Below are 57,671 nucleotides of genomic sequence, written 5' to 3' on the forward strand. Positions count from 1 at the left end.
AACTGACCAGGAATTGGAAAGCATTACATTTTATGGCATTCTCGGTGCTCTTTCTAAGGAAAATAGCCAAAGCAGAAAAAGTTTAAACAAGTTCAATGTGTAATTGTTATTTAGGGTAATATCACGGGCAAATCTAAGGGATTTTAACAAAATAAAAATATTCGTTTTTCTAGGGGGTAGGGCGGCATTGTGAATTGCTTTCAGGATTTTGATAGGGAGGAGTCGGTAGTAACGGTTCCTTCGACTCCGCTCCCTTCGACTCCGCTCAGGGGGCGGTTGATCCGTTTAATACAACCCAAAACATACGCTAAGTCGGTTTGACGAAAAAAGGATGCATCCTAGATTTACCTTTGAGGTAACCGCTACCAACAAGCCTTTTTTCAATTAATTGACCGAAGCTATGGTGGGGCATCCACTAGGGGATAGTCTTTTCTGGGTGGGCTTAGGTATCATTGCTAACTAGGATCAACCATTAATTTCTGATGACGCTAAGTATATTGGTATTTCTCTTACTACTTGCTGGGGGCTTCCCTTCTGAGGCCATTGCCCAGACTGTTTTGCCTGAGTCCAGGCATACGCCGCTGGTTATTGCCCACCGTGGCAACCACCGCAAACAACCCGAAAATACGGTGGCGTCTACCAAAGCGGCTATTCAGGCAGGGGCCGATTATGTAGAAATTGACCTGCGGACGACCATGGATGGCCATTTGGTGGCCATGCACGACGGCAGCGTTGACCGTACTACCAATGGCAAAGGCCTCGTAAAGCAGTTGAGCTGGAGTGAAGTACAGTCCTTGCGGGTTTTTAACGATAACAAAAGGCCCCATCGGGTTCCTGACTTCGAGGAATTGTTAACGGTATGCAAAGACAAAATCAATATTTATCTGGACTTTAAAGAAGCCGACGTCGCCGAGACTTGGAGGCAGATACGAGCCGCCGGGATGGAAAAACAGGTGGTGGTATACCTCAATAGTATCGAACAATACGATGAATGGCGCCTTATCACGCCTGATGTTCCGCTGATGACCAGCCTTCCCGATAGCATAGTGAATGAGGATCAGTTTAGAGACTTTTTAGCACATAGGTCTATCGTCGTTTTTGATAATATCCGAGATCCGAAACTTTTGGCCTTTGCCCACCAAAACGGCGTACAGGTATGGCTCGATGTCCAACAAGCGGAGGAGAGTCCGGATACCTGGCGCCCCATTCTGTCGCTGGGGGTAGACGGGATGCAAACGGACCACCCCGCCATGCTGGTTCGTTATTTAGAGGGGCGATAGGAGGGATAGAGCACCTGTCAATTAGAGGAAATACATTGATTAAGGGCAGCTGGAGTTAGTGATAATATAACTTCAGAGCTAAACTCCTCTTTGGCCCTGCCTGGTAAGTTCAAAGCCTGCATTTGCATTAAGTTCTGGAGACCCGCCAATAACATAGGCTAAGGAACCCGCATGATTTGCTGATAGACCGGGCAGTCGGGCTGGTGGGCTCCTGGTAGGTAGGCGGTACTCATCAGGAATTCATTGACGATCTCTCCACCGGTAAACTTAAAGGTCTTTTTAAAGAGCTTCATCCATTCGGGTTTGGTAAGGGGGTGGTGGGCGTCGAGCCAGCCTTTAAAGGAGCCGAACTCTTGCTTGAGCAACACAATTTTTTGTGCGTTGACTATGGCCGCGTTAATTTTTAGTCGGTTCCGTACGATGCCGGCATCTTGCATAAGCCTTAGCCGATCGTCTTCATCGTAAAGTGCAATTCGGTCTATATCAAAACCATCGTAGGCTTTCCTGAAATTATCCTGTTTGCGGAGCATAAGCGTCCAGCTCAGGCCTGCCTGGTTGATCTCCAACAGAAATCTCCCAAACAATTCGTTGTCGTCGGCGATAGGGAAACCATAATGGTGGTCGTGGTACTGCTTGTTAAGCAGGAAGTCGGGATGGTCGGTTGTATTTTGGGCAATGTATTCGCAGTAGCTCATGATCATGTCGGGTTAGGGGAGTACTCCCACCTGTACTTCGGTAAGGTGATGCGCGGGCTGTTCGAAGTTCATACGGAGGTATAGCTCCCTGTTCTCGCCGCTCATTTGCAGGCCTTGTTGCTGTAGGTAACCTATTAATTCGCCGTAGGTCTGGCCTAGCAGCTCCCAGGGGCCCTGGTGCCGTTGAGATACATAGCGGAATGCCGGAAGGACCTTTAGGGTGAAAGTCTCCGACTGCCAAGGGGAAGAGGTAGGGGCTATGGGCAAGGCTATGGTGAGCTGGAAGGGGGTGTCGGGTAGCCCGTCGGCCCCTTGGTAGATCCAGTAAATAGGTCCCAAGACTTCTAGCCCCGTATCTGCTGCTACTTTATAGAGCTCCCTGGCCTTGTGGCGCACAAAGGGGCCTAGGGTGCTGAGGCTGGTTTGGGTTTCAAAACATATCACGGAGAGTTCTGGGGATTGTTCGATTTTCATGGTTCATGAGGTTGAATAATGGACGATGCTACAAAAGAATAGCCCTAGGCTGACAGCCCTATGTCAGCAGGCGTGACCTTGCCTGGTTATTTCTTTCTGATTTGGCGTACTTTTTTTTGCAACCAGGGATAGCTGATATAGACCACCTTGGTAGCGGCAATTCCGATGCCAGCCCCTACCAACACGTCCGACAGCCAATGATGGTGGTTCATAATGCGCATAGCGCCTACTGCGGTAGCCGTGCCATAGCCTCCAAGGCTATAGAGCACGCTTTGCTGCCCGTACTCCTGATGGAGTATGGTGGCGTTGGCAAAGGCGGTGGTGGTATGCCCTGAGGGAAAAGACTGGTAGTCGGCACCGTTGGGGCGCTGCTCGGTTACCAACCGTTTGAGGCTTTGGGTCGCACCCTGAGCGATTACATTAGAAAGAATGGCCAATATCAGCTGGTCGCCCAACTTATGCCGACCTTTTACTCCTGAAGCGGCCAGGCCTAGGCTTACCATCCCAGGCGCCCAAGTGAGGTACTCGTCGGCTGTGGTATGGAAGTGCGGATACTGGCGGTATACCCCGTCATTGAGCCGACTGCTCACTTTTCCTTTGGTAAGGAGCCCTGCCAGCGTCAGAGTAGCTGGAGGAATTACGTCCATCGGTTTTACTACCCATAGCGTAGAATCGCCAGGCGCTTGGGCGAAGCTCAGTTGCGTAGCGAGCAGGCAGAGCACCAGCATCCGCCACAAGGCACAAGTCTGTTGGTATATGAGGGGCATAGCCATGAGCATTTATAAGATGGCTTCTCGAACCCGTACAAGCCTTTCTAGGAGGGCTTCCAGTTGGTCAAGCGGAAGCATGTTCGCTCCATCCGACTTGGCTTCGGCGGGGTTGGGATGTGTTTCTATAAAAAGTCCATCAGTGCCAACGGCAATGGCCGCCTTAGCGATGGTTTCGATGAGCTTGGGCTTGCCCCCCGTAACGCCCGATGCCTGGTTAGGCTGCTGCAACGAATGGGTACAGTCCATGATAACGGGGACATCGAAACTGCGCATTTCGGGGATGTTACGGAAATCGACGATCAGGTCGCCATAGCCGAAACTGTTGCCCCGGTCGGTGAGTAGCACTGGAGCGGCGGGATTGGTTTCTTGAATTTTTTCGACGGCGAAGCGCATGGATGCGCCAGATAAAAACTGCCCTTTCTTAACATTGACAGCCTTGCCCGTAGCGGCGGCGGCGGCCAGCAGCTCGGTTTGTCGGCACAAGAATGCGGGGATCTGAAGTACATCCACATATTCGGCGGCCATGGCGGCTTCATCAGACTCATGGATGTCGGTGACGGTGGGTATACCAAAAGTTTGACTTACCTCTTGAAGGATTTTTAAGGCCTTTTCGTCGCCTATCCCCGTGAAGGAATCGATTTTCGTACGGTTGGCTTTTCGGTAGGAGCCCTTAAAGATATAAGGGATTTGTAACCGGTCTGTTATAGTAACGATTTGCTCGGCGATGCGCAAAGCCATGTCGCGTCCTTCTATGGCGCAAGGACCGGCCATCAAGAGGAATTGCGGCGAATCCTGGTTTTTTAATTTGGGGATATTTAACATCAGCTTGTTTATTTCTTTTTAGGTAAAAGTTTTGCGAAGTTACGCTAATCCCGCATGTTACGAGCACTTTTAGTGGGTTTATTGGTACATTATGGTCCTTCGGGATGGTTTGGCTTTTTTATAATTTTCTTGATCTTGGGACAATAAAATTGCTTGAGCCAAAAAATTTTTGACAAAGTGAACTGAAATATCTTTCTTTGTTGCGATTTTAACCAAAATGTGTTTACAAAATGTCAGCAATTGCAGAAAGAGTTAAGCAAATTATCGTCGAGAAACTTGGCGTAGAAGAGTCGGAAGTAACTCAAGAAGCGAACTTCCAAAATGACTTGGGAGCAGACTCTCTAGATACCGTTGAATTGATCATGGAATTTGAGAAAGAATTTAATTTATCTATCCCTGACGATCAAGCCGAAAACATCGGTACAGTTGGTCAGGCCGTAGCATATTTGGAAGAAAACGTGAAGTAATTCCGTTTTAGCCAATATCATGTTTCTCTTCAGTCCCTTTTTATGAGTTTTAAGCGAGTTGTAATTACCGGAATGGGTGCTCTAACACCCATTGGCAATGATGTATCTACCTACTGGAAAAATTTAGTAGCGGGCGTTAGCGGTGCCGCACCTATTACTAGGTTCGATGCCGAAAAGTTTCGTACTAAGTTTGCCTGTGAAGTCAAGGGTTTAGACATTAACGATTACATTCCGCGTCAGGAAGCCCGTAAAATGGATCCTTTCACGCAGTATGCAGTAATTGCCTCTGATGAGGCCATGAAAGACGCCGGCTTTGGCGAGGGAACTATCGATCTCGACAAAGCCGGTGTAATCTGGGGTTCCGGAATCGGTGGGTTAAAAACCTTCGAAGATGAGGTGCTCAATTTTGCTGCCAACAACATGAGTCCTCGTTTCAACCCCTTCTTTATTCCGAAGATGATTGCCGACAGCGCCTCTGGTGTGGTGTCGATTCGTCATGGATTTAGAGGGCCTACTTTCATTACGGTTTCTGCCTGTGCTTCGGCTACCAATGCACTCATCGATGCCTACAACTACATTAGGTTGGGGATGATGAACGTGTGTATTTCGGGAGGCTCCGAGGCGGCTGTTACCTGTGCTGGAGTAGGAGGGTTTAACGCCCTGAAGGCGCTTTCGGAGCGCAACGACTCCCCCGAAACGGCCTCTCGCCCTTACGATAAGGATCGGGATGGATTCGTGCTCGGAGAAGGAGGAGCGGCGATTATCCTAGAGGAATATGAGCATGCCAAGGCCAGAGGTGCCAAAATATATGCCGAAATGGTAGGTGCGGGGATGTCCTCCGATGCTTATCATATCACAGCCCCTCATCCAGAAGGTCTTGGAGCCTACAACGTGATCAAAAATGTAGTGGAAAGTGCGGGAATTAACCCCGAGCAAATCGACTATATCAATACCCATGGTACTTCTACTCCCTTGGGCGACCCGCAGGAGCTCAAGGCTATCGAGCAATATTTTGGGGCTCATGCTCCCAAAATTAATATCAGCTCTACCAAGTCTATGACGGGGCATTTGTTGGGAGGAGCCGGTGCCATTGAAGCCGCCGCTTGTATCATGGCGATTCAAGATCAGATCGTCCCCCCGACCATCAATCATTTTACCGCCGATCCTAGCATTAATCCAGAGTTGAACTTAACGTTTAACAAGGCACAAAAACGCCAGGTTAACTATGCGTTGAGCAATACTTTTGGTTTTGGTGGACATAATGCTTCTGTTATTTTCAAAAAATTAGAAAGCTGATTTTTTTACTATCTTGGCCAAACGAATTCTTCAACCGATACTCTCACTTTTTAGCCCTGGAGGGGCGGAGGACAAGAAATTTAAAGAATCTATTGCCCATGTTATAGGTACCAGGCCCTCCAATCTCGGAGTGTATCAGCTGGCCTTTTTGCATACCTCTGCCTCTAGAGAAACTGCTATTCAGGGGTTTCGAGAGTCTAACGAACGTCTCGAATACCTTGGTGACGCCGTGTTAGGCATGGTGGTTGCCGAATTCCTCTTTACCAAATATCCTTATAAAGACGAGGGTTTCCTGACCGAAATCCGTAGCCGCATCGTCAACAGAGAGTCCCTTAACCAGATTTCTAGGAAGCTAGGCCTCGATAAGCTCATCGAATACGACGGCAACCATCGGGGAATGTCGCCCCGGTCGTCTATGTATGGCGACGCCCTGGAAGCCTTCCTCGGCGCTATCTACCTCGATAAGGGGTTTCGTTTTACCCGCACCTTCATCATCGGTAAGCTGCTGACCCATTATGACCTTGAAAATATTATCCAGAATAATATCAATTTCAAAAGCGTCATCATCGAATGGGCCCAGCGCGAAGGCAAGGATATCCGCTTCGAAATACTCGAAGAGCGTGGTACCCGCCATCACCGCGAATTTATTTCCCAAATCCTCGTCAATGAAGAGCCCTTCGCCCAAGGCAATGGCTTTACCAAGAAAAAGGCAGAACAATCGGCCTCCGAAAAAGCCTGCGCCCTATTGGAGTTGAAATAGGTTGTGGCTTGTTAGGTTTTAGGGGTTAAAGGGAAATGTTAATTGCGGTCCGCCCCGCGGTTAAAAGTGCGCTAGCTAACTGCCTCCAATGCTTGCTTATTGCCTAACGCCTAGAGCCTAAAACCTATCCCCTAAAGCCTACAGCCTAACGCCTTTGAGCTCAATTAAAAAGGGCCCTTCGACAGGGCCCTGTCAAGCTCTGCATGATCAGGGTGACATTTGTTATTATCTGTTAGTCAATGGTTTACGGAGCAAGTCGATGGTTGCCTAGTACCTTCGGCTGTTAAAAGTTAAATGCCTTCGCCCCCCGGTTAAAGGTTGAGTTGCTATGTAAATCTAGCGCTTGCCTATTGCCTAACTCCTATTGCCTAACGCCTACAACCTATTGATTATAGCGCATATGAGTAACCTCCAAAACCCCGGAGGGGTGGAATATTAATAGAAAATAGAATTCCTCAAGAAGGCAAAGCCCCAGCGGGGCGACATGATGTCTATGAGTTATCGGCTTTCGGCGGGAGGGTTTGTATGATCATTTGTGTCGGGATAAGGCAACCTGTTAAATTTTAAATGCGGTCCGCCCCGCGGTCAAAAAATGCGCTAGCTAACTGCCTCCAATGGTTGCCTATTGCCTAGCTCCTACCACCTAACGCCTACAGCCTAGAGCCTACGGCCTAACGCCTTTGAGCTCAATTAAAAAGGCCCTTCGACAAGGCCCTGTCAAGCTCTGCATGATCAGGGTTACATTTGTTATAATCTGTTAGTCAATGGTTTACGGAGCAACTCGATGGTTGCCTAGGGCCTACGGCTGTTAAAAGTTAAATGCGGTCCGCCGCACGGTTAAAGGTTGAGTTGCTATGTAAATCTAGCGCTTGCCTATTGCCTAACGCCTAGAGCCTACGGCCTAAAGCCTTTGGGCTCAATTAAAAAGGCCCTTCGACAAGGCCCTGTCAAGCTCTGCATGATCTGGGTTGCATTCGTTATTGTCTGTTAGTCAATGGTTTACGGAGCAAGTCGATGGTTGCCTAGAGCCTACGGCTGTTAAAAGTTAAATGCGGTCCGCCGCACGGTTAAAGGTTGAGTTGCTATGTAAATCTAGCGCTTGCCTATTGCCTAACGCCTACAGCCTAACGCCTACGGCCTAACGCCTACGGCCTAACGCCTACGGCCTAACGCCTACGGCCTAACGCCTACGGCCTAAAGCCTTTGAGCTCAATTAAAAAGGCCCTTCGACAAGGCCCTGTCAAGCTCTGAATGATCAGGGTGATATTCGTTATTATCTGTTAGTCAGTGGTTTATGGGGCAAGTAGATGGTTGCCTGGAGCCTTCGGCTGTTAAAAGTTAAATGCACTTTGTGCAGTTAAAGGTATGGTTCCTGAGTATATCTAGCGCTTGCTTATTGCCTAACGCCTAGAGCCTAAAACCTAAAACCTATCCCCTAAAGCCTACAGCCTAACGCCTAGAGCCTACAGCCAAACACCTATCCCCTAACGCCTGCATACTGCCAAAATGACAGCATTTCACTCAACTTCCTGACACAAAATGACAAAATGGCATTGTTTTTCTTGTTTTTAATTTGTGGTACAAAAGTTGAGATAAGGCAATTATCAGACTGAAAAAATCAAAATTTTAAATAAACTAAAACGACATAGAACGATGAGCACATTAGTAAAATCACATTTCGCAACACCTGGATATTTGAACAGTGTATTAGGAAAAGACTTTTTTAACGATTTCGGCAGTGCCACTTTAGGGAGTCATATTCCGGCCCTCAATGTTTTTGAAAGCAAGGAAGGTTTTCAGATTCAGGTAGTAGCACCTGGCTTAGAGAAAGCCGATTTCAAACTGAATTTGGAAAAGAATCGTTTGACGATTTCCGTTCAAAAAGAGAAAGAGGAACAAGAAGTAGAAGGGAAATATACCCGTAGAGAGTTCAAAGTGGGCTCTTTCCAAAGGTCCTTCAATTTGCCCGACAGCGTGGACGAAGATAAAGTGGCCGCTAGCTATGAGGCTGGTATATTGACGGTTAGTCTGCCCAAGAAAGAAGAGGCCAAAGAGAAGCCTGCTAGGGAAATTGAGATTCAGTAAATAGGATATTTGGGTAAAATATTTTTAAAATAGGGTGTTATTATTTAAAATAGCACCCTATTTTTGAGTGTAAGAACGTTAGTAGTATAGTGAGGGATTGGAATGCTTTTTTTAAGTTAAAATATGTTAAACAAATATATTTAGGGAATAAAAGAGGCGAACTTTGACGTTATTGATTTGTAATAATTAAACCCCAAGGATAAAGATATGAAAACAAATTGGAAGGCTCTGGTACTGGTTGGGTTTCTGTCGAGTGCCACTACATTAGCCGGATTTAAACTTTTAAATGATAACGAAACAGACGTAATATTTAAAGAGGCACAGGGAGAGTCCTTAACACATTTTACGTCCGCTGGGGCTCCGGCCGGGGCACCTGGTGATTTTGTATATGCTGCCGAGGCTACCACCCCAACGGTGGTACACATCAAGTCGACGATGACCCGACAGACCTCGAGGAGTCAGCAACAGATTCCAGATTTTTTCAGGGATTTCTTCGGCGACGACTTCGGTGGAGGCCGTCAGCAACCACAGCAGTCGGTAGGGACCGGTTCGGGGGTGATCATCAGTTCCGACGGATACATCGTTACCAACAACCACGTGATAGAAGGTGCGCAGGAAGTGGAAGTTACGCTTCATAATAAGGCCAAGTTCCATGCGAAGGTGATTGGCACGGACCCATCTACCGATATAGCGGTGATCAAGGTCGATAGCAAAGATCTGCCGGCCATCACGCTAGGGAATTCGGATGCTATTAAAGTAGGAGAGTGGGTGGTAGCCGTAGGTAACCCCTTCAATTTGGAGTCGACGGTGACTGCCGGGATCGTGAGTGCTAAGGGTCGGGGTTTAGGGATCATTGGCTCTGGACGCAGGTATCAGAACGCCACTCCTGCCTCGTTGAAAGATGATGATTCTCCTTTGGAGTCTTTTATCCAGACCGACGCCGTAGTAAATCCAGGTAACAGTGGGGGAGCACTCGTGAACCTGAAAGGGGAACTAGTGGGAATCAATACCGCTATTGCTAGTCCTACAGGTAGTTTTGCAGGTTACGCCTTCGCAGTTCCTTCTAGCATAGTAAAGAAGGTGTCGAGCGATATCATCAAATACGGTGCCGTACAGAGAGGGTATTTAGGAATTGCATTGGGCGATTTGGATAGCCAAAAAGCCGAAGAATATGGTGTTAAGGTTTCTGACGGGGTCTATGTACGGGAGTTTACCGAAAATAGTGCCGCCAAAGCGGGGGGTATCAATAAGGGCGACGTGATAGTGAAAGTCGATGGTCGTGAAATCCACTCCATTCCTCAGCTTCAACAATCTATAGGTCTGCATAAGCCTGGCGATAAAGTAACCCTCACCGTCAACAGAGATGGTAAAGAGAAGGATATTAACGTAACCCTTCGAAACAGAACCGGAGGCTCCGATATCATCAAGAGGGAGGAAGCAGCCGAGGTGATGACTACCTTGGGGGCCGACTTCTCAGATTTGAGCAAGCCCGAGAAGGATCGGTTGGCCCGTTACAAACATAAAGGAGGCGTCAAGATTGCCGCTGTTAACGGAGGCAAGCTGGCCCGTACGGGAGTGGCAGAAGGCTTTATTATTACGAAGGTGAACGGTAAGCCCGTCACTACCGTAAAAGAGCTAAAAAGCGAGCTTGCTGGCAAAGAAGATTCGATGGTGCAGTTCGAAGGTTTGTATTTGGATAGTCCTTACGACGTATTCTCCTTCGGATTTAGATTATAATATTTTTTGATTGAAGTTCGGGCCCGGAATCTACTGATTCCGGGCTTTTTTGTTGCCCAAAATCCGCGCTACTGGCACCATGTTCTCGAAAACAGATGCAGAAGATGGTTCGTTTTTAGTGGAAGATACTGGGCTCAAACAATAAAATAATAAGGAGGGGCATAGGAGTAAAGGACTGATTTATCGTCTTGTAGAATAGTAAAGTTCACTTTTTGATATTTTATTGTTTTGAAAATTTCCGTTTTAAAAGAGACCAAGCCCTTCGAGAGAAGGGTGGCTCTGACCCCATCCTTGGTGAAATCCTTGGTCAAATCGGGCTATTCCTGTACGGTGGAGGCCGGTGCCGGCGAACTATCGTATTTTTCTGATGCATCGTATCAGGAGGCAGGAGCTCAAATAGCTGGCAATGTCGCAGAGACGTTGGCTGCAGCGGATGTCGTTCTTAAGGTAAATGCTCCTACCCTGGAAGAAGTAGCGGCGATGCGGGAGGGGATCGTGCTGATCTCCTATCTGTATGCCTACACCATTCCGGAGGTGCTCGAGCAGCTGAACGAAAAGCGGATATCGGCCTTCTCTATGGATGCCGTTCCGCGTATTTCCAGAGCCCAAAAAATGGATGCCTTAAGTTCTCAGGCCAACTTAGCGGGGTATAAAGCCGTACTGTTGGGTGCCAATGCTTTGGGTAAGATTTTCCCTTTGATGATGACTGCCGCAGGTACTATCACCCCTTCTCGGGTGCTAGTTTTTGGTGCTGGGGTAGCTGGCCTACAGGCCATCGCTACGGCCAAGCGCTTAGGAGCGGTAGTGGAGGCTACAGACGTACGTGCCGAAACCAAAGAGCAAGTGGAGTCCTTGGGCGGGCGATTCCTGACCGTCGAAGGGGCCGAGGGCGTCAAGGTAGAAGGTGGCTATGCCAAAGAGGTATCGGCCGACTATCTACAAAAACAGCAGGAGCTGGTCAAACAGCGTATCAAAGAGGCCGATATAGCCATTACTACTGCCTTAGTAATAGGGAAAAAAGCCCCCGTACTGATCACCGAAGAAATGGTCCGGATGATGAAGCCAGGGTCGGTGATCGTGGACATGGCCGTAGAGTCGGGAGGAAATTGTGCCTTAAGTGTGTTTGGTGAAACGGTGGTAGCCCATGGCGTCACCATCATTGGCGAACCCAATCTGCCTTCTTTGTTGCCGATCAACGCCAGTGAGCTATATGCCAAAAATATCTCTACCTTATTATTACATCTCGCAACTGCGGAGGGTTTTAAATGGGAGTTAGAAGAAGAGGTAACCAAGGGAAGTCTGATCACCCATCAGGGAGCGTTGGTGCATGGTTTTACAAAGGAAATATTGGCAAAAGTGAAAGCTTGATAGGCTTATAACTGCTATGCTATTTACAAATATCTAATCTAATCAGCATTTAATATGTCCATTGAAAATTTTATTTTCTTATTGTATATACTGGTCTTAGCCAGTTACTGTGGCTTTGAGTTGATATCGAAAGTGCCCCCTACCTTACATACCCCCTTGATGTCGGGCTCCAATGCCATTTCTGGTATTACCATCGTAGGGGCTATTCTGTGTATCCAGGAAGGAGAATATAGTAAATACATGGGGATGGTCGCCCTGGTCTTCGCTACGATCAACGTCGTAGGTGGGTATGCCGTTACCGATCGTATGTTACAGATGTTCAAAAAGAAAAAGTGATTCGTTTTTCTCCTTCAAAATATTATTACCATTCATGAATATTTTTATACAACTGACCTATCTCGTTGCGACGATTCTGTTTATCGTCGGCATCAAAAAATTGAACCGTACCCAGGAGGCTCGGCAAGGGAATATGCTTTCGGCTTTTGCGATGCTGCTGGCCGTAGTAGCCACCCTCGTGAAGTCGGGGTTGGTGACCCCCATCGAAATTTTTGTCTGTATGCTCATCGGGGGGGCCATCGGGCTCATCTGGGCTAAAAAGGTAGAGATGACTCAAATGCCCGAAATGGTGGCCATTTTCAATGGTTTTGGGGGTATCGCTTCCTTATTTGTAGCCTTTTCGGACTATTGGACCCGGGCGGTAGAACAGCCCTCCTTAAGTACCGATGCCATTACCATCGTCAGCATATTATTGTCAGTACTCATTGGTGGGATCACCTTTAGTGGTTCTATGACGGCCTATGGCAAGCTTAGTGGGAAAATAAGCGGTAATGCCATTGTTTTCAAAGGCCAGCATCTTCTCAATCTCGTTTTGTTTGTAGTGGCTATCGTCTGTGGTATGCTGGTCGCCATCGAGACGGGCTCCGTAATGGCCATGGTCGTGATGGGCGTCGTGTCGCTGGTGTTGGGTATATTGGTGGTTATCCCGATTGGTGGGGCCGATATGCCGGTAGTGATCTCCCTGCTGAATTCTTATTCCGGTATGGCGGCTTGTACGACGGGCTTCGTACTGAATAACAGCGTGCTGATTGTAACGGGAGCCTTGGTAGGGGCGTCGGGGATTATCCTTACCCAGATCATGTGTAAGGCCATGAACCGCTCCCTGGTGAGTGTGCTATTGGGAGGCTTTGGAGCTAAGTCGGGATCGGGTGAAGGTGGACCTTCTGGCAGTGAGATGGTGATCAAAGAGGTAGGGGTAGAAGAAGCCGCTATGATATTTGACTCTTCTTCATCTGTGATCATCGTGCCTGGATATGGCATGGCTGTAGCTCAGGCGCAGCATGTGGTTCGCGAAATGATGGATCTGTTGCAGGCCAAGGGAGTGAATGTGCGTTTCGCTATTCACCCGGTGGCGGGTAGGATGCCCGGGCATATGAACGTACTGTTGGCGGAGTCCAATGTCCCTTATGATAAGCTGATAGAGATGGATCAGATCAACGACGACTTTGCCAATACCGACGTGGTACTGGTCGTAGGAGCCAACGATGTAGTGAATCCGGCAGCGAGGACTAACCCCGCCAGCCCCATTTACGAAATGCCTATTTTGAATGTCGATAAGGCCCGCACCGTCATCGTCAGCAAGCGATCGATGGCCGCAGGGTATGCAGGAATAGAAAATGAGCTATTTGGGTATCCCAACTGTTTGATGCTCTTTGGGGATGCGAAGTCTACCTTAACCAAAATGGTAGGAGAGCTCAAGGAGTTATAAATTCTGGACATTAAGTTTCGCGCCCGGCAGACTCACCCTGTAGTTTGCCGGGCTTTTTTATGTCAACGATCCACTTCCCCCATTACCACATCGATAGAGCCAATAATGGCTACCAGGTCGGCGATGAGTGCACCCTTGGAGATCTGCCCGATTACCGATAGGTTGTTGAACGAACAGGCCCTGGCTTTGCAGCGAACGGGTACATCGGAGCGGCCATCGGTCCTAAAAAAGAATCCCAGTTCTCCTTTGGGGTTTTCGGCCCTTACATAAAAATCCATGGCCTTAGGGCGGATCTTTTTGGGAACAAACGCCTGAGGGTCGAAGTCGCGGGTGCGCTTGTAGTCGGTGGTGAGCCTGGCTAGGCTCTGCTCGATCATTTTTACCGATTCCCAACATTCTACGACACGCACCCAGGTACGATCCCAACAGTCGCCAGTGGTGCCCATTTTACCTTCCCCTATCGGAACTTCGAAGTCCAGCTCTGGGTAGGCACCGTAGGCTTCTACTTTGCGGAGGTCGTAGCGAAGGCCCGATCCCCTAAGCATGGGGCCGGTGCAGCCGTAGTTGATAGCTACAGGAAGCGGCAGCACGCCGACGTGGGCGGTTCTGTTGATAAATATTTTGTTATCCACAACCAGTTGTTGCAGCTCTATTAATTTGGGCTTTAAATACTTGATAAATTCTAAGCACCTTTCTTCAAATCCGACGGGGAGGTCATAAAACAGCCCGCCGACCCATACATAATTATACAGCATGCGGGCGCCAGAGAGCCATTCGAGCAGGCGTAATATTTGTTCCCGGTCCCGCATCATCCACAAAAATGGCGTATAGGCGCCAATATCCATGGCGTAGGTACCTAAGGCTACAAAATGTGAGGCGAGCCGGTTGAGCTCCGCTACCACTACTCTGATATACTGGATGCGCGGTGGGATGTCGTTTTCAATTCCCAACATCCGCTCTACGCCCATCACATAGGCGTGTTCGGAGTTCATCGCCGCCACATAGTCCATGCGGTCTACATACGGAATGATCTGGTTGAAGGGTAGGGACTCGGCATGTTTTTCGAAACAACGGTGCAAATACCCCAGGTGAGGGATAACATCCACGATCACCTCCCCGTCCGTAACCACCTCGAGCCGTAGCACCCCATGGGTAGAGGGATGCTGAGGGCCTATATTCAACACCATTTCCTCCGTTTTGAGGTCTTCGGGTTTGTATTTGGTAGGTACCGACTGCTGTAAATATTCGGGCTTATATTCGTATTGTATGGTCGACTGCATAGGGTAGTAAGGGTCGGGCAATAGAAATTGGATATGGGATCAACGTTATTTTCTTCAATTGGGTTCTAAGGCCATAGCCCTTAGAATTTCAGCAATCGGTGCTCCTGGACTTCTACACGCAAGGGGCCTATGGGCCTTCCCTCGTTATGAAGCCTGTCGACGGCGGTAATATAATAAATATATTTTTCTCCTGCTTTTACCCGGTCATCCATAAAATGCTCTCCTTCGTAGCAGATCCCTATGATATTGCGAGGGTCGTGCGCCGTAGGCGTCTGGTCGGGATGGAAGCGGTAGATGACGTAATACCTGGCTCTGTCCCCGTCAGAGGCCGTGTCGGGTTGTTCCCAGGTCAGCTCCAGCCCCGTGGCCATCAGGGTGGCTTTAAGCCGTTTGGGGCTCAGGGGTGGGGTATGGTCCTTCCAGGGCATGGTGGGTACCAAGGCAGGGTATCTAAAATAATGTTGCTGCAGGGAGTCTACAAATCCAAGTTGGTTATTTTTTAGGGAGCGGGAGCTAAAGAATATGGCCCCTTCGCTTTGTTGTTGGCGGAGGTAATCTATCTGATTGGGTAGTTCGAGGGGGTTGGCCCAGTTGGTATCCTTGTCGGTGGGGCCAATGCGGTAGGCGCCCAGACCTACATAAAAATGCCTGCCAAATGAATTTTCCGCCCACCAGTCGACCATGTTCCGGAAGGGGACTTTTTTGAAGCCGGAGGAGAAGTAGATCTGTGGCGCTATATAATCCACCCAGCCTTCCTTCACCCATTTGCGGCTATCGGCAAAGAGGTCGTCGTAAGACGAGAGCCCCCCTTGGGTATTGGAGCCCTTAGGGTCGACGCTCCTGTTGCGCCAAACGCCAAAAGGGCTTATGCCAAACTTCAGGCGAGGGTTTAGCTCGTAAAGGGCATCGTGGATCTGCTTCACCAATAAGTCGATATTATGTCTTCTCCAGTCTGCTTTGGAGTCGAAGTCGGCTCCATATTTACGAAAGGTTTCGTCGTCCTTGATGACCTGTCCCGCAGCGGCATAGGGATAAAAGTAGTCGTCGAAGTGGATGCCATCCACATCGTAGTTTCGGGCCACGTTGACGGTCATGTCCGTAATAAACTGGCGGACTTCAGGAAGTCCAAAATTAAAGAGTTTATAGCCATCGTAAGAAAGGATCCACTCTGGGTGTTTATTGCTGATATTGTCGGACGACACACTGGTCGACGACTTATGCACGAGGCGATTCAGGTTGAGCCAGGCATGAAATTCCAGTCCCCGTTTATGGGTTTCCTGAAGCATAAATTCCATGGGATCCCATAAAGGAAAGGGTTGGCGGCCTTGCCGTCCCGTGAGCCATTCGGACCAAGGCTCGGGGCTTTTGGCATAGAAGGCGTCTCCGGCGGCACGTACCTGTACGAATACCGCATTCATCCCTACTTTTTTATGAAAATCGAGTAAGTTGGTATATTCCTCCCGCTGCAGTTGTGGGGATAAATTTTTGCTACTAGGCCAGTCGATATTATCGACGGTGGCGATCCAGACGGCTCTAAACTCCCTTTTCGGAGGATATTCTGGTGGAATTTCGGTGCTTTGAGCCCTACAGGCAACCAATAAAATAAAGCTAAGAATGGTATTAAAAGAAATATTTTTAATTTTTTTCACAAGAAAAAGGATGCCAATGTTAGTATGACCAAAGTAACGTAATTTGCCCCAAAGTTAGCCGAGAATGACCGGAATTTGTGGCTCGATACCTAAGGAAGTACGAATCAATTGTAATTCTAGTTTATTTTTCTGGATAATTATTGTGTAATTACAAGGAATTATTGTGTCTTAGCACAAATTTTTATTACTTCACTTTACCAGAACAACGTTTTAACCTGTACCCGATATTGGAACCATTTGTAAAGACCACTAAAAAAAATGTACTCTTTGAAATTGCATGGGAGATATGCAATCAGGTAGGTGGAATATATACCGTAATCCGCACGAAGGTTCCGGCCATGGTGGAAAAGTGGGAAGAGAACTACTTTTTGCTGGGGCCCTATTTTGAAAAGAAGGCTGCCTCTGAGTTTGAAGTTATTCATGACCTAGACGATTCCCCTGCGGGAAAGACCGTCAAGCGTATGCGTGAGATGGGCTATGTAGTTCACTACGGCTTCTGGCTCGTAACTGGCAAGCCCCGGGTAATTCTCTTCGACTTAGAGAGTGTAGCTCCTCAGCTCGATACCATTAAGTTTAACCTATGGGAGGAGCATCGTATCTCAACGATCAATGTAGATGAGCTCGTGAATCAGACCTTATGTTTTGGGGAAATGGTACGGGTATTTCTTAAGGAATATGCCGAGGATCATGCCAAGCGTGAGGAGATCGGTGCCCAGTTTCATGAGTGGATGGCCAGCAGTGGATTACCATCTTTGAAAAAAGACGGAGTTAAGATCGCTACTACCTTCACCACCCATGCTACGATGTTGGGAAGGTATTTGGCACAGAATGTCGATGGGTTTTATAGTAAGCTACCTTTCTTCGATTGGGAGCAGGAGGCTAGGAATTATGGTATCGTGGCTCAGGCTTCGGTGGAGCGGCAAGCCGCTCAAAGTGCCCACGTGCTCACCACGGTCAGCGATGTTACCGCCAAGGAATGCGAAGTGTTTTTGGGCAGGGCTCCAGACCTGGTGACCCCCAATGGCTTAAACGTGATGCGCTTTCAGGCGGTTCATGAGTTTCAGAACTTGCACCTGAAATATAAGGATAGGATCCATGAGTTTGTGATGGGGCATTTCTTCCCTAGCTATTCTTTTGACCTGGACAAGACCTTGTATTTCTTTACCTCGGGCCGTTACGAATTTAGCAATAAAGGGTACGATCTGACCCTGGAAGCCCTCGCTAGGCTCAACTGGAAGATGGTGCAGGCCAATATGGATACCACCGTGGTGATGTTTATCGTTACCAAGCAGCCCTATACTTCTATCAACTCCGACGTGCTCCAGTCTAGGGCGGTTCTCAACGAACTACAGGAGACCTGTACGGCCATAGAGAAGGAGGTCGGTGAAAAGCTGTTCTTAGCTACCGCTTCGGGGACCGACCATAAAATGCCCGATCTTAACAACTTCGTTGATGAATATTGGCGCCTCCGGCTCCGCCGGACCATCCAGTCGTGGAAGACCGAAAAACTACCGGCCTTCGTCACCCATGACCTTAAGAATGGGGATGGTATCACCGAATTTTGTCATAAAGCCAACCTGGTCAATAATGAAAGAGACCGGGTGAAGATCGTATATCACCCCGATTTTATAGCCTCCACCAATCCGCTTTTTGGATTAGATTATGGTCAATTTGTGAGAGGGTGCCATTTGGGGGTGTTCCCGAGCTATTACGAGCCTTGGGGGTATACGCCTCTCGAATGCGTGGTAAGGGGTGTACCTACCGTCACGAGCGACTTGTCGGGTTTTGGCGACTATATCATGCAGATTATGCGGGATTATGAAAACCGGGGTATCTATGTGATCAACAGAAAGTCACAAACCTATTCGCAGGCAGCCGATCAGATGGCTGACCTTCTCTTTAAGTTTGTGAAAATGCAACGCCGCGACAGGATTATGCAGCGTAACCGCGTAGAGAATATCTCTGAGGTGTTCGACTGGACCAATTTACGTTCCTATTACGATACGGCGCACGATTTGGCCAGTAAACGTAGGAAGCCATAAAGAGAATAATTTTATAGCCTTTTGGCCCATAAATGGAAACGTTTATGGGCCTTTTCGCTTTATAGACTGGTCGGTAAGTCGATTCTGCACCGTTTTGAAAGGAATGCTTTTTTGCTTTCCTGAAAAAAATCGACACCTTCACAACAAAATACGTTTTACTACTTTATACATGAATTACATAGAGGTTGATCTGCAGGTAGAGTTGGACTTTGCCGAAATTTTAATGGCTGAGTTGGGAGACATCAGTTACGAGTCTTTTGTTGAGACGGATCAGGGCCTATTGGCTTATGTTCAGGAAGAGCTGTTTTCGGAGGATCTGCTGGGAGAAATCGTAAATAGGTATTCCGAAATGACAGATATCACCATTTCCTGGAAAGTGATAGAACGTAAGAACTGGAACGCAGAGTGGGAAAATAGCTATACCCCTATTGAGGTGGGCGATCAAATAAGAATCCGGGCCACTTTTCATGAGCCAGACCCTACCTTTACCTATGACTTGCTGATTCAACCCAAAATGTCGTTTGGTACCGGACACCACGAAACCACCTGGCTGGTGATGAACGAGCAGCTGTCTCTCCCTCATCAGAATATTGCGGTGATGGACGTAGGCTGTGGAACGGGTATTCTGGCCGTGTTGGCACATAAGCTAGGCGCCATCGACTTGCTCGCTTTCGATATCGACGAATGGGCCGTAGAAAATACGATTGAAAATTTTGCCATGAACGCGCTGCCCGATGCATCCAAGGTGATTAAGGGGACTATCGCCGACGTGGACGCTGCATTGAAGTTTGGCGGAATATTGGCCAATATCAACCGCAACATTCTTTTAGACGAGATTCCTCGCTATGTAGCACATCTGTTGCCCGGCGGCTGGCTGGTTACCAGTGGGTTCTACGAATACGACCGGGAAGACATAGAAAACTGTGGCAAAGAAAATGGTTTGAAGGTGGTGCGGACTAATATACGCAACCAGTGGGCGACAGTTGTCTTCGAAAAAATATAATTTACCCCCTACGAATTTCGTTTTTGGGCTGTTAGTCGAGGAATCTCTCGGCTTCAATGATGCATGAAGGCTATGAAGAAATTACTATTTTGTCTATCTCTATTGATCGGTACTTATACGGCTACCAAGGCCCAGGTTGGGGAGGATCCCGGCCAATTTATGGCCAAGGTAAAAAAAATGATGGATGGTAGCCGAAATCCGCAATATATAGCCTCAGCCGCCGCCTTGGACAGCGTTTGGAATACCGGGATGAGTGCGCAGCAACAAGGCAAACTCATGCAGATCGTGCAGACCCAGGTAAGCCGAGGCCAGAAGGCCGGGATGGTTATGTATTTGTTGATGGGCAATGTAGTGAGCCTGGTTCAACGGAATCCTTCGGCCCTAGACGGGTTCTTGGATATGACGGCCAAAGTGGGGACGGTAATTGATGGAAAAGGATTGCAAAATATATTTCAGACCAGCCTTACTTTGACCAATGAAGGAAAGCTTTATTCCTCTAATAGGAATCAGCTTTATCTGCTCTCCGGAAGTTATAGGTTTAAGGTGGATAGCACCCAGAAGGAAGTAGCCAACAACCTGGCGGCTCAGCAAGCCGCCGACGATAGCTGGGATACCCCCATCGATACCAATTATGTGATTGCGCCACAGTCCACTCCTTTGCCGGTGGCCACGGGGCCATTGCTGGAGCTAGAAGATGCAATCTTCGCGATGGTCACCTCTGGCGATTCGGTGGTGTTTGGGCCTAGTACCGGTAAGCTAGCCTTAAAAGAAGGGATCTTTGTTGGCGAAAAGGGGGCTTTTTCCTGGGCTACTGCCGGCGATTCTTCTATTTCTGTAGCCCTCGATCGGTTTTCTTTTAATATTGCCAACCCCAAACTGGTGGCCGACAATGTCACGATGCGCAATGAGGCAAAGCTGCTGGCGCCTATTAAGGGGAAGCTGGAATACCGAGGCATCAGAAAGGTACGCAACCAACCTGCACAATACCCCCGTTTTATTTCTAATGGCACCGACGCCCGGCTAAAGTTTGGCAGCCCAGGCTTACAGTACAAGGGTGGATTTGCCCTGATTGGGCAGGATATGTATGGTACCGCTTTGAGTGGCGAACCGTCGGTATTACGGGTAAGTTTCAAAGAAAAGCCGGCTTTTCAGGCAATCAGCTCCAAGTTTCAATTGATGGATTCCGTTTTTAGGGCTCCTTTGGCGGCGGTGGCCATGTACATGGGCCCCGACTCGCTGTTTCACCCTGGGGTTACTTTTAAGTATAACGATGTGGAAGGGCAACTGAGGCTTGGCCGTGCCGACAAGACCGACTTTGGCTCCTTGCCTTATAAGGATAGCTATCATAAAATGGATATTTGGTCCCAAGCGTTACGCTGGGATTTGCCCAAGGAGACCATAGAGTTTTACAGGATCAACGGTAAAGATGTGGTACCAGTAACCTTAGAATCCTGGGATTTCTTTAAAAAAGAGCGCTTTGCAGCGATAGGTAAGGAGTTTGGCTTTCAACCCTTACTCATGGCTGCCAACTACACCCAGACGATGAAGACCTCGGCATTTTTGGCGGAGGAGCTGGCGGCAAAGTTCAAGCAGAATCCCAAAATTATGCGTCGTACCCTAGAGCGGCTCTATTTGGATGGCTATTTTTTATATAATAAGAATACCGACCAATATGCCCTTAGCAAAAAGGGGGTGCTCTTTATTTTGGCCAATATGGAGAAGACCGACTATGATAATTTTCAGATTAGCTCCCAATTTGTGTCCACCAATGAGTTGGCCAATGCCAGCATTTACCTGCCCGATACCCTGCTTACCGTGCGGGGGGTGAGCCGTTTTGTGATCAGTGATAGTCTCAACATTTATGCCGTTCCGGCCGACAAGAAAGTCGTGATTGGTCGCAACCGGAATTTTTCTATCAATGGTCAATTGGTGTCGGCCAACTATCAGTTTAGAGGTCAAGGGCTTAAGTTCGACTATAACCAGTTTTTTGTAGATGTTACCCCCAAAGACTCCATCACTTTTACCCCTCGCGAAAAATATGTGAAAGGGCAAAAATCGGAGGTGGGTGCCCATGTGAAATACGAAAATGGAGGAACTTTTTATCTGAGCGACCCCAAAAACAAGTCTGGGAAGCAAAAGGGTAAGGGAACGCCGCGGATAGTGGTGCCTGATGGGATGATCGTGTACTTCGACCAGCCCGAGCGGGGGGAGCTGCTGTATCCTAAAGAAGTATTCTTTAAAATACCCAAGATCGATATGGATGGGCTGGACCAGCGGGACGTGATTTTCGACGGGACATTTAATTCGGACGGGATCCTGCCTCCCATCAAAACCATACTCAAAAGTATGCCAGACAACTCCTTAGGTTTTGAATATAAGATGCCGGCACAGGAGGTGAAAATATATGGGGGGAAGGCCCTTGCCAGGTTTACCGATACCCTAAAGCTCGATAACGGGGGGCTTCAGTCCAAAGCTGTTCTCAAGTACCTTGCCGCACAAATGCCGGCCGACCGGGTGGTGCTGGGAGCCGACTCCGTATTTGCCTCTGGCTCCAATGCGAGTATAAAGGAAGGGGTGATCGGGAAGGCCTATTTCCCAGAGGTAGCCATAAAAGACTATGCGATGCACTGGTTTCCTAAGTCCGACAGCATGTATATCAGTACCCGAGGGCAGTCATTTTCCTTGTTTAAGGGCTCTACCAGTCTAGAAGGCAGCCTGTTGTTACGGACTTCGGGCTTGTATGGAACAGGGGTTTTAAAACGGAGTGATTCGGAAATAACCTCCGAGGATATTAAGTTCAATAAAGAAGGGTTCTTGGCCAACAGATCGATCTTCTCCATCAACAGTGTTGGCGATAAGGCAGGCAAAAAATTGCTCACGGGCAATAACGTAAATATCGATTTTAATTCAAAAAACGGTATTGCCCAATTTGTGACGGACAAATCGGGCTTCGACAGTGATAGTTCGGGGATGGGTATTCCTACAGCTTCGTACCAAACGTTGATAGGCTCAGCGACTTGGGATATGAATAAGAAAAATATCCTCATTAAGGGCTTTGGGGAAACTTCTACTTATACCTCCACCTTGCCCGATCAAGAAGGGTTGGCTTTTGAGGGCTCAGAAGCCCTTTACGACATCGATAAGGTTTCGTTGAATATCAAAGGAGTACCCTATATCAAGACGGCCGATGTTAAAATAATTCCCGACCAAGGGTTGGTGAGTATCGATGAAAAAGGGCGGATTAGTCCCTTAAAGAATGCCCGTATCGAGATCGATACCCTCAACACGGCCCATCGATTGCGGGATGCCAATATTCGCATCGATTCGCGAAACCACTTCGAAGGTTCGGCTACTTACCAGTACATAACGGCGCGTAAGGATACTTTTAATATAAAGATGCAGGATTTTGAATTAAGGGAGCTGGAGCTTGGAGACGACAAAAAGGGCCGGCAGAACCTAAAGACTTCGGGCCCTGCCCGGTATTATACCACGGCTCGGGCCGATATTAAGGAAAGCGAAAACCTGTTGCTGTCCCCACGCATTCAGTATAAAGGCAATATCAACCTGGTGGCCTATGAGCCTTCCCTGAAGCTCGATGGGTACGTGAAGCCGGTTCTTAAGTTTAGAAAGGACTTTCAGAGTTCGTGGATCCTCTTTCAGGAGGAACCTGGAGAGTCCATCACCATTCCGATTAACAAAGAGCTTAAAAATGAACATGAGATCCCCCTTTCGGTGGGGCTCCATTATAACGAGCGGCGGGGGATGTACATGACCTTCCTGTCGCCAAAGGAATCGGATGCCGATGAGGACGTATACTTGGCCAATGGGGGGTTGTTTTATGATGAGGAGGCCAATGGCTTCAAGGTGATGCCCCCTCCGGGAGCCGATGGCCTGATAGACGAAGGAAAGGCACTGTGGTTCGACGACGAAACGGGAGAGGCATCCTTTTCGGGGCCTCTGCAGCTGATATCGGCACCATGGCTGCAGGCGACGGGTAAAGTGACGGCCCAGGTCGATAGTTCAAAATTTGCCTTTAATACCCTGCTGATGCTGAAAATGACGGCACTGGAACCTCTGTTGCAACCCCTAGGGGCTAAGATTGTCGAGGTGAACTTGGAGGAGCAGAATAGCACCGCGGCCGACGACGATCCGGATCAGTTGCGGCAGAAGCTGTCGGCCCTGATAGGGGCGAAGGCTACTAGCGACTTCGAAAAACTGTCGGCAGCGGGTTATAAACCCTTATACGATGCCTCTCCAGCGCTCATCGAACCTATGGTATTGTCCAATGTTAATTTGCACTGGTCGGCGGCGCATCAGGCTTACTTTTCGCAAGGACCTATCGGGGTGTCTCATTTTGGGAAAAATAATATCAATGCCCAAATGGAAGGTATGTTAGAAATTCGCAAGGGTATAGAAGGCGACGAGTTTAGCCTTTATTTGGAAGCATCCCCCGATGTATGGTATTATTTCGACTACCGCTTCGAAGAATTGGGCGTAGTATCGTCGGTAATGGATTTTAACGACCGGATGATGAGCGTAAAAGGGGGGAAGTCCAAAATGGCCCTGCTATCGGTAGGTATCGACGAGAAGGAGGCCTTTGTACGGAAATTTGATGATTACTATCAGCCCGCTCTTAAAAAGGCGAGGCTAGTTAAAGCCGCGAAGAAAAAAGTGGACGCACCCACTCCTGCGGCTAAGAAGAAGAAGGTGGAACAAGCCGAAGGCTTTTAAGAATCGCCTCGGGCTTGCTCCATATGCTTTAATACCCGACGCTGGTGTCGTCGCCACGGGGGTCGGAGCCGCCCTGTAGCCAGCCATCTTGCCCCACCAGTATACAGTCCATTCTACCGAGGGTATTGGAGAGTTTTTCCAGTTTATAGCCTTTTTGCTGTAGATTTTGGATGGTCTTTTCTGAGAAAGCGTTGGTTTCGAACATCGTTTTATCGGGCAGCCATTGGTGGTGAAACTTCAAGGCGTTTACGGCTTCCTGCATGTTCATGCCATGTTCTATCACGTTCACGATGGTCTGAAATACGGAAGTTATGATGGTGGATCCTCCAGGGGTGCCTACTACCATAAACAAATCCCCATCTTTTTCGAGAATGGTAGGAGTCATCGACGATAGCATTCTTTTGTTGGGAGCAATGGCGTTGGCTTTGTTGCCGATAAGGCCAAACATATTGGGGACGCCTGGCTTTACACTAAAGTCGTCCATCTCGTTGTTCATGAAGAACCCTCCTCCTTTCACCACGATAAGGCTGCCATAGCCGCCATTCAAAGTGGTAGTAACCGACACAGCGTTGCGGTCTTTGTCTACCACCGAAAAGTGGGTCGTTTCCATGCTTTCGTAGCCAGGTATTACCCCGCCCTCAATATCCTTACTATCGGTGGCTTGGGACCAAGAGAAGTCTTTCCACCGGTTGGCCAAATAGGTTTTACTCATGAGAGTGGGGACCGGAATTTTTACAAAATCAGGATCTCCCAAAAATTTGGCTCGGTCGGCATATACCCGTCGCTCTGCTTCTATGGTGACCTGCAGGGTAGAGTCGGCATGCCAGCCCCAGCGCTTAATGGGGTAGGGTTCTATGAGCCGCAAGAGCTGCACCAAGGCGATCCCGCCACTGGAAGGGGGAGCCATTGAAATGACATTATATTGTTTATAGGCCTCATGGATAGTAGGTCTCCAGGCCACATTATAGTTGGCCAGGTCCGATTTGGAGAGGATGCCTTCGTTATTCGTGCTCATTTCGCGGGCCAGCATTTTGGCTACCTTTCCCTTATAGAAGCCATCACTTCCTTTTTTCTGGATGCGTTGTAGCACCTTAGCCAGGTCTTTCTGAACCAATAAATCTCCTGCATCCCAGGGTTGTCCATTGGACTTTTGGAAATAAGAGGTTCCCGGATTCAGTGCTAGGAGCCTATCCTTAATACGGTTGAGACCTTTTGCCTCCTTTTCGGTTTGTATCACTCCATTTTTGGCTAGGTCGATAGCGGGCTGTAGCACGGCCTTCCAGCTTAGCTTGCCATATTTGGCATGTGCTTCGGCCATTCCGGCTACCGAGCCAGGGACTCCTGATGCCAGGCGTCCTTGGGTACTTAGCTTTGGAATTACATTGCCCGCCTCGTCCAGATACATATCGGCATCGGCTTTTTGCGGGGCTTTTTCTCGAAAATCGATGCTGGTACTTTTTCCGTCGTTGGTACGAAGTACCATAAAGCCCCCTCCGCCAATATTGCCCGCCGAAGGGTGCACGACGGCCAAGGCGAATTGTACGGCCACGGCGGCATCTATGGCGTTGCCCCCAGCCCTAAGGATTTCCATGCCTACCCTGGATGCCTCTGGGTGAGCGGAAGCCACCATCCCATTTTTCGCTGTGACTCCCTTCCTGTCGTCATAAAATGGTTTTTGATTTGGATCGTCGGTTAAGAACTGATAAACCCCAGTCGATTCCTTAACGGTTTGTTGGGCCCACCCGAGGGAGCTCACACCTGTAAAAATGATGCAGAAAAAGTATAGTCTTAAAGGCATAGAGGATATGGAATTATTTCTGAGTCAAGTTAATAAATCTTTAAATCATGTATATATATAAAAAGGGAATGTTACAGAATTCCTTTAAATCGTATTATGTCGTTTATATTATTGGCATCTTAAAAGGGATTACGGCCTTTTATCCCATTTTCTTTTTTAGGCGGAATCAATAATTGTACCTTTTCGGGTAAATTGAGCCAACACCTTAACGGTTATATCCCATTATGAAATTTTTACGCCAGATATATGAAAGTCTGCGGTTCGCTTGGCAGGCCTTGAAATCCAATATTACACGTACCACCCTATCGCTGCTGGGGGTAACGGTGGGTATATTTGCCATTGTTGCAGTATTCACCATAGTCGACTCCCTGGAACGCAGCATAAAGGATAGCCTAAGCTCAATCGGAGAAGGGGTGTTTTACGTACAGAAATGGCCTTGGGGTTTTGGGGGAGAGTATCAATGGTGGAAATATTTTCAATGGCCGAGTCCCTCCAATTCCGAGTATAAGTTTCTCTATGATAACCTAGAGAAAGCCAGTGCTGTTGCCGTGATGGACTTTAAAGGGAGCACGACCGTGAAAAATGGTTCAAATAGTTACGAGGCATTGATTCAAGGCGTTTCTTACGAATTTGATCAAATTTCGGAGGTTCCATTGGAAAAAGGGCGGTATTTTATGCAGCAAGAAACGACCAATGCGCGGAATGTGGCGATTATAGGAGCAGAAATTGCCGATGTCTTGTTTCCCAACCAAGAGGCTGAGGGCAAGGTTTTTAAACTGGCAGGTCGAAAGTTTACTGTAATCGGTATTCAGGAGCGAAAAGGAGAGAGCTTGGTCGATTTTGGAGGTAGTCCCGACAAAAAATGTATTATCCCTTATACCTCCTTCGCCAAGATGTTTCAGTCGGGAAGGCCCGATCCCGATATTGTAGTCAAGGGTTTTGAGGAGGATAAGGGACTGATAGAGGTGGAGGCCGAGGTGGTAGGGCTCATGCGTACCAAAAGAGGATTAAAGCCCAGGGATGAGAATAATTTTTCTATCAACAGGCCTGAGGCCGCTGCGGAAGCAGTTTCAGGCGTATTTGCAGTGCTTACCCTCGCAGGGTGGGTGATCGGTAGCTTCTCTATTCTGGTGGGAGGGTTCGGTATTGCCAATATCATGTTTGTCTCGGTGAAGGAGCGCACGAACTTAATTGGTATACAGAAATCGCTGGGAGCCAAAAATTATTCCATACTTGCCCAGTTTCTTTTTGAAGCCGTTATGCTTAGCTTGGTAGGCGGATTGGTCGGAATATTCTTGGTTTATCTCCTCACTTTTGTGCCTTTAGGCAGCTTGCAGGTGATGCTAACCCCCGGCAATATTATCCTTGGACTTGGGGTCTCATCGGTCATCGGTATATTGTCGGGAATAATACCAGCCATGATGGCGGCTCGTATGGACCCCGTAACGGCTATTAGGGCCAAGTAAATTGCTTGCTTTAATCGCTACTATTTCCGAAGTTCGCTTACATTCACTAAAATTGACAAGAGAAACCATGAAAAAATGGATCTATTTATTCATCTTCCTAGCCCTTGTGTTTGGGGTGATGTATTACATCTCCTTTGGCTATTACAGCGAAGGCAAAAGAGGTGGCTTCGTAAATAAGCTGAGTAAGAAAGGCTATGTCTTCAAAACCTATGAGGGTGAACTCCGCATTGGTGGGATGTTTGAAGGGGACGGAACCATGAATGCCGCCGAATGGCAGTTTTCGGTAAGCCCCAATAATACCGAAGCCATAGCGAACCTGGAGGAGGCGATCAAAAACGGTACTCGGGTGTCGCTTACCTATGAGGAGAAATTCTTTAGACTTCCCTGGAATGGAGAGACAAAATATTTTGTGACACAGGTGGACTTATTGGTCAACACAAGGGGTAATTTCTCTCCTTTGGCCCCTACTGCCCCTGAGCCTCCAGCAGAGCCTCTACCAGCCCCCATAGAACTGGATACGACTACCGTACTTTAGGGGTTAATTGCTTGGGAATATGGAGCGGGATGACAGCGTTAGGCGCAGTCATCCCGCTTTTTTTGGTATCATCCACCGGCTTTTTTGGCCTTATAGCCCTTTGCCAACAGCCAAGCCAGGAGCTTGTCTCGATGGTCTCCTTGAATCTGTATTTCTCCTTCTTTAACCGTTCCTCCGGTGCCACAATGATTTTTAAGTTGTTTGCCCAGGGCCATAAGGTCGGCCTCGGTGCCGATAAAGTCTTTCACGACAGAGCTCACCTTTCCGCCTCCTTTTCTTTCCAGCCATACCTTGAGGGCCTGTTGAGCGGGTGGCAAGGTTACGGCCTCTTCGGCTTGGTCGTCGGTATATTCAAAATCAGGATTAGTAGAATAAATGATTCCAGATCTATTTTTTTTGGACATAACAGTCTGTTTGGGTATCAGGTTTAACAAATAATATTCAAACTGGAGGGTCTTATTTTTATTTCGATCCTAGTGGTATCCAGCTGCAAAGGCTCTCCATCGTAATGAATCATGGCAGGAGCCTTCGTTTCGATAAGGCTCGTGAGTACTTTGTTGTAGCCTATAAAGCGAGAAGGGACGAGACTTTTGGAGAACATTTGCTGCACGAGTTTCAGTCCATACCATTTTGGAAATGGCCGTATGGTGCAAATATCGAGCATTCCGTCCTGCAAGCTCGCTTGTGGGGCTATCCAGGCGTTATTGCCATATTGCCCTGCATTCGCAATGGTAATTGAAAAAGCATCCTGCGCGACCCCATTCAGCGTTATCCTCTGAGGCTCATAGTCCCAATACGACTGGAAGGACACCTTCATATAGGATAATAAGCCCCTCCGCTTTTCTTGACTGAAGAGGTTTCCTACGTAGGCATCGAAGCCGATACCCGCAGTACAAAAAAAAGGAATATCGTTCAATAGCGCACTGTCGACGAGCTTGGGTTTGCCGGTAAAAAGCCGGTTGAGTGCATTTTGGGGCTTCAGTGGAAGGCCTAAGTGACGCGCTAGCCCGTTGCCCGACCCCATGGGTAGTATTCCTAGTGGCACTGGGCCCGTCACCAACGCGCTTCCTACCTCATTGACGGTGCCGTCGCCACCTATAGCCACAATGCCCTTCCAAGGCCGCTGTGCCAGATGCTCCTTTACGAGCACCGGAGCATGACCATGCGATTCGGTAAACACTACTTCGGCGTGTGACTGGTGGTGTAGGGCCGACTTTTGAATGGCTTTTTGGAGGTCCTGCAGTTGATCCCCCGTAGAGGTACCCGAATTGGGATTCAATATGAATAAGAAAGAGGGCTTGTCCACGAATCAGGCGAAAAATAAAAAGAGTATAAGAATAAAAACGATGATAAACAGATAGTATAATCCATCAATAAAAGGATATTTTTGTCTATCTAGTTTTTTAAAGAAGTTATCGAACATGCTCTTTTGGTTTTGAGATGGTAATTCCTATCAGTTATGACTCTCGGTATCCATATGAATTGAGTCGATATGCAAAAATCCGTAAAAATAATGAGAAACACGCTTTTAACCTTTGTTCTATTGTTGCTGACTACGGGTGCTTATGCCCAATCCAAGGTGGATCAGGACCAGATCTACGACCAGCTGAACCAGCAGGTGGCGCATTGGAATAACGGCGATATTGCCGCTTTTATGGAGGCATATTGGCCTTCCGATTCGTTGATGTTTGTCGGGAAGAGTGGAGTAACTTATGGCTATACCAATACCTATCAAAATTACCTCAAACGCTACCCAGACAGGGCCACGATGGGGATATTATCATTTGAATATATAAATATGAGCTTTCCTTCTCCTGGAGTGGCTTTTCTGGTAGGAAAGTTCCACTTACATCGCCCAGAAAAAGGGGATGCAAGTGGGTTTTATACTTTGCTATGGAGGAAAATTGATGGAAAATGGCGCATAGTAGTAGACCATACGAGCTAATAACCATTCGGTAGGGTAGGTCTATTGTCTTTCGAAAGTCAAAAGAATATTCTGAGTAGTATCTGCTTCATTGAGTACTACTGTTATGGACATTACGTCGTCATTTTGAGTTAAAGCAAATGATTTGGTGGTGGCTCCATTGACCAACTTCAATTGGTTGTTTTCTACTTTCCAAGAGGTGTCTTCTCCCACAGTAAGTATTCCCGAGGTGTTCAGGGCGGCAGTAGCTGCATCGCAACCCGAGGCCGATACGGTGTTGTCACTCTTGAAAACGTATACCAGGTCCTGATAACAGGGTGCATAGGTAGGTAGGCTTGCGAGCAAAGGGATAGTAACGCCCGCTGTGGCTGGTGTTATGGTTTGAAGCTTCCAGCTACCTACAATCTCATTGGTGTCTTCAGCAGTGGGTTCATCCTTATCCTTGCAGGCCGAAAATCCTACGATCAGTAGGGTAAGCAAAGAGAGTAAGGATAAACGTAACGATGCAAGTTTCATAAAACTTTGGATTAAGTGATGGTAATATGTTAATTAATTCAACGTAAGAAGAGGTATTAAATTTTGACCAAATAATAAATCGGTCCTATTCCTGATTTTTAAAACGGTCGATCAACCTCTGAACGGCTTCTCCAGGCCATAACTGGCCTTGGGCTATTTGCGGCTCCAAGTTATGAAGAAGGTCTTGGATGTCCTTGTTTTTATAAAAAAGCCCTAACAACTCATTTTGTATTTGATGGTGCATCCAGTCCAGATTCTGATTCTTTCGTTGGCGCTCCAAAAAGCCGTTTTCTATGATTTGTTTTTGGAAGTGAAGTATATACTGCCAGATTTCAGTAATACCGGTTCTTTCTAGTGCGGAGCATGTGAAAACGGGAGGGGCTATCCCAGAGGCCGGAGTAGGGAGATACTTTAATGCCATACGGAATTGCTGAGCCGCAGATGCCGCCTGGGAGCCAGGCCCGTCGGCTTTGTTGATAACGAGCAGATCGGTCATTTCAAGTATCCCTCGTTTTATTCCCTGAAGCTCATCTCCTGCTCCCGGCATCATCAGCAAAAGAAATAGGTCGGTCATTTGCTGAACCATGGTTTCGGATTGTCCTACCCCCACCGTTTCTATACAGATGTAGGCGTAGCCTGCGGCCTCACACAGCAGCATGGCTTCCCGGGTGTGCTCTGCTACGCCGCCTAAGATGCCGGTGGTGGGTGAGGGACGAATGTACACCTGGGGGTGCTGGGCCAGTAGTGGCATTCGGGACTTGTCGCCTAATATACTCCCTCCCGACCTGGAGCTCGAGGGGTCGACGGCTAGTATGGCGAGTTTATGCTCCTGTTGGACGATGGTACTTCCGAGTGTCTCCAAAAACGTACTTTTACCTACTCCTGGAGCCCCCGATATGGCTATTCTGAAAGCACGACCGGTATGGGGCATTAGGGCTTTGATCAGTTCCTGAGCCAGCTGCTTATCGGTAGGAAGCTGACTCTCTACCAAAGTGATGGCCCGACTCAGTATGTGCCGGTCTGCTGCTAATATTCCGGTGGTATACTGTTTTAGAGTGAGTCGCGGGCGCATATGGGCAGGATTGTATTGGTAGGATGGTATAAAAATGATTATTCCCTGACAATCTTAAAAGTTTTTGTCAAAAAAAAGGCGAAAAGCTGTAAATTGCTCGTTACATAAACCAAATAAAAATATATAGATTCCGCATGAAAATACAATTTCCTAGCCTATACTCGCTCTTACTGGCAGGTATACTGGGCTTTTCACCCTCCTTCGCACAAGAGGTTAACAAAGATAAATATGATGCGCATGTACTTTTTAATCCTTTACTAAATTTTCAACCGGGTAACGAGATAAGAACGGGAAGTGGATCGCCAGGCCCGAACTATTGGCAAAATCGTGCCGATTATAAGATTGACGTCACCCTCGATGAAGAGGCCAATACTATTCTGGGCGAGGTGGAGATCACCTATAAGAATAATAGTCCTGAGGAGTTGCCATTTTTATGGTTGCAACTCGATCAGAACGCCTTTAGCGATCATTCTCGTGGTGGTAAGACTACTCCTATAACCGGTGGGCGTTTTGGGAATATGGGCTTCGAAGGAGGAGCCGACATCCAGTCGGTTCAGGTGCAACAAGGGAAAAACCAGTCGGCAGCCAATTTTATTGTGAATGATACCCGGATGCAAATCCGACTGGATAAGCCAGTTAAAGGGAATGGTGATGAGATTAAAATTAAAATAGCCTATTCATTCAAAATACCCGAATACGGCTCCGACCGTATGGGTACTTTAGAAACCGAAAATGGGATCATTTATGAAGTGGCCCAGTGGTATCCCAGAATGTCTGTTTATGACGACCTTCAGGGCTGGAACGTCTTGCCCTATTTAGGTGCTGGTGAGTTCTATTTGGAATACGGTGATTTCGAATATAATGTTACCGTACCCTGGGACCATATCGTCGTAGGGTCGGGTGAGTTGCAGAATCCCAATCAGGTACTTACCGCCGAGCAACGGAAAAGATTGGCCCAAGCCGCCAAAAGCGATAGTACGATCATGATTAGAACGGCTGCTGAGGTAGGTCAGCCCGATTCCCGTCCTAAGACTTCCGGTACGCTTACCTGGAAATTCAAATGTAACCAAACGAGGGATATCGCATGGGCTAGCTCCAAGAGCTTCGTATGGGATGCCGCTCGCATCAACCTCCCTCAGGGCAAAACAGCCTTGGCGCAGTCGGTATATCCGCAAGAAGATGGAGGCAGAGATGGCTGGGGCCGATCGACAGAATATGTAAAAGGTTCTATTGAGTTTTACTCCAACTACATCCATGAGTACACCTATCCAGTGGCTACCAACGTAGCGGGGATTGTAGGGGGAATGGAATACCCTGGTATCGTTTTTTGCAGTAGCGAGAGCCGGAAAGGGGATCTATGGGGGGTAACCGACCACGAGTTTGGTCATAACTGGTTCCCTATGATTGTAGGTAGTAATGAAAGGAAATATGCGTGGATGGACGAGGGTTTTAACACCTTTATCAATTTCCTAGCCGCCGAAGCCTTCAATAACGGAGAGTACAGCGACAATCGGCTGGACAATATGCACCGCATCGCGCCCATCATATTCCGTCCCCAGGCCGATCCCATCATGACGATCCCCGATGTGGTTCAGGCACCAAACTTAGGTTGGGAGGCCTATTACAAGCCTGCGTTGGGATTAAGACTATTGCGAGAGCAGGTGCTAGGAAAAGATCGTTTCGACTATGCCTTCAAGACTTATGTGCATAAATGGGCCTTTAAGCATCCTACGCCTTACGATTTTTTCAGAACGATGGAAAATGCAGCAGGAGAGGATTTGGGATGGTTCTGGAAAGGATGGTTTTTTGAGAAATACACCCTCGATCAAAGCGTAAAAGAGGTTACTTATGTGGAGCAGAACCCAGAGGAAGGTGCCGTTATTACCATCGAAAACCTCAACCAGTGGGCGATGCCAGTAAAGATCGAAATAGAGGATATTTCTGGGGTTAAAACCCGCATGGAGTTTCCCGTTGAAATATGGCAAAGAGGAGGTACTTGGACTTTCAAAACCAAAACTACGCAGCCGTTGAAGTCGGTGGTAGTGGATCCAGATAACAGTTTGCCAGATGTCAACCCGTCTAACAACACATGGAAGCCCCTTAATTTTTCGGGCTCTGCGGTAAATTAAGACGAGAACTCAAATTATCAAATTAAAAAAACCTCGAAGTATTCGAGGTTTTTTTAATGCATTTTAGACGGTAATCAGCATGGCTCCATAGGAGTAACCGCCACCAAATACGGTAATAACGATATTTTGTCCCTTCTGAAACTTGTCCTTGTTTTCGGAGAGGGCGATGGCACAGCCTGCCGAACCGGTGTTGCCTAGGTATTGAATATTAGAAATAAGCTTTTCGAGAGGAATACCTAAGGTGTTTATCACGTTGAGGCTAATTCGGTGATTGGCCTGGTGGGGGATCAGGTAGTCCAGGTCATCTATCGTCAAGCCGCAGTCTTCTAACACCTGCTTGCTAACCTTAGGCATAAAAAGACAAGCATTTTGGAATACATCCCGTCCAAAGGGCATTACCACACCCCGATCGTTTGGCCGCAGTACAACGGCCTCAACAGCCTTGCCACTGGTGGCCGCTCCGCCCGTTATAATTTTCTGGATATGCATGTCCTGATCCGAGAGCCGCTCCTTGGAAATGAGCAATGCGGAGGCTCCGTCGCCCCAAAGGTGACCCGAAACCGTGTCCATTTCGTTATAATAGGCCGTGTTATGGTCCGAGACGATCACGAGGGCCTTAGTGGCTTTCCCCATAGCAAAATAGCCCTCTACCACTTCTAGGGCGTTCAGGAAGGACGAACAGGCCGTAGAGAGGCTAAGAACGGGTATGTTGGGTACCTGTATATGGTGTTGAATGGCATGCCCCAGGGTTACGATGGTGTCGTAGGGGGTGTAAGTGGCACCGACAATCAAGTCAATTTCCCCCTTATCGTAGGGCATATCTGCTAATAAAAGATCGACGGCTGCCATGGCCATGGTAGCGGTATTTTCATCTTCTCCGGCTTTGCGCCGTTCAAATATTCCTGTTCTTTCAGAAATCCATTCGCTGGAGAGATTGTTGAGTTTAGTAAAGTGCTCGTTTCCAACTACTTGGCTGGGATAGTAATGGCTGATGGTATTAATATACATGATTGGGAAGTTGACTTCGCAAACTATAATTCAAGTTTAGTTTCGAAAGTTAAATATTTCGTAGAAATCGTAGTATTTAATATTTGAAGAATCTAACATTACATTCTTAAAATACCAAAAATATTAAAATATTGGGGCAATGGCCCGACGCGATTGAAATTTTTAGAGTTGTTCATAAAGTCGGATTAATTTTAGTTGTTCGTGAGACCAATTATAATAGGAGGCAGCGGCGTTTCGACCGTTTTCCCCCATTTGAAGGGCTTTGTCTGGGTTGTCGTACAGCCAGCGCAATTTGTTTGCTAATTCGATAGGTTGGCTTGGGTCAATACAAAACCCACAGGCATGCTTTTCTACTACTTTCCTGTACAGCTCGAAGTTGGAGGTAATAACAGGAAGCTGCAAGGCCATATATTCAAATATTTTGGTGCTGTAAGAATCTGGATAGTCGGCCAGGGGCTTCAACAGAGCTATCCCTGCTGTAGCATCGGCAGCCTTTGCTAAGGCTATCTTAAGGTCGGTATACCCGTAAAACAAAAGGTTGGCCTCTACCTGGGTTTGGCTCATAAGCCTTTCAACTGTTTGGTTCGATAGCCTTTGTTGGCCGAACAAATGTACTTTGAATTTTGGGAATTCTTTTTTTAACAAAGCAAAAGCTTCTAACATCGTATCAAAACTTCGTTCCAGAGATAGTACTCCGCAGTAAAAAAAGACAGGAAAATCGGCGGTCGGGTCTTTGGAAGCATACCTATCCACAAAATCGAGGTCTACATAATTATGAATGACCGCTACGGGATGCTGCGTTGGTGGTAGGCTCTTTAAATAGGCATCTTCTGTAAGAACAAGGGCAAAATTACGGATGGCCATGCGATGCCAGAGAGCCCATAAGGTTCGAAATAGATAACTTTTATGCTGTGTTTTGATAGAAAATTTTTGGGATAAATTCTCCTGAATCTCATAGATCACTTTGGCTCCGGCCCAACGGAACAAGAATGCTATAGGGATGAGCTCGGGAACAAAAATATGCACAATATGTGGACGGATGGCCCAGCATTTGAGTAATGCCCTCAAATGCACCCATAATATGCGCGACACCAAGCCCTGGTAATAAGGAAGGGAGATAAACCGAATGTTGGCCGAGTGCGTAGTGGCAGGGGCGTTGGGCAAGCAGCAAAATACTTGAAAGTGATTGGAAAGGGCAGGGGCTATTTTATACACGATACGTGGATCGGTGGGAGGATGTATAGTGCTCAGTAGGAGTACGCGCCTGGTCATACCTGTTCCAACATAGTTTCGGTCAAATGCGTGCCAATTCGGTGGGCTCCTGCCAATAATGTATCCGACAGTTGTTGGCGGGTAGTAAAAGGGCCCGAGACTTTGAGAGCCATGCTGGAAGGTAATAGGCCTCTGAGCTGCCGAACGATGGGTACGATGGCGTCAGAGGAACCGTAGTCCGATGCAATATGTACGAAGTCGGCCTGAACATCCGTACATATTTCACAAGCAGTGTGCAGTTCAAAGGAATCTAAAAAACGAGTCTCGATGACGACCTTGAGCAGGGCCTGGTGTTGACGTGCCAGGGCCTGGATGCTAGCCAGCTCTTCGGCAATAGACAGATAGGCCATGGATTTGAATCGGGCCAGATTCATGACCACATCAAGCTCGGAGGCACCCTGCTCAAGGGCGAGCTGAGCCTCTAGCCTATTGACTTCGGGCAGATGCTCGCCATGAGGGAGCCCCACCATACTCACGATTTCTATAGGAATGGGGCAATACTCCATCATAGAAGCCACATAACCCACATAGGATGGCACCACACAGATCCCCTTGGCTTGGAAGACCCAGGCCTCTTCGCAGAGCTTACGTATCTGGGTCTCGGAGGCTATGGGCGTCAGCAAGGTATGATCGATATAGGAGGCTAATGGCTGCATCAAACGAAGGTTAGTGTACACAAAAACCCTATCTAAGGATAGGGCTTTTGCTATTTCGAAAAGAAGCTAATGCTAAGCTTTTTCAGTGGGAACGTCTTCTGTTTCTCCTTTAGGAGCCGTAAAGAGTTCGGGCACAAATTTGTATAGCAGGTTGTACCAGGTGATAATTTTCTTAATGTCGGAAATATACACTTTGCTACGGTCAAACTCGGGTAGGATAGCATCTAGGAATTCTAGCAACTCCTTGTCCGAGGCCGTTTTTACTGCCAAGTTTACTGACTCGCCGTGTGCCTCGTTGATTTTTAAGAATACATCGGCTAGGGGAACGGACTCTTCGGCCCCCTCGGTAAATATAGAAACGTCTTTCAACACCGAAACCCGGGCGGTGGGACCTATCAGGGTTTTTTCTGGCTTGTCTGAAAGGCTTTCAACGATTACTCCTGCACGACTAGGCTTTAGAATGCGGTAAAGGCCACTTTTGCCCGACACATTTGCAATATCCTTAAGCAATTCCATTCCGCTGTTTTCTGTTTGTTCGCTCATCTCTTTCTGGGCAATTGGTTTATTAAACTAGGTTTATGCTTTAATTACTTCTCTTTAATAGGGTAGTTACAACTACCGATTGGGCTGCAAAATAAGTCAAAGATTCATCTGGAAACAACCTTACTGCTTATTCCAATTTTTGAAACGTCGTGTTATACGATTCTATTGCCTGCAAAATGCCCTCGCTGCCCTGGTGCTTTTCGGCCGAGGTAACGAACAGAGGCGGGATTTCTTCCCATAGTTCGGCTAGTTTTTGGCTGTAGGCTTCTACCTGCTGCTCCACCTGGTAAGGCTTAAGTTTGTCGGCTTTGGTAAAAACAATATGGAAGGGGATGCCCGCTTCACCAAGACTGAGCATAAACTCCAAGTCCGCTGCTAGGGCTTTATGACGGATGTCTACCAATACAAAAGTACAAACCAGGTTTTCACGATAGTGAAGATAATCATGAATCATTTTTTCCCATTTTTCGCGCTCCACTTTGCTCACCTTAGCATAGCCATAGCCCGGCAGATCGACCAAGTACCAGATGTTATTGATGATAAAATGGTTGATTAACTGCGTTTTTCCTGGTTGTTGGGAAGTTTTGGCTAAGGCCTTTTTACCCGTAAGCATATTGATTAGCGACGATTTCCCTACATTAGACCGTCCTATAAAGGCGTATTCAGGAATATTGGGCTCCGGACACTTCATATAGTCGGAGTTGCTCATTACATATTTAGCTTCCAGTATTTTCATGGTTATCGTAGTGATTTATCAGACCCAGATTGTCTAGCCCATGGGGTAAGGGCTTCGGCCATATTGCTGAACTTAGCCGACGGGTTGAACAATTCTGCAGTTTTAATTGTATATCAATGGGGATGCAAAGGTAGTGCTTTCTTCGCTTAATTAGAGACGAGTGCGCCTAAGAATGCCCCATAAGCCTCGGAGCGATGTGGAAATTGATGCCTAGCAATCCCTTTTGGCCCAATAAAAAATCTCGAAGTTTTTAGATGGTACCGCTATCTTTTAACGTTTAAAGTTAAATCGAACGAAAATAAAAACAAGTATGAATTTTCAAAAAATGAGAGGGGTAATGACCCTGCTATGTGCATGCATGATTAGTTTTTCGGTGCTTGCCGAAAAGAAGACCGACAAGGATGGTACCGAGACTGAAAATGGAATTGTGTTTGAAAAAGGGGATTGGGCCTCTATATTGAAAAAGGCCAAGGCATCGAAGAAAATAATTTTCTTCGATGCTTATACTACCTGGTGCGGTCCTTGTAAGCTATTGCAAAAGAATGTTTTTACCCGGAAAGATGTCGCCGAGGTATTCAATAAGGATTTTATTAATGTAAAGTTCGATATGGAAAGTGGTGAGGGCCTGATGCTCGCCGAAAAATATCCTTTACAGGGCTATCCTACCCTGATGTTTATCGATCCGGACGGAAAGGTCGTTAAAGAAGTTTTGGGCTATCAGAAGGCGGAATACCTCATTAAGGTGGCCAAACAAGTGCAAAAGGAAGAGACACCCAGTTTGTAGGCGTTGCTAGTCTTTTTGGACGTAATAGGATAAAGGAAAGGGACCTTACAAGCTAGCTTGTAAGGTCCCTTTCCTTTGATACCTAAATCTTTTATTCGTAATAGTTGGGTACGCGGTGACCACTATTTTCGAGCAGGCGATCTTTACGGAACAAGGCCACGTCGGCATTTACCATATCATTCACCAAAGCTTTTAGGTCGTATTTGGGTTTCCAGCCGAGTTTGGTCATCGATTTGGTAGGATCTCCAATGAGGAGTTCTACTTCTGTCGGGCGGAAGTAGCGGGGATCTACCGCAACGACTTCTTTACCGATTTCGATTTGGAATTCGGGATTGGTACATTTAGCCACTTTAGCTATCTCTTGGGCTCCTTCGCCACTGAAGGCCAGCTCGATGCCCACTTCGGCAAAGGCCATGCGTACGAAATCCCGGATGCGGGTCGTCACACCCGTGGCAATCACAAAGTCTTCGGCCTTCTCTTGCTGCAGTATTAACCACATGGCTTCCACAAAGTCTTTCGCATGTCCCCAGTCTCTTTGCGCGTCGAGATTACCCAGGTATACCTTATCTTGTAGGCCAAGGGCGATACGTGCAACGGCACGGGTGATCTTCCTGGTTACGAAAGTCTCTCCGCGCAAGGGAGATTCATGGTTGAAAAGGATTCCATTCACCGCATACATATCGTATGCTTCCCGGTAGTTGACCGTTATCCAGTAGCCGTACAGTTTGGCAACGGCGTAGGGTGAACGGGGGTAAAAAGGCGTTGTTTCGGACTGTGGGACTTCTTGCACCAGACCATACAACTCCGAAGTAGAAGCTTGATAGATGCGGGTCTTTTTGGTAAGGCCCAGTAGCCGAACGGCTTCTAGGATTCTCAGCGTCCCAATACCATCTACATTGGCGGTGTATTCGGGCTCTTCAAAACTAACCTGCACATGCGACATAGCCCCCAGATTATAAATTTCATCGGGCTGAACTTCTTGAATAATCCGGATGATATTGGTAGAGTCGCTCAAGTCTCCATAATGAAGGTGGAGTTTTGGGTTCTTCTCATGGGGATCTTCATAGATATGATCGATCCGTTGGGTATTAAAAAGGGAGCTCCGGCGCTTTATGCCGTGTACTTCATACCCTTTTTCCAACAACAATTCGGCAAGATATGCACCATCCTGACCCGTGATTCCTGTAATTAGCGCCTTCTTCATTTTAAGAGATTATCGATAAATATAGTGTTTGTTTAATTGTCATATGCGGAGTTCAATACAAAGCTTTTTTTTATATCGACCCGGTCCGTAAGGATCACCGCCGAGGGAAATATATCTTTTATCTGTTCTAGGTAGGATTGAGCGTCGGCACGATACATAAAATCGCCGGCTTTTACCCGATAGGTGGGTTGGGAGTAACTAATATATGGTACGAGCTCCGGAAACTGGCGATAAATATAAGACTTCGCATCGTCGGCTTGTTGGCGTACATTGCCTACATAAAGCTGAATTCGAAAGCCACTGATGTATTTTATCGACTTATTCTGATCGGCAAGGGCAGCCAAGGCCTTATCCAGTTGCTTGTTTACGGCATCGGGATTGTCCCGCTTAGTGTCATTTGTCTCTGGTTTGTTTTCCTTTTCGTTGGTTAGGAAAGTTCCCGATATCACGGGGGCTTCATAGTCGTAGCGGGGCCTTACAGACGATAAATCCTCTGAGTGTATATTGGTACTGCTCCGCAAATAGGTTTTCTTGGCGCAACCGGCGAGGAAAATATTTCCTAGCAGTGTGATAGCTAATAATACCTTGTTAAATAAGCGCATAGTTTTCATTAAAGCTCATTGGAATCACAAACTTAACTAAAATTGCATGAATCACCATAACACCATATTTTTGAATCTATTGGTTAACTTTGAAAATTATTAGCCTTATTTCGTAGATCAATGCTTACAAATGCCTCCTTACTGCCCTATAATACCTTTGGGATAGCCGCTCAATCAAAATACTTAACTACTGTAACTTCCGAAGACGAGCTTGGTAGCGTGCTGGCCGATGCCTCTTTTCAGTCTATAGACAAGCTGCTGCTAGGCGGAGGGAGTAATGTGCTTTTTACAGCCGATTTCGAGGGGTTGGTTATTCTAAATAGGATGGGTGGAATCACCCTGACAGGCCAAGATCAGGATCATATCTATTTGAGGGTCGGAGCTGGGGAGGTTTGGCACGACTTTGTGATGTATTGTGTAGAAAATGGATATGCGGGTATAGAAAACCTATCGCTAATTCCGGGTACGGTAGGAGCCGCTCCCATGCAAAATATAGGAGCTTACGGAGTGGAGGTAAAGGAGGTAATCGAATCGGTAGAGGCGATGTCCGTTTCTGAGGGCACCAAGCGGGTGTTTTCGTCTAGTGAATGTCAGTTCGGCTATAGGGACAGCATTTTTAAAAGAGAATTGAAGGGCCAATATATGATAACGGCCGTCAATTTCCGGCTCAATAAGCACCCCAACTTAAAGCTTACTTACGGGGATATTGAAAAAATATTGGACCAAAGGCCCGACTCGGAGCGGTCTATTCGGGCAGTAAGTGAAGCCGTTATAGCCATTAGGCAGAGTAAACTCCCCGACCCGGCTGTAATTGGCAATGCCGGAAGCTTTTTTAAAAACCCTGAGATTTCAAATTCACAATTTGAAACCTTAAAGGCCCAGTATCCTACTTTACCTGGCTACCCGTTACCCGGTGGAGCAGGAGTGAAGGTGCCGGCCGGATGGCTCATCGAGCAGTCGGGTTGGAAAGGCTATCGCGAAGGCTCCATTGGCGTGCATGACAAGCAAGCCTTGGTGCTGGTCCACTTTGGAGGAGGTACTGGGGCGGCTATCAAAAATCTTTCAGAACGAATACAAGCATCTGTTTCTCAAAAATTTGGAATAGCGCTCTCTCCAGAGGTTAATTTTATTGGTTAATTCTCTCCCCTTCCTGCCGGTTTAGGGAGTATATAAGATCCTTTGCGTTCGGGTATAGTCTTTAGTGACTATCCTCAATAGATAGGTGTCGGGCTCGAGGCCAGTTAGCTCCACTTCGGCCTGTGCGACCGACTCGAAATCATAGGACCGGATCAGAATTCCACCCCGGGTGAAGAGTTCGATTCGCTTTATAGGCGAGGCCTCAGACTGTATCCGAACGATGTTGGTGACCGGATTGGGAAATACGACCATGGCGGCTTGGCCTTGGGCGATCCCGGTAACCAGCCTGTCTGCGCTCTTTTTTATATATTGGGTCGATATGATCTCGCTCTCTATGCTCGGATATATGGCCCGAATACTGTAGGTGACGGGCATACCTTGCTTCGCTTCTGAATAGATAAAACTGTTCTGCTGAGCCGTCAGTTGAACGACAATATGGCCAGCTGAAAGCGGATTGGAATCGTAGATGTCCAACTGATAGCCTTCTATACCGGGAAGTAGGTTCCAAGTGAGTTCGACCTCCTCACGAGGCTCGGTGGCCGAAAGCGATAGGGGTTGAAGGGCTTGATATGGGCTGATAGGGGTATGGTGAAAGGCTAGTGCCCTAAAGCCTTCTTGATTGCTGAGAAAGGGCCCTACATATACCCAAGGCGCGGTGTTGAGTCCGGTATAATGGTATTTGGAGGGAAGGTATTTGATTAAACTATCGGACCCGACTTCCTTGAGTGTCAATATAATCCGGTTGGCGTCGGCTCTTCCTGATTTTAACTTTTTCCATTCTTTGTTCAAATAAAAGAAATCCTTCATGGAATATATCGATTGAGGCTCTAGGCTCCCTTCAATATTATGAACCAGGGTGTCCTTGGGGTATACCATGCGCTGATAGTCTTCAAAGACCAGGGTAATCTCATCTCGCTCGGGGGTAGAGTAATAGGCCTTCTGAAGGCTTGGGGAGCTGATTTTCTTTTTTTGGTTATAATGGTAATAACCTGCCATATCGGCCAGCTCTTGTCCTAACTTCAAATATCCTTCCAACCCATAATGAAAGCCATTCCAGCCCGTTGCCCCCAAGGCGGCATAAGGTTGTATGATAGGATATTTTTTATTTAGGGTGCGCTGTTGCTCTCGCAGTACCCCAATTCTATCGTCGTAGGGACCACCTCCGAAAAGGGGGAGCTGGAATACATATATTTTTTCTACATTAGGGATGTCTTCCTGCCATTGCTGCATGAGGCGGTCGAAGACCGGCGCCCAGGACAAAGGGTCGTTGGAAGAGGCTTCCGTTTCTCCCTGCCAATACATAATCCCTTTAACGTGTGAAAGCAGGCCGGTTCGCTGGGCCATGTTGAGCAGCCCTCCATAAGCGGTAGAAACGTCGGCATGGTCTGCCTCGTTTCGGTTGGTTAAATATTCTATAGAGGCTCCTGCTAAGGCGCCGTTGATCACACAGGTGGGGATTTGGTAGCGCTCGGCGATCTGTTTTTGAAATTCTATCCCAAAAATACCTACCCTAGGGCCTAGGTCGTTGGATAGGCCCCAAGCCTGCCCAATATTTGCGGCGAAGCCCATGGTGCGGCAGTATTCGTGACGGTAGGTATAGTCCACCTCCCAGGCTACGGCGTTGGACTGGCCATAGATAATATAAAAATCGCCAGCTACTAAGTCTACTTTTCGGACCAATAACGAAGAATCCTTACTACTTTTTTTTACGTAAACCTCTATAGCATATTCGGCTAGTTCCGCTTTGAGCCTGGTGGTTAGGGTAAAGCTGGATGCGTTTCCATTACTATAAACTAGCGGAAAGGAGCTGTATCCGAATCGTTGGTTGTTCCGGTAGGTGACAAGGGTGAGCTGTTGGAAATCGGACGGCTGGGCAGTGCCAGTGAGGCTTACTACGGCATGGTTGTCCTGCTCACGAGCAAATAGCTGCTTATTGTCGGGTAACCCATTGAAGGTAATGGGCCCAAAGGACTGTCCGCTAGTGGCGGAGTACACCAAAATAAAGCCTGCTATTAATGCTAATTGCAGGGTAAATCTTATTAATGAAGACATGGAGGGTGTTTCCTTTATAAAATAAATGCACAGTTTAGAACAAAAAATTCTATATTTTTTAGATATAAAACAGACAAATATACACAATAATAATTATGATTTGGGCAAATTGATTTGGGGCAAGTAAGGGGTTTTTGGTGGGGAAAGGGGCCTCTGGACTATCAATATAGGCCAATAGTGGCTGTGGATGGGCATAAAAAAACCGAATACAAGATTTTACTTGCAATCGGTTTTTTAAAGATTTTATAAGGTATTATTATTCGAAACACAAGGAAGCGGCACCTAGTAGGCCTGCATCGTTGGCTAAGGTAGCTCTTTTGATATTAATCGTTTTCAGGTAATACGGTGTTAACCAATAGTTAAGCCTTTCGTTGATGGCCGGCATGATAAACTCAAAAGATGCGGATATACCCCCACCAATCAAGATGGTAGTGATGTCGAGGATACGAACCATGGATACCAGTCCTTCTCCAAGCATATAGCCCATTTCGAGGAAGATTTGCTTGGCTAGTTCATCGCCGTTGGTGGCTGCTGCCACTAATCCCGTGGTAGAGATGGTCCCGTCCGATGGCAATTGCGTGCTCCCGGTATAGTTAGCGCGCATCTGATTGGCCATGTCCAATAGTTCCTTTTTCCCTATATTTCTTTCTAGAACTTTTTCATTCCGAGAGGGAACATGTCCAGGTTCCATGGCATTTCCGCCACCGCCTTTAAAGACCTTTTTGTCGATAATGGCAGCCCCCCCAATTCCGGTTCCGAGGGTAACGAATATATAGTCCTCTGGAAGCTTGTCTTCACCGAAATAATACTCTCCTAGAGCCGCCGCATTGGCATCATTTTCTAAGAAAAAATCATGATCAGGAAACCTTTTTTTGAGATCAGGAACAATTTCCATTCCGTCGATTTCTGGAATAGCCGTTATTTCGATTAAAGTAGTACGGTCGCGGGTGATGAGTCCAGGTACGCCAATTCCAACTCTAGAGACCTCAGGGAACTCTGCCAGCTGCAACGAAATGGCATCTCCGAGGCGCTCAATGAAATGGCCCGAGGTACGCCAGCTCGCGGTATCGTGGCTATAAAAGTTCGAGATTCTTCCATTTGTAGCGTCAACGATTCCCATTTTCACGTTCGTACCGCCCACGTCTATACCAAGATATTGTTCCATGAAATATAAAATACGGGTTTAATAAATAATTTTAAAAATACGCAATTTAATCAAATAGCTAAATTTTTTTCTCTTAATCCAAGTCTCCCAATTGGGGTCGGATGAGTATTTCTTCTATTAATGCACTGTTAGACAGTGACTTGGCCGACCATATGGTTTCTGCAATATCTTTTGAGGAAATGAACCTTTCTTCGGGCAAGTCGGTTCCTTGCCAGCTATCTGTATAGGTTGCTCCCGGCAAAATAGCCGTAACCTTTACGTCAAAAGCCTTCATTTCCTCTCTTAACACTTTGGTCATTCCTAACAGGGCAAACTTGGAAATGCAGTAAGACCCGCCATTGGGATAAGCCATGATGCTGGCCGTAGAACAGATATTGAAGATATGGCCTTTTCGGACTTTTATCATATCGGCGACCAGCCCTCTTGTCATTCGATAGGCACTGTAAACATTGGTTTCAATGGTTTTTTCGAGGACTCCTTCCGCTTCGTTATGGATCTGTCCTGGCATAAATACGCCGGTATTATTGATTAATACCTCTATGTTCCGATTCTTTTTCTTAATAAATTGTAAAAATTCCTGTGTTTCTGCGGCATCGGATAGGTCGGCCGTAAAGGTCTCCAACGACTGATCCGGGTAAGTGAGCGACATTTCCTTTTGTAGCTTTACAAGATCTGCCTCGTTTCTGGCGCAGGTAATTACGTCATATTTTTCGGCCATAAACTTGGAAATTATGGCTTTCCCTATACCTTTAGTTCCTCCTGTGACAACGAGTAATGGATTCATTTTTCTGTTTGCTTTACTTTTTTGCCTAATTTTCCCGAAAATATTGAAATGATTTAAGAATCTATGTCTATAATTGGTAAATACTTTATTTTTTTGGGTAGTTTATTCTCAAAAGGCGAGAAAATCGCGGTTTATTGGCGTCGATTTATGGAAGAATGCGTGGGGCTAGGGGTGAGCTCTATCTTTCTGGTCGCCATCGTTTCAACCTTTATTGGGGCCGTTTCCTGTATCCAAACGGCCTATAACCTGGTGAGTCCTATCATCCCCGTGTCGACGGTCGCACTTATTGTTCGCGATATGGAGATTCTGGAGCTCGCTCCTACCATTACCTGTATCGTATTGTCGGGCAAAGTGGGTTCTAACATCGCCAGTGAGCTTGGTACCATGCGAATTTCTGAGCAAATCGATGCTTTGGAAGTCATGGGGATCAATTCTTCGTCTTATTTGGTTTTACCGAAGGTATTGGCTGCCATGTTTACCTTTCCCATGTTGGTGGTAATGTCCGCCTTTCTAGGGATTTTAGGAGGCTATTTGGCGGGTACTATGACGGGGGTGATTACCGAAAGAGATTATATGTACGGAATTAGAGACTCATTTGTTCCCTACAACATTTTCTTTATGTTGGTTAAGCCATTCGTTTTTGGTTTTTTGATCTCTACCATTTCGTCTTTTCAAGGGTTTTATATTCAAGGTGGAGCCTTAGAAGTAGGGAAAGCCAGCACCCAGGCCGTTACCAACAGTTGTATCGCCATCCTAATCGCCGATTTCGTTTTGGCTCAGTTGCTGCTCTAAAAATAATAAATCCAATTCGGAATGATTGAGATAGAAAATATTAAGAAGGCATTCAAAGATAAGGTCGTACTAAAAGGCATCTCGACGGTCTTTCAGAAGGGTAAAACCAACCTGATCATTGGGGGGAGTGGTACCGGCAAAAGTGTACTCCTAAAGACCATGATAGGGCTCATTAGGCCCGATACCGGTCGAGTGCTGTACGATGGGCGCGATTTTTATGAAGGAGATGCCGAAGTAAAGCAGGCCATACGCCGGGAAATGGGCGTACTTTTTCAGGGAGGAGCCCTCTTCGACTCCCAAACGGTAGAACAAAATGTGCGGTTCCCTCTCGACATGCTCACCAACCAGAGCATGGAAGAAAAGAAGGAACGGGTAGCCTTCTGTCTTAAGAGAGTAGGGCTAGAAGGTACCGGTCAACGCATGCCGTCGGAAATAAGTGGGGGCATGAAAAAGCGTGTGGGTATTGCCAGGGCCATCGTGATGAACCCTAAGTACCTTTTTTGCGACGAGCCCAATTCAGGCCTCGATCCCCTCACTTCTGTGAAAATTGATGCCCTGATCAAAGAAATAACGGAAGAGTTCGATATTACAACCGTCATCATTACCCACGACATGAACTCGGTGATGGAAATTGGCCAGCATATCAGTTTCCTTTACCAAGGGGATAAGCTCTGGACGGGAGAAAATACGGAAATTGTCAATACCGACGTTCCAGAACTCCAAGAGTTTCTGTTTTCCAATAAACTGCTGCGCGACTTAAAGCCATAGCGGTCTTATCACCTTTTGAGCTTCGCCGGAAGGGCATCCCTCTCCTTCCAATAGGTGAGAGCCAGCAATACGATGATAATACCCATGTGAATGGCTACGGATATGCCCAAGTGCTTAAAATGGAATAAAGACGACAGGGCAATGACCGATCCTCCCAGTACCATATACCCCACAGCCGACTTTATATCGTAAGGAACAGGATAATATTTCTGGCCCAAAAAGTAGCAGAGCGTCATCATAACCAGCCCCGAACAGGCAAATGCAATGGCGAAGCCTAAGTACCCAATATGAGGAACGAGTCCGAAGCTTACCAACACCGTCACGGCGGCCCCCGTAAGGGTCAGGTAGGTGCCGTATTGGGTCTTGTCGGTCAGCTTAAACCAGGTGGCTAGGTTGTAATAGATACCTAAGAAAAGGAAGCCTGCCAAGAGCCAAGGAACGATCGGTAGGGCTTCGTGGTACATTTTTCTCTTCAAAAATAAGGATGCCAATAGGTCCAAATTCAGGGCTATGCCTACCCACATGATCACACAGATGATGATAAAGTATTTCATGATTCTGGCGAATACTATAGGAGCATTTTTGTCCTCTCCTTTGGAAAAAAAGAAAGGCTCAGCAGCATATTTAAAAGCCTGAATAGCCAGGTTCATGAAAATCGAAAGCTTATAACACTGTCCATAGATACCGATAGCCTCTTTGGTGGTACGGCCCGGATAAAAATTTCGGGGGAGTAGGAATTGCATAATCGATCGATCGAAAAGCATATTGACCACCGCAGCGGCATTCATGATCATAATGGGAAAGGCATACACCCACACCGGCTTAAATAGCTGTCGGTTAAATACGAACCGGAAATCGGCTAGCTCCTTGCGCAACATCCATAGGAACAAGCCGTTTGCGATGAGGTTGGCTAGGATAATGTAGTCGGGTGCCCGGTTGGGGTCATAAAAGAGATCGATAAAGGGCTTAAGTGCCGACAAGTACTTCTCTTGGGAAATATCCCGACACACCAGTAGGAAAAAAAGGTTAAGAAAAATTGTGATCAGAATATTGGCAACGCGTATGCCGACAAATTTTTTGCCTTTTCCTTCTAAGCGGAGCCGAGCAAATGGGATGGATACGATAGCATCGATGGCCATGATAATGGCGAACCATTTTATAAGCCTAGTATGTTCGGGATAATGGATGTAATCGGCTATTTGGTCGGCATTGAGCATCATAAGGCCCGATCCAATAGCACTCACCAAAATGACTGCCGACAGAATGAGGTTATAATATTGCTGGCGGTCGGCTTCTTTTCGGGCAAACCTAAAAAAGGCCGTTTCCATACCAAAAGTGTATAGTACTAGCGAGAGTCCCGCGTAAGCATATAACTGTACCTGCACCGCGAGCTCGTCCGCTACAAAAAGTTTGGTGTGTAAGGCTACTAATAAATAGTTTAAAAACCGGCCTAGCATCGTACTGATTCCATACACCGCGGTGTCACTGGCTAGTTTTTTAAGAATACTCATAGGGGTTATTTTCCTTTATTGTTTTACTTGCTGTACTGGGCGGTACACACCCAGCACAATCCGACCGACAAAGATGTGCATAAGTAGGGAATTTTAAAGGACTTAAAACTAAAAAGTCCTCCTCAGAACGGATCTTGAGGAGGACAACATACAATTATATAAGACCAGTGGCCTTTAATGGGGCTTATTTGCCTACATTGCGAATGAGCCTTTCACATAAATCTTCAATACGCTTCCAGTCTTCATCCGATTTTAGATTGAGATCGATGAAGGTGTCGCGGTAATCGGCAGAAATGGTGAGGTAGTATATTCCGGCGGTCAAAAAGGCCATGAGGGCTCCGGTATCTTCGTAATTGGGGAGTTTACCGATCTTCTCCATTATTTTCAAAGCGCTGGCATTGCGGGTGTCGGTGAGCATGGGTTTACCCGTACCAATCTCCCAGCGAAGGAGGTCTCTGGTCGCTTTCCGACTCCGCATATCCCTTAAAAAGGTAATATTTACCTTTGTCAAGGCTTCAGTCGCCTCTTCAGGACTGATAGGGCCCATATCGGCCAGATAGTCGTCGGCTGAAGTGGAAGTATATAAGCCAGATTTCACATATTGTTCCATCAGTCCATCCACGCTTTCAAAGTATCGATAGATCAATACTTTGTTTACTCCGGCTGTACGGGCAATAAGATTAACACCAACTTTCTCAGTTCCATATTGTTCGATTACGTCCCCAACGGCCTTTAGGATTTTTCCTTTGGTACGCTCTCGATCTCTTTTTTTTACTTTTTCAACTTTCATGTGGGTTGCGTTTTAGTAATAATAATTGGTAAATATAGGTCTTTGACTATAAATTGTTTCGTACGAATTAGGCTTATATGTCACCAATATGGGCAAAAAGGTTTATTAATGAAAGGTTATTGAGATTAAAATGTGATTAAAATTTACATTAATAAAATAAAAACAATAAATAATAGGAATATTTCTGTAGTGTTTTCTGTGTTGGAGCCTAGTTTAATAAACCTTTAATTCTGTTTAGTGACATTATACTCCGACGAAAAGTGAATATGAAACACTACTAAACATCCGCTAAACTAATTATTAAGAGAGTTTAAAGTCTTTTATTGGAATTGCTATCTTTGTACAAACTCAGAATCCATATGTTTTTTTCGAAAACCTGTGAGTATGCCATTCGCGCCGTACTCTTTATTGCTAATCGATCGGAAGATGCTCCTAAGGCAGGAATTCAGGAGATTGCCCAAGGAATCGACTCGCCTGGTCATTTTATCGCTAAGATCCTACAAGTCTTGGTTCGGAACGGGCTAATACAATCAACCAAAGGCCCCAATGGGGGCTTCTATATCGATTCCCAAAACAGGCAGTATACCTTGGCCGATATCGTCAAGGTTGTCGACGGGGAAAGGCTCTTTAAAGGTTGTGGGCTCGGCTTAAGCCAGTGCTCAGAGACCAAGCCCTGTCCGCTTCATGAGTCATTTAAAGGGATCCGTCAGCAGATTTATGAAACCCTAACTTCTACAAAGATCGGGGAGTTCAACGAGGCGCTCAATCAAGGCCTACAGTACCTGAAGGAGCGATAAGTTACCAAACTAAACCAATGCGTATGAGGTGGTGGGTATTTGTATACATAATAGGGCTAGCTTCTTGCCTTTGCGAAAAGCCTCAGCAGGAGCCTGCCGAGGTGGCTGGCATCCAGTTACTGGGGGCATTGCCAAGCCGGGCGGTCGATCCGGCCAATAATCCAAGCACTCCAGAAAAAGTGGCCTTAGGCCGTTTGCTCTTTTACGATCCTATATTGTCGGGCGATCGGGACGTGGCCTGTGCGACATGTCATTTGCCAGAGTTTAATTATGCAGAGTTTTTAGAAACCTCTATTGGGGTCAATGGCCAAGGGAGTGGCACCAAGCGACATTTTAAATTGCCCAACGATATTCCATTTACCAAGCGCAATGCGCAGGCAGTACTAAATGCCGCTTTCAATGGAATAGAGAATAACAAGGCCTATCAAGCCGAGATGGCCCCTATGTTTTGGGATAATCGGGCTAAGGGCTTAGAAGAACAAGCCCTTTTACCGATTAAGACCTTAGAAGAAATGCGTGGTCGCCAGTATTCGGAGGAGGAGATCCTCCCGGAAGTTCTCCGTCGCCTAAGAAAAAATCCCATCTATCAAGGGCAATTTGAGTCGGTATTTGGCAGTGAATCAGAAGCGGTGACCGAACAAAACCTAGCCAAGGCCTTAGCCTGTTATGAGCGATCGCTGATCGCCCCGAATTCGCGTTTTGACCAATATATGCGAGGAGACAGTATGGCGCTTTCTTTGGGAGAAAAAGAAGGGATGAACTTATTTTTGAAAATGGGCTGCGCCCAATGCCATTCCGGCCCTATGTTTTCTGACTACAAATTGCATACCTTAGGAGTGCCCGATAGTAAAAATAGGGCTGAATCGGACTCGGGAGCGAATGGGCAGTACGCGTTTAGGACGCCTAGCCTACGGAATTTGCGCTTTACCGCCCCTTTTATGCATAGTGGTCAATTTGCGACCTTGCAACAGGTACTCCTGTTTTATGAGGATATTGCCGGCGGGAAGGTCTTGAATCCAAGGGTGAAGCCCGAGCAAATCGATACCCTCGCCAGGGGCATGGATGTTAATTTTAAAGATATTTCTAGGGTTGTGGAATTTTTGCAGACGCTTAACGACGACAACTTCGACAAATCGGTCCCTGAGCGTGTGCCCAGTGGATTACCCGTAAAGGGCAATATAGAAAACTGACGGCCGTTGTCAGGGGATTAAACAAGAAAAGTTTTATGATGATGGAAGTTTTTGCCTACCTGTTGGTAGGAGTGGGGCTAGGAGCGGTAGCGGGGTATTTGTGGTCGAGTTCCAAGTACCAGAGGCAGATACAACAAGTTGAGCTGGATGCCCAAAGGTCTATAGCCCAATCGGAGCGAGAGTATACCTCTTTCAAAGCGACTAGCGCACAGCAGCTGATAGGGGCCAACAAGTATTTGCAAGAAAAGACCCAAGAGCTATACTTACAAAAAGAAGCCAATGACCGCCTGATGGTGGAGCTAAGCCAAGCCAGGGAAAAAATGACCCAGGCTCAGGCCAATTTACAAAGCCTCAGGAGCGCCTACACCGAAAGGTCGGAAGAACTCGTGGCCTTAAAAGGCGAGTGGAACAGCTTGCAGTCGGATTTGAATGCGGCTTATCAACAGTTAGCTATTGCGCAGTCCCAGCAGGGCGCCTTAGAAGAGAAGCTTCAAACCCAGAAGGAAGAAATGGAGCGAATGGGCCAAAAATTTAATTTAGAGTTCGAGCATATAGCCAATAACCTTTTGGAGACGAAGGCGGCGAAGTTTACCGAACTCAACAGAAACCAAATGGCCTCTATTCTGGAACCTCTAGGCCAGAATATTCAAGAATTTAAGGCTAGGGTGAATGAGGTGTATGACAAGGAGTCCAAAGAACGATTTTCTTTGGGAGAAAGGGTTAAGGAGCTCGCTGCCCTCAATCAGTTGATTGGTGAAGAGGCCCGCAACCTGACGAATGCTTTGAAGGGGGAGGCCAAGACCCAAGGACGCTGGGGCGAGATGATACTTGAGAATATCCTGGAAAAATCGGGCCTGGTGAAAGGGCGGGAGTACTTTATGGAACATGAGCTCTACGATCGCGATGGCAAGCCCCTACGCTCCGATATGGAGCTTAAGAAAATGCGGCCCGATGCCGTCATAAAATATCCTGATAACCGCAGTGTTATTATTGACTCCAAGGTGTCGCTCAATGCCTTTTTGCGTTTTCTGAATGCTACCGATAAGCAGATACAGCAGCAGGAACTTCAAGCACATATTGCCGCTGTAAAGTCGCATATAGTAGCACTGAGCAATAAAGGCTATGATGATTATGATAAGGCCCTCGACTTCGTCATGCTGTTTATACCGAGTGAGCCCGCTTATATGGCGGCTTTGCAAGGAGATGCCGACTTGTGGAACTACGCCTACGACCGGCGCATCCTCTTACTAAGCCCTACTAACCTGATTACCTCCCTCAAGTTGATCGTAGATCTGTGGAAACGGGAGTATCAGAATCAGAATGCCCAAGAAATAGCAGAGCGAGGAGCTAAACTTTACGATAAGTTTTCTGCCTTTGTTCAGAACATGCAGGATATTGGTCTACAGATCAATAAAGCACAAACCAAATATCAGGATGCATTTAAGCAGCTGACCACCGGGAATGATAATTTGGTACTGCAGGCTACCAAGCTAAAAAATTTGGGATTAAAAACTAAAAAAGTGCTTCCCGAACACCTGCAAGCGGTGTCGGGAAACGAGGAGGGTTAATTGTAGCAAAAGTTTCGATACCGCCTGACCCGTTAGGAGAGGGGAGGTACGTCTGGGAGCCCGATGGCCCACATGGATTGATGTAGCGACTTGGTCGTCATTTTGAGTTCGTGAGTCCGACAAGCGGGTACCTGTATCCTTTGTGGTTGTCGCTCCGAAGAGCCCTCGCCCCCCTAAGTTGGTCGAAGCATAGGCCCCCAAGCCATGCCCCCCGTAGCAACCCCCTAAAACGGGCGAAAGTGTGGTATTGGGTGAAATAGGACTTGGCTGGCCATTGCCAGTGGCCCACTCTCGAGGGATAGTGGCTTGAAGGAAGACGCAAATCATTCCGGGATAAACTTCCATACGAATTATTATTAACGTTGAGTAAAAACCAATTTATAATGGTATAAATGAAAGTCTGGCTTAGGAATCGGATAACCCCAAGCAAAGAGGGTGTAACAAGATCCCCCTACCGAAGACTTTGTGCAAAAGTACCGCCTAAGCAGCTGGGAGCGTTATAAGAATTGTTCCAATCTTTAACATAAACCTGAGCGAAGTGGAATTTGTTTTGCTCTCTTGTTTCATGACCATGCTCTGATGTTCCAACACTAGCCTACCCTTCAATAATAGTAGTTACAGGATCCTTAAAGTGTTTACTTATGAAGCGCCCATTCGCTGGGAGAAACGCCGAATTGCTCCTTAAAGCTTTTTGAAAAGTAAGATAAGCTTTCATATCCTACGGCATAGGCCGTCTCCGACACGGTGAGCTCTTCCTTTCGTAAGAGTTCGGCAGCCTTGTTTAGCCGTATCGTACGGATAAATTCGGTGGTGGACTGGTTGCTGAGGGCCTTCAGCTTACGATGCAAGTTGGTACGGCTTATTTTCATTTCACTAGCAAATTCGTCGACATTGAAGCTGCTTTCGTGCAGGTGAGATTTTACTATCTCTATGGCCGCTTGGAGAAACTTACTCTCCATCTGTGAAAACTCGGGTGTCGATTCTTGGGAAGGGGCTTGGGTAAGCATGCGGTGAAAGGCCTCGTGAAGCTTTTGCCTTTGTTGTAAGAGGTTTTTTACCCTAATCGTGAGCTCTTGCCTGCTAAATGGCTTGGCCAGATAATCGTCGGCTCCCAGCGACAGTCCTGCTAATTTGTCTTCTAAAGTGACTTTGGCAGTCAGTAAAATGATAGGGATATGGCTGGTCCGCTGGTCCGCTTTTAATCGCTCACAAAGGGTATATCCATCCATGAGTGGCATCATGACGTCCGAGAGTATCAGGTCGGGGATCTTGTCGGTGGCCATCGTCCAGCCTTCCTGACCGTTAGCAGCCGATAGCACCCGGTATTGGTCTTGGAATAAGGACTGAATATAGGTGCTCAGGTCGGGATTGTCTTCTACCAGCAATACTATCGGCCGATTGTCGGACGGGGAGTCTGTAGGTTCTCCCTCCAATACCGCCTCGCCTACGGGTGGGTGGGACCAAGGAGACTCGACAATAGGTGTTGATTGGCCCCATGAGTGGGCATCGATGGGTAGCCGTATAGAAAATCGGGTCCCTTGGTGTAGGGTACTGCTCACCTCGATCGTCCCGTTGAGTACGCCTACCAGTTCTTTTACCAGGGCCAGGCCTATGCCTGTTCCCGTATGCTCCTTCTTGGTAGGACTTGTTTGGAAATAGCGATCAAAAATATGCGGAAGTGCCTCTTCGGATATTCCAATTCCATAGTCCTGAATGGTAAGGTGAAGTTCCTTTTCGCTATAGTTGGCCCGCACCATGACCCGCCCCTGCTGAGGGGTGAATTTTATGGCATTGGACAACAGGTTCGTTACAATTTTTTCTAATTTATCGGCATCGAAATAAGCGAATCGGTTGGGTTCTTGCTGTTCATGTAAGAAAATGATCTCCTTGCTTTGGGCCATGGACTCATAGGAGGCAAATAATTGCCTTAGGAAGTCCGACAGATTGCTGAATTGGATGTAGGGTTTCAAATGTCCCGCATCGAGCTTCGAAAGGTCCAAAAGCTGGTTAATCAGCGCATGCAACCGCCTTACGTTCCGTTGCATGATGGGTAGGAGGGTTTCTTCAGGATGTTTCTTGCTAAGATCGTTTAGTGGCTCTATGAGCAGAGTCAATGGACTACGGAATTCATGAGAAATATTGGTAAAGAAGTTGGTTTTTAGGCGGTCAAGCTCTTGAAGGTTTTGGGTCTTAAGTCGATTGACTTCTAAGGCCCTCTCCGAATTGTCCTTGGCAGATTGGTAGTCCATGATAATCTTACCCAGAAACAAGCCGAAGACGAAAATCTCTAAGATAAATAAAATAGTGCCGGCAACGAATACCCATTCGAAATTGAGCCATCCTACCAAATTGACTAATAAACATGAATAACTGATCATACCCAATAGAAATGGGGCAGAATAATACCAGTTTATGGGGTACTTTCTATATATAGCTACCAGATAAAGCACCATGATTAAGCCCTGGCAGGTGATTACCAAATAGGTGCTTGCCAGCAGCCAACGCCATTGATAGTCCATTACAATGGCTAAGGATAGGGCTATAGTAATGGCCAGCAATAAATGGATGAGGCGGCTGACCATAGCCGGGAAGCGGTCGAGAGGGACCAAGGCTTTTATCAGTAGAAAATACCCTATAGGGAGCAAATGGTAGGACAAAAAATTGATCACCACCTGAGCCTTTGGCAGGGATGATAAGGTGGAGCCTAGTACGGCAATAATCCCCCAGAAAGCCAGGGATCGAAAGACGATCATCAGGGAATAGCGCCTAAAGGTAAACTCCTTAATGGCGAAAATACTGAGCAAGAGCACAAAAAATAACCTGATGAATATGAGCCCACTGAAGAACGAAAACAACTTAGCATGGCTGAGTTGTGCTTTCAGGAGCTGGGTAGGCGTGTGGAGCCGAAGGTCGCTACGAAACCCCCTCTGGTTATTGATGCGGAAGTATACGGTGGTGGCACTATCGGGGGGCAAATCGATGGCAAAGGTGGGGGAGTTCTCCAGATAACTCCTAGCCTCCTTGTCGACCAGGTTTCCCCCTCGTTGTCGCCAGTATTGTCCACTGCTGTCGGGGCTGTAGTAGTCGATCCGTTCTATCATGGGGCTCTGCCATTCAAAATAATACCTTTGCTCGGCGGAAGTAGGGTTTTGGACGACACATCGAAACCAGATGCTATGGGAAGAGAAGGGTACTCTGAAATTGCTGGAAGAAATAGGGCTGAAGGCTTCGCCTTTTATATCGTTCAAAGCTAAACTTGCCGTACTATCCACAAAGTACGACGTAGCGAATGATACTGAAGCGGGATGGCTGGAGCTTTCAGGACTCTGACCGTAACTCGAACCATACAATAGTGCAACTAAAATGCACAGAAAAGGGGGAGCCTGAAGGATGGCCGCCAACCGCACTATATTAATGGGGGATAATATTCTGTAGGAATTTGAACTCAATGCTTCACCTGCTCTTGGGTAAGTGTTGCCGGAAAATATTGTTTTTTCCAACTAAAGAAGTACAAATATTGGCAAAATATAGGAATAATTCTATGAGTGGTAAAGAATATTCTAGTGCATTTTATTGAAATTTTTACTTTAAAGAACGACGGAGCCAGGGCGATAAAAAAGGTTGAAGTGGTGCTTCAACCTTTGCAGATAATTGACTAGGTGGTAGGTGTGGGGGGCTCGGTAGGGGCGGCATCGGTAGCCGAAGGGTTACCTTTAAATTTTTCAAATAGCTCCTTTAAGAATTGTTCTACATCAGGAAAATTCGTTTTGAGTAGATCCGTTCCTTTCGTTTTTAATTCTTCGAAATACTCCGGTCCCTTGTCTACCGCCTGTTCCGCTTCCGACTTTAGGTTGCTGGCTTTGGACTTGAGGTCCTCCAAGAGTTTTTCACCTTCTTCGGTTTGAAGGTACTTATGAGCCGCTACTCCTGCTGCAGCCCCTAAGATAAAAGTGGCAAGATGTTTCTTATTAACGCTCATCGCTTAGTTTGTTTTAGGTTTAACTAAAGTTAACAAACTTTTGATTAAAATCATGATAATCAAGCACAAATGCATGGTGGTATGCCAAAACAGCGGAGGGAACATAGGGGGGTATTCTCAGTGTATAGTCCTTTGGAGGGGCTGTTGTGATGGGAGGCCCTGGTAGTACTGAAGGGCCTTTCCATTGCCTAACCGGTGCTGATGGATACCGGCTAAGCAATTTGGATAAGGGGTCATGGCTAATAGATCAACAACTAAATGCCTTTTTCAAAGATTTGAAACTAGCAGCTGCTGCTTTTGTAATGTAAATCTATTACAATGATTGCTTATTATGTTCATAATAGCCCCTTCTATAATTGTTAAGGAATGTTAACCCGAATAAATGGAAGTGCAACTATTTAAAAATCAGCAATTTGATGTTTGTGTCATACAGCCTTCGGATCGGTGAAATTTTGATATATCGAGTCCATAATGCGAACAAAATGCTGGTAGTCGGCCTCACTCAGGTCTCCCCATCCCTTTCTGCGGATCTCGGCTACGATAGGAAAGGCCTTCTGGTAGATACCTTTGCCCGATTTGGTGAGCGATAGTCGAAACTTTCGCCGATCGCCTTCCACAGGCCCCCTTTCTACGAGGCCTTTTTTTTGGAGCAAATCCACGATTCGTGTC

General features: G+C 46.9%; 50 protein-coding genes (1 of these 50 running past the window's edge). 23 read left to right on the forward strand and 27 right to left on the reverse strand.

Features of this window, described 5'->3' with window-relative positions; genetic code table 11:
• Positions 1–482 precede the first annotated feature (482 nt).
• On the forward strand, positions 483–1,280 hold the full coding sequence (locus CLV98_RS00005) for a glycerophosphodiester phosphodiesterase family protein (RefSeq protein WP_109671743.1): 798 nt from the start codon (positions 483–485) through the stop codon (positions 1,278–1,280).
• Positions 1,281–1,438: 158 nt separating this feature from the next.
• On the opposite strand, the gene CLV98_RS00010 is transcribed toward CLV98_RS00005, so the two are convergent.
• The 4 genes from CLV98_RS00010 to kdsA form a co-directional block, all read right to left on the reverse strand.
• A complete protein-coding gene (locus CLV98_RS00010; RefSeq protein WP_109672995.1) occupies positions 1,439–1,975 on the reverse strand; it encodes a DNA-3-methyladenine glycosylase I in 537 nt (178 codons plus the stop codon).
• A gap of 12 nt (positions 1,976–1,987) precedes the next feature.
• The gene (locus CLV98_RS00015; protein ID WP_109671745.1) at positions 1,988–2,449 is read right to left on the reverse strand and encodes a GyrI-like domain-containing protein; all 462 of its coding nucleotides are present in this window, start codon (positions 2,447–2,449) and stop codon (positions 1,988–1,990) included.
• 86 nt (positions 2,450–2,535) lie between these two features.
• Positions 2,536–3,216: a phosphatase PAP2 family protein gene (locus tag CLV98_RS00020; protein ID WP_229203133.1), complete on the reverse strand. Its 681-nt coding sequence runs from the start codon at positions 3,214–3,216 to the stop codon at positions 2,536–2,538.
• A gap of 12 nt (positions 3,217–3,228) precedes the next feature.
• Complete coding sequence (gene kdsA, locus CLV98_RS00025; RefSeq protein ID WP_109671747.1) at positions 3,229–4,041, reverse strand: 3-deoxy-8-phosphooctulonate synthase; 813 nt, start codon at positions 4,039–4,041, stop codon at positions 3,229–3,231.
• Between the two features lie 230 nt (positions 4,042–4,271).
• Between kdsA and CLV98_RS00030 the strand changes: the two genes are divergently transcribed.
• The 8 genes from CLV98_RS00030 (at position 4,272) to CLV98_RS00065 (ending at position 13,519) form a co-directional block, all read left to right on the forward strand.
• On the forward strand, positions 4,272–4,508 hold the full coding sequence (locus tag CLV98_RS00030) for an acyl carrier protein (RefSeq protein WP_025762571.1): 237 nt from the start codon (positions 4,272–4,274) through the stop codon (positions 4,506–4,508).
• A gap of 42 nt (positions 4,509–4,550) precedes the next feature.
• Positions 4,551–5,804: a beta-ketoacyl-ACP synthase II gene (gene fabF, locus CLV98_RS00035; protein WP_109671749.1), complete on the forward strand. Its 1,254-nt coding sequence runs from the start codon at positions 4,551–4,553 to the stop codon at positions 5,802–5,804.
• Between the two features lie 13 nt (positions 5,805–5,817).
• Positions 5,818–6,564: a ribonuclease III gene (gene rnc / locus CLV98_RS00040; protein WP_109671750.1), complete on the forward strand. Its 747-nt coding sequence runs from the start codon at positions 5,818–5,820 to the stop codon at positions 6,562–6,564.
• 1,653 nt (positions 6,565–8,217) lie between these two features.
• Positions 8,218–8,649, forward strand: coding sequence for an Hsp20/alpha crystallin family protein (locus tag CLV98_RS00045; RefSeq protein WP_109671752.1), 432 nt, complete (start codon positions 8,218–8,220; stop codon positions 8,647–8,649).
• Positions 8,650–8,856: 207 nt separating this feature from the next.
• The gene (locus CLV98_RS00050) at positions 8,857–10,386 is read left to right on the forward strand and encodes a Do family serine endopeptidase (protein WP_109671754.1); all 1,530 of its coding nucleotides are present in this window, start codon (positions 8,857–8,859) and stop codon (positions 10,384–10,386) included.
• Between the two features lie 228 nt (positions 10,387–10,614).
• A complete protein-coding gene (locus CLV98_RS00055; protein WP_109671756.1) occupies positions 10,615–11,754 on the forward strand; it encodes a Re/Si-specific NAD(P)(+) transhydrogenase subunit alpha in 1,140 nt (379 codons plus the stop codon).
• A 54-nt stretch (positions 11,755–11,808) separates the two neighbouring features.
• Complete coding sequence (locus tag CLV98_RS00060) at positions 11,809–12,090, forward strand: NAD(P) transhydrogenase subunit alpha part 2 (RefSeq protein WP_109671757.1); 282 nt, start codon at positions 11,809–11,811, stop codon at positions 12,088–12,090.
• Positions 12,091–12,124: 34 nt separating this feature from the next.
• Entirely contained in the window at positions 12,125–13,519 is a 1,395-nt protein-coding gene (locus CLV98_RS00065; RefSeq protein WP_109671759.1) for an NAD(P)(+) transhydrogenase (Re/Si-specific) subunit beta, read from the forward strand.
• A 62-nt stretch (positions 13,520–13,581) separates the two neighbouring features.
• On the opposite strand, the gene CLV98_RS00070 is transcribed toward CLV98_RS00065, so the two are convergent.
• Positions 13,582–14,799: an NADH-quinone oxidoreductase subunit D gene (locus CLV98_RS00070; protein WP_109671761.1), complete on the reverse strand. Its 1,218-nt coding sequence runs from the start codon at positions 14,797–14,799 to the stop codon at positions 13,582–13,584.
• A gap of 80 nt (positions 14,800–14,879) precedes the next feature.
• Complete coding sequence (locus tag CLV98_RS00075) at positions 14,880–16,448, reverse strand: glycoside hydrolase family 10-like protein (protein ID WP_109671763.1); 1,569 nt, start codon at positions 16,446–16,448, stop codon at positions 14,880–14,882.
• Positions 16,449–16,675: 227 nt separating this feature from the next.
• On the opposite strand from CLV98_RS00075, the gene CLV98_RS00080 reads away from it, so the two are divergent.
• From CLV98_RS00080 to CLV98_RS00090, 3 genes are all read left to right on the forward strand, one after another.
• On the forward strand, positions 16,676–18,490 hold the full coding sequence (locus CLV98_RS00080; protein WP_109671764.1) for a glycosyltransferase family protein: 1,815 nt from the start codon (positions 16,676–16,678) through the stop codon (positions 18,488–18,490).
• 169 nt (positions 18,491–18,659) lie between these two features.
• Positions 18,660–19,493 (forward strand): 50S ribosomal protein L11 methyltransferase, encoded by an 834-nt coding sequence (gene prmA / locus CLV98_RS00085; RefSeq protein WP_109671766.1) that lies wholly within the window; start codon positions 18,660–18,662, stop codon positions 19,491–19,493.
• A 72-nt stretch (positions 19,494–19,565) separates the two neighbouring features.
• Positions 19,566–24,224, forward strand: coding sequence for a hypothetical protein (locus tag CLV98_RS00090; protein ID WP_229203134.1), 4,659 nt, complete (start codon positions 19,566–19,568; stop codon positions 24,222–24,224).
• A 28-nt stretch (positions 24,225–24,252) separates the two neighbouring features.
• On the opposite strand, the gene ggt is transcribed toward CLV98_RS00090, so the two are convergent.
• A complete protein-coding gene (gene ggt / locus CLV98_RS00095) occupies positions 24,253–26,022 on the reverse strand; it encodes a gamma-glutamyltransferase (protein WP_109671770.1) in 1,770 nt (589 codons plus the stop codon).
• Between the two features lie 224 nt (positions 26,023–26,246).
• Here ggt and CLV98_RS00100 point away from each other — a divergent pair, with 224 nt between their 5' ends.
• Both CLV98_RS00100 and CLV98_RS00105 read left to right on the forward strand, forming a co-directional pair.
• Complete coding sequence (locus CLV98_RS00100; protein WP_170120654.1) at positions 26,247–27,488, forward strand: ABC transporter permease; 1,242 nt, start codon at positions 26,247–26,249, stop codon at positions 27,486–27,488.
• 67 nt (positions 27,489–27,555) lie between these two features.
• Complete coding sequence (locus CLV98_RS00105) at positions 27,556–28,023, forward strand: DUF8785 domain-containing protein (protein ID WP_211319954.1); 468 nt, start codon at positions 27,556–27,558, stop codon at positions 28,021–28,023.
• Positions 28,024–28,091: 68 nt separating this feature from the next.
• Here CLV98_RS00105 and CLV98_RS00110 read toward each other — a convergent pair whose 3' ends face one another.
• Together CLV98_RS00110 and CLV98_RS00115 are read right to left on the reverse strand one after the other, a co-directional pair.
• Entirely contained in the window at positions 28,092–28,427 is a 336-nt protein-coding gene (locus CLV98_RS00110; protein ID WP_109671773.1) for a translation initiation factor, read from the reverse strand.
• A 23-nt stretch (positions 28,428–28,450) separates the two neighbouring features.
• Positions 28,451–29,329 carry a diacylglycerol/lipid kinase family protein gene (locus CLV98_RS00115; RefSeq protein WP_109671775.1) on the reverse strand — a complete coding sequence of 293 codons (879 nt, stop codon included), beginning with the start codon at positions 29,327–29,329 and terminating at the stop codon, positions 28,451–28,453.
• A gap of 207 nt (positions 29,330–29,536) precedes the next feature.
• Between CLV98_RS00115 and CLV98_RS00120 the strand changes: the two genes are divergently transcribed.
• Complete coding sequence (locus tag CLV98_RS00120) at positions 29,537–29,968, forward strand: YybH family protein (RefSeq protein ID WP_109672997.1); 432 nt, start codon at positions 29,537–29,539, stop codon at positions 29,966–29,968.
• 21 nt (positions 29,969–29,989) lie between these two features.
• On the opposite strand, the gene CLV98_RS00125 is transcribed toward CLV98_RS00120, so the two are convergent.
• Both CLV98_RS00125 and meaB read right to left on the reverse strand, forming a co-directional pair.
• On the reverse strand, positions 29,990–30,463 hold the full coding sequence (locus CLV98_RS00125; RefSeq protein WP_109671777.1) for a lipocalin family protein: 474 nt from the start codon (positions 30,461–30,463) through the stop codon (positions 29,990–29,992).
• A gap of 85 nt (positions 30,464–30,548) precedes the next feature.
• Positions 30,549–31,535: a methylmalonyl Co-A mutase-associated GTPase MeaB gene (meaB, locus tag CLV98_RS00130; RefSeq protein ID WP_109671778.1), complete on the reverse strand. Its 987-nt coding sequence runs from the start codon at positions 31,533–31,535 to the stop codon at positions 30,549–30,551.
• Between the two features lie 134 nt (positions 31,536–31,669).
• Between meaB and CLV98_RS00135 the strand changes: the two genes are divergently transcribed.
• A complete protein-coding gene (locus CLV98_RS00135; protein WP_109671780.1) occupies positions 31,670–33,664 on the forward strand; it encodes a M1 family metallopeptidase in 1,995 nt (664 codons plus the stop codon).
• Between the two features lie 63 nt (positions 33,665–33,727).
• On the opposite strand, the gene CLV98_RS00140 is transcribed toward CLV98_RS00135, so the two are convergent.
• The 5 genes from CLV98_RS00140 to yihA all read right to left on the reverse strand — a co-directional run bounded on the left by CLV98_RS00140 (position 33,728) and on the right by yihA (position 37,879).
• The gene (locus CLV98_RS00140) at positions 33,728–34,672 is read right to left on the reverse strand and encodes a 3-oxoacyl-ACP synthase III family protein (RefSeq protein ID WP_109671782.1); all 945 of its coding nucleotides are present in this window, start codon (positions 34,670–34,672) and stop codon (positions 33,728–33,730) included.
• Between the two features lie 162 nt (positions 34,673–34,834).
• Complete coding sequence (locus CLV98_RS00145; RefSeq protein WP_109671784.1) at positions 34,835–35,944, reverse strand: glycosyltransferase; 1,110 nt, start codon at positions 35,942–35,944, stop codon at positions 34,835–34,837.
• Complete coding sequence (gene deoC / locus CLV98_RS00150; protein ID WP_109671785.1) at positions 35,941–36,600, reverse strand: deoxyribose-phosphate aldolase; 660 nt, start codon at positions 36,598–36,600, stop codon at positions 35,941–35,943. The genes CLV98_RS00145 and deoC overlap by 4 nt, the downstream gene beginning before the upstream one ends.
• A gap of 72 nt (positions 36,601–36,672) precedes the next feature.
• Positions 36,673–37,143, reverse strand: coding sequence for a DUF5606 family protein (locus CLV98_RS00155; RefSeq protein WP_109671787.1), 471 nt, complete (start codon positions 37,141–37,143; stop codon positions 36,673–36,675).
• A 127-nt stretch (positions 37,144–37,270) separates the two neighbouring features.
• The gene (gene yihA, locus CLV98_RS00160; protein WP_109671789.1) at positions 37,271–37,879 is read right to left on the reverse strand and encodes a ribosome biogenesis GTP-binding protein YihA/YsxC; all 609 of its coding nucleotides are present in this window, start codon (positions 37,877–37,879) and stop codon (positions 37,271–37,273) included.
• A gap of 310 nt (positions 37,880–38,189) precedes the next feature.
• Here yihA and CLV98_RS00165 point away from each other — a divergent pair, with 310 nt between their 5' ends.
• Positions 38,190–38,663 (forward strand): thioredoxin family protein, encoded by a 474-nt coding sequence (locus CLV98_RS00165; RefSeq protein ID WP_229203135.1) that lies wholly within the window; start codon positions 38,190–38,192, stop codon positions 38,661–38,663.
• Positions 38,664–38,754: 91 nt separating this feature from the next.
• Here CLV98_RS00165 and gmd read toward each other — a convergent pair whose 3' ends face one another.
• Both gmd and CLV98_RS00175 read right to left on the reverse strand, forming a co-directional pair.
• Positions 38,755–39,867, reverse strand: coding sequence for a GDP-mannose 4,6-dehydratase (gene gmd, locus CLV98_RS00170; protein ID WP_109671791.1), 1,113 nt, complete (start codon positions 39,865–39,867; stop codon positions 38,755–38,757).
• Between the two features lie 32 nt (positions 39,868–39,899).
• Positions 39,900–40,469 (reverse strand): SPOR domain-containing protein, encoded by a 570-nt coding sequence (locus CLV98_RS00175; protein ID WP_229203136.1) that lies wholly within the window; start codon positions 40,467–40,469, stop codon positions 39,900–39,902.
• A 120-nt stretch (positions 40,470–40,589) separates the two neighbouring features.
• On the opposite strand from CLV98_RS00175, the gene murB reads away from it, so the two are divergent.
• On the forward strand, positions 40,590–41,606 hold the full coding sequence (gene murB / locus CLV98_RS00180) for a UDP-N-acetylmuramate dehydrogenase (RefSeq protein WP_109671795.1): 1,017 nt from the start codon (positions 40,590–40,592) through the stop codon (positions 41,604–41,606).
• A 21-nt stretch (positions 41,607–41,627) separates the two neighbouring features.
• Here murB and CLV98_RS00185 read toward each other — a convergent pair whose 3' ends face one another.
• From CLV98_RS00185 to CLV98_RS00195, 3 genes are all read right to left on the reverse strand, one after another.
• On the reverse strand, positions 41,628–43,658 hold the full coding sequence (locus tag CLV98_RS00185; protein ID WP_109671796.1) for a T9SS type A sorting domain-containing protein: 2,031 nt from the start codon (positions 43,656–43,658) through the stop codon (positions 41,628–41,630).
• A 256-nt stretch (positions 43,659–43,914) separates the two neighbouring features.
• On the reverse strand, positions 43,915–44,823 hold the full coding sequence (locus CLV98_RS00190; protein WP_109671798.1) for an ROK family protein: 909 nt from the start codon (positions 44,821–44,823) through the stop codon (positions 43,915–43,917).
• A 73-nt stretch (positions 44,824–44,896) separates the two neighbouring features.
• Positions 44,897–45,607, reverse strand: coding sequence for an SDR family NAD(P)-dependent oxidoreductase (locus CLV98_RS00195; RefSeq protein ID WP_109671800.1), 711 nt, complete (start codon positions 45,605–45,607; stop codon positions 44,897–44,899).
• Between the two features lie 63 nt (positions 45,608–45,670).
• On the opposite strand from CLV98_RS00195, the gene CLV98_RS00200 reads away from it, so the two are divergent.
• Entirely contained in the window at positions 45,671–46,399 is a 729-nt protein-coding gene (locus CLV98_RS00200; RefSeq protein WP_109671802.1) for an MlaE family ABC transporter permease, read from the forward strand.
• A 21-nt stretch (positions 46,400–46,420) separates the two neighbouring features.
• On the forward strand, positions 46,421–47,167 hold the full coding sequence (locus CLV98_RS00205) for an ABC transporter ATP-binding protein (protein ID WP_109671803.1): 747 nt from the start codon (positions 46,421–46,423) through the stop codon (positions 47,165–47,167).
• Between the two features lie 8 nt (positions 47,168–47,175).
• On the opposite strand, the gene CLV98_RS00210 is transcribed toward CLV98_RS00205, so the two are convergent.
• Both CLV98_RS00210 and CLV98_RS00215 read right to left on the reverse strand, forming a co-directional pair.
• Positions 47,176–48,678 carry a lipopolysaccharide biosynthesis protein gene (locus CLV98_RS00210; protein ID WP_109671805.1) on the reverse strand — a complete coding sequence of 501 codons (1,503 nt, stop codon included), beginning with the start codon at positions 48,676–48,678 and terminating at the stop codon, positions 47,176–47,178.
• Positions 48,679–48,862: 184 nt separating this feature from the next.
• Positions 48,863–49,468: a TetR/AcrR family transcriptional regulator gene (locus tag CLV98_RS00215; RefSeq protein ID WP_109671807.1), complete on the reverse strand. Its 606-nt coding sequence runs from the start codon at positions 49,466–49,468 to the stop codon at positions 48,863–48,865.
• 359 nt (positions 49,469–49,827) lie between these two features.
• Here CLV98_RS00215 and CLV98_RS00220 point away from each other — a divergent pair, with 359 nt between their 5' ends.
• The 3 genes from CLV98_RS00220 to CLV98_RS00230 are packed head-to-tail and all read left to right on the forward strand — an operon-like array spanning position 49,828 to position 53,023.
• Entirely contained in the window at positions 49,828–50,265 is a 438-nt protein-coding gene (locus tag CLV98_RS00220; RefSeq protein WP_109671809.1) for an RrF2 family transcriptional regulator, read from the forward strand.
• A gap of 23 nt (positions 50,266–50,288) precedes the next feature.
• Positions 50,289–51,455 carry a cytochrome-c peroxidase gene (locus tag CLV98_RS00225; protein WP_109671810.1) on the forward strand — a complete coding sequence of 389 codons (1,167 nt, stop codon included), beginning with the start codon at positions 50,289–50,291 and terminating at the stop codon, positions 51,453–51,455.
• A 35-nt stretch (positions 51,456–51,490) separates the two neighbouring features.
• Complete coding sequence (locus CLV98_RS00230; RefSeq protein WP_211319955.1) at positions 51,491–53,023, forward strand: DNA recombination protein RmuC; 1,533 nt, start codon at positions 51,491–51,493, stop codon at positions 53,021–53,023.
• Here CLV98_RS00230 and CLV98_RS00235 read toward each other — a convergent pair.
• The 4 genes from CLV98_RS00235 to CLV98_RS00250 all read right to left on the reverse strand — a co-directional run.
• Positions 52,961–53,368 (reverse strand): tail fiber protein, encoded by a 408-nt coding sequence (locus tag CLV98_RS00235; RefSeq protein ID WP_109671812.1) that lies wholly within the window; start codon positions 53,366–53,368, stop codon positions 52,961–52,963. The two genes, CLV98_RS00230 and CLV98_RS00235, sit on opposite strands and share 63 nt — an antisense overlap.
• Positions 53,369–53,658: 290 nt before the next feature.
• A complete protein-coding gene (locus CLV98_RS00240; RefSeq protein WP_310588695.1) occupies positions 53,659–56,430 on the reverse strand; it encodes an ATP-binding protein in 2,772 nt (923 codons plus the stop codon).
• Between the two features lie 248 nt (positions 56,431–56,678).
• Complete coding sequence (locus CLV98_RS00245) at positions 56,679–57,002, reverse strand: YtxH domain-containing protein (RefSeq protein WP_109671816.1); 324 nt, start codon at positions 57,000–57,002, stop codon at positions 56,679–56,681.
• A 425-nt stretch (positions 57,003–57,427) separates the two neighbouring features.
• Positions 57,428–57,671 carry the 3' portion of a MarR family winged helix-turn-helix transcriptional regulator gene (locus CLV98_RS00250; protein ID WP_109671818.1) on the reverse strand. The gene runs 206 nt beyond the window's last position, so only the last 244 of its 450 coding nucleotides appear in the window; its start codon lies off the right edge, out of view — the gene reads right to left on this strand; it ends in the stop codon at positions 57,428–57,430.

The sequence above is a fragment of the Dyadobacter jejuensis genome (assembly GCF_003149085.1).
Lineage (GTDB): Bacteria > Bacteroidota > Bacteroidia > Cytophagales > Spirosomataceae > Dyadobacter > Dyadobacter jejuensis.

Bases quoted from the DNA above. Each gene is read 5' to 3' on its own strand.
- CLV98_RS00215 (WP_109671807.1), bottom strand. From the start codon at position 49,468: ATGAAAGTTGAAAAAGTAAAAAAAAGAGATCGAGAGCGTACCAAAGGA.
- CLV98_RS00220 (WP_109671809.1), top strand. From the start codon at position 49,828: ATGTTTTTTTCGAAAACCTGTGAGTATGCCATTCGCGCCGTACTCTTT.
- fabF (WP_109671749.1), top strand. From the start codon at position 4,551: ATGAGTTTTAAGCGAGTTGTAATTACCGGAATGGGTGCTCTAACACCC.
- CLV98_RS00205 (WP_109671803.1), top strand. From the start codon at position 46,421: ATGATTGAGATAGAAAATATTAAGAAGGCATTCAAAGATAAGGTCGTA.
- CLV98_RS00070 (WP_109671761.1), bottom strand. From the start codon at position 14,799: ATGCAGTCGACCATACAATACGAATATAAGCCCGAATATTTACAGCAG.
- CLV98_RS00230 (WP_211319955.1), top strand. From the start codon at position 51,491: ATGATGATGGAAGTTTTTGCCTACCTGTTGGTAGGAGTGGGGCTAGGA.
- CLV98_RS00100 (WP_170120654.1), top strand. From the start codon at position 26,247: ATGAAATTTTTACGCCAGATATATGAAAGTCTGCGGTTCGCTTGGCAG.
- CLV98_RS00050 (WP_109671754.1), top strand. From the start codon at position 8,857: ATGAAAACAAATTGGAAGGCTCTGGTACTGGTTGGGTTTCTGTCGAGT.
- CLV98_RS00065 (WP_109671759.1), top strand. From the start codon at position 12,125: ATGAATATTTTTATACAACTGACCTATCTCGTTGCGACGATTCTGTTT.
- CLV98_RS00245 (WP_109671816.1), bottom strand. From the start codon at position 57,002: ATGAGCGTTAATAAGAAACATCTTGCCACTTTTATCTTAGGGGCTGCA.
- CLV98_RS00030 (WP_025762571.1), top strand. From the start codon at position 4,272: ATGTCAGCAATTGCAGAAAGAGTTAAGCAAATTATCGTCGAGAAACTT.
- CLV98_RS00135 (WP_109671780.1), top strand. From the start codon at position 31,670: ATGAAAATACAATTTCCTAGCCTATACTCGCTCTTACTGGCAGGTATA.
- CLV98_RS00155 (WP_109671787.1), bottom strand. From the start codon at position 37,143: ATGAGCGAACAAACAGAAAACAGCGGAATGGAATTGCTTAAGGATATT.
- CLV98_RS00020 (WP_229203133.1), bottom strand. From the start codon at position 3,216: ATGCCCCTCATATACCAACAGACTTGTGCCTTGTGGCGGATGCTGGTG.
- gmd (WP_109671791.1), bottom strand. From the start codon at position 39,867: ATGAAGAAGGCGCTAATTACAGGAATCACGGGTCAGGATGGTGCATAT.
- CLV98_RS00005 (WP_109671743.1), top strand. From the start codon at position 483: ATGACGCTAAGTATATTGGTATTTCTCTTACTACTTGCTGGGGGCTTC.
- CLV98_RS00045 (WP_109671752.1), top strand. From the start codon at position 8,218: ATGAGCACATTAGTAAAATCACATTTCGCAACACCTGGATATTTGAAC.
- CLV98_RS00145 (WP_109671784.1), bottom strand. From the start codon at position 35,944: ATGACCAGGCGCGTACTCCTACTGAGCACTATACATCCTCCCACCGAT.
- CLV98_RS00185 (WP_109671796.1), bottom strand. From the start codon at position 43,658: ATGTCTTCATTAATAAGATTTACCCTGCAATTAGCATTAATAGCAGGC.
- CLV98_RS00125 (WP_109671777.1), bottom strand. From the start codon at position 30,463: ATGAAACTTGCATCGTTACGTTTATCCTTACTCTCTTTGCTTACCCTA.
- CLV98_RS00195 (WP_109671800.1), bottom strand. From the start codon at position 45,607: ATGAATCCATTACTCGTTGTCACAGGAGGAACTAAAGGTATAGGGAAA.
- meaB (WP_109671778.1), bottom strand. From the start codon at position 31,535: ATGCGCCCGCGACTCACTCTAAAACAGTATACCACCGGAATATTAGCA.
- kdsA (WP_109671747.1), bottom strand. From the start codon at position 4,041: ATGTTAAATATCCCCAAATTAAAAAACCAGGATTCGCCGCAATTCCTC.
- CLV98_RS00110 (WP_109671773.1), bottom strand. From the start codon at position 28,427: ATGTCCAAAAAAAATAGATCTGGAATCATTTATTCTACTAATCCTGAT.
- CLV98_RS00190 (WP_109671798.1), bottom strand. From the start codon at position 44,823: ATGGAACAATATCTTGGTATAGACGTGGGCGGTACGAACGTGAAAATG.
- deoC (WP_109671785.1), bottom strand. From the start codon at position 36,600: ATGCAGCCATTAGCCTCCTATATCGATCATACCTTGCTGACGCCCATA.
- CLV98_RS00225 (WP_109671810.1), top strand. From the start codon at position 50,289: ATGAGGTGGTGGGTATTTGTATACATAATAGGGCTAGCTTCTTGCCTT.
- CLV98_RS00015 (WP_109671745.1), bottom strand. From the start codon at position 2,449: ATGAAAATCGAACAATCCCCAGAACTCTCCGTGATATGTTTTGAAACC.
- CLV98_RS00010 (WP_109672995.1), bottom strand. From the start codon at position 1,975: ATGAGCTACTGCGAATACATTGCCCAAAATACAACCGACCATCCCGAC.
- CLV98_RS00090 (WP_229203134.1), top strand. From the start codon at position 19,566: ATGAAGAAATTACTATTTTGTCTATCTCTATTGATCGGTACTTATACG.
- ggt (WP_109671770.1), bottom strand. From the start codon at position 26,022: ATGCCTTTAAGACTATACTTTTTCTGCATCATTTTTACAGGTGTGAGC.
- CLV98_RS00140 (WP_109671782.1), bottom strand. From the start codon at position 34,672: ATGTATATTAATACCATCAGCCATTACTATCCCAGCCAAGTAGTTGGA.
- prmA (WP_109671766.1), top strand. From the start codon at position 18,660: ATGAATTACATAGAGGTTGATCTGCAGGTAGAGTTGGACTTTGCCGAA.
- CLV98_RS00120 (WP_109672997.1), top strand. From the start codon at position 29,537: ATGAGAAACACGCTTTTAACCTTTGTTCTATTGTTGCTGACTACGGGT.
- CLV98_RS00175 (WP_229203136.1), bottom strand. From the start codon at position 40,469: ATGCGCTTATTTAACAAGGTATTATTAGCTATCACACTGCTAGGAAAT.
- CLV98_RS00060 (WP_109671757.1), top strand. From the start codon at position 11,809: ATGTCCATTGAAAATTTTATTTTCTTATTGTATATACTGGTCTTAGCC.
- CLV98_RS00235 (WP_109671812.1), bottom strand. From the start codon at position 53,368: ATGGAAGTTTATCCCGGAATGATTTGCGTCTTCCTTCAAGCCACTATC.
- CLV98_RS00200 (WP_109671802.1), top strand. From the start codon at position 45,671: ATGTCTATAATTGGTAAATACTTTATTTTTTTGGGTAGTTTATTCTCA.
- CLV98_RS00210 (WP_109671805.1), bottom strand. From the start codon at position 48,678: ATGAGTATTCTTAAAAAACTAGCCAGTGACACCGCGGTGTATGGAATC.
- yihA (WP_109671789.1), bottom strand. From the start codon at position 37,879: ATGAAAATACTGGAAGCTAAATATGTAATGAGCAACTCCGACTATATG.
- CLV98_RS00165 (WP_229203135.1), top strand. From the start codon at position 38,190: ATGAATTTTCAAAAAATGAGAGGGGTAATGACCCTGCTATGTGCATGC.
- murB (WP_109671795.1), top strand. From the start codon at position 40,590: ATGCTTACAAATGCCTCCTTACTGCCCTATAATACCTTTGGGATAGCC.
- CLV98_RS00105 (WP_211319954.1), top strand. From the start codon at position 27,556: ATGAAAAAATGGATCTATTTATTCATCTTCCTAGCCCTTGTGTTTGGG.